53 protein-coding genes and 1 pseudogene are annotated in these 44,162 nt (G+C 61.6%); 46 read left to right on the top strand and 8 right to left on the bottom strand.

The genetic code is table 11. The features are described from left to right. The 32 genes from ABWO90_RS23555 to dsbD all read left to right on the top strand — a co-directional run. Window positions 1-428 (top strand): EF-Tu C-terminal domain-related protein (locus tag ABWO90_RS23555; RefSeq protein ID WP_353193634.1); only part of this gene is annotated, 428 nt, incomplete at its 5' end. A 113-nt stretch (window positions 429-541) separates the two neighbouring features. Next, window positions 542-853 (top strand): 30S ribosomal protein S10, encoded by a 312-nt coding sequence (rpsJ, locus tag ABWO90_RS23550; RefSeq protein ID WP_010804138.1) that lies wholly within the window; start codon window positions 542-544, stop codon window positions 851-853. Window positions 854-1,058: 205 nt separating this feature from the next. Beyond that, window positions 1,059-1,715, top strand: coding sequence for a 50S ribosomal protein L3 (gene rplC / locus ABWO90_RS23545; protein ID WP_353193633.1), 657 nt, complete (start codon window positions 1,059-1,061; stop codon window positions 1,713-1,715). Between the two features lie 2 nt (window positions 1,716-1,717). Continuing rightward, on the top strand, window positions 1,718-2,338 hold the full coding sequence (rplD, locus tag ABWO90_RS23540) for a 50S ribosomal protein L4 (RefSeq protein ID WP_010804136.1): 621 nt from the start codon (window positions 1,718-1,720) through the stop codon (window positions 2,336-2,338). Next, window positions 2,335-2,649, top strand: coding sequence for a 50S ribosomal protein L23 (rplW, locus tag ABWO90_RS23535; RefSeq protein ID WP_010804135.1), 315 nt, complete (start codon window positions 2,335-2,337; stop codon window positions 2,647-2,649). The genes rplD and rplW overlap by 4 nt, the downstream gene beginning before the upstream one ends. Before the next feature lie 2 nt (window positions 2,650-2,651). Beyond that, window positions 2,652-3,482, top strand: coding sequence for a 50S ribosomal protein L2 (gene rplB / locus ABWO90_RS23530; RefSeq protein WP_353193632.1), 831 nt, complete (start codon window positions 2,652-2,654; stop codon window positions 3,480-3,482). A 13-nt stretch (window positions 3,483-3,495) separates the two neighbouring features. Continuing rightward, window positions 3,496-3,771 (top strand): 30S ribosomal protein S19, encoded by a 276-nt coding sequence (gene rpsS, locus ABWO90_RS23525; protein ID WP_010804133.1) that lies wholly within the window; start codon window positions 3,496-3,498, stop codon window positions 3,769-3,771. 10 nt (window positions 3,772-3,781) lie between these two features. Next, window positions 3,782-4,111, top strand: coding sequence for a 50S ribosomal protein L22 (gene rplV, locus ABWO90_RS23520; protein WP_023593826.1), 330 nt, complete (start codon window positions 3,782-3,784; stop codon window positions 4,109-4,111). A 9-nt stretch (window positions 4,112-4,120) separates the two neighbouring features. Next, entirely contained in the window at window positions 4,121-4,924 is an 804-nt protein-coding gene (gene rpsC / locus ABWO90_RS23515; RefSeq protein WP_023593827.1) for a 30S ribosomal protein S3, read from the top strand. A 2-nt stretch (window positions 4,925-4,926) separates the two neighbouring features. Then, a complete protein-coding gene (rplP, locus tag ABWO90_RS23510; protein WP_010804130.1) occupies window positions 4,927-5,343 on the top strand; it encodes a 50S ribosomal protein L16 in 417 nt (138 codons plus the stop codon). Between the two features lie 14 nt (window positions 5,344-5,357). Next, window positions 5,358-5,552 carry a 50S ribosomal protein L29 gene (rpmC, locus tag ABWO90_RS23505; protein ID WP_010804129.1) on the top strand — a complete coding sequence of 65 codons (195 nt, stop codon included), beginning with the start codon at window positions 5,358-5,360 and terminating at the stop codon, window positions 5,550-5,552. Further along, complete coding sequence (rpsQ, locus tag ABWO90_RS23500) at window positions 5,549-5,821, top strand: 30S ribosomal protein S17 (protein WP_353193631.1); 273 nt, start codon at window positions 5,549-5,551, stop codon at window positions 5,819-5,821. Before rpmC ends, rpsQ begins: the two co-directional genes overlap by 4 nt. 265 nt (window positions 5,822-6,086) lie before the next feature. Next, window positions 6,087-6,455, top strand: a complete 369-nt coding sequence (rplN, locus tag ABWO90_RS23495; protein WP_010804127.1) for a 50S ribosomal protein L14 — start codon at window positions 6,087-6,089, stop codon at window positions 6,453-6,455. Between the two features lie 11 nt (window positions 6,456-6,466). Continuing rightward, the gene (gene rplX / locus ABWO90_RS23490; RefSeq protein ID WP_023593828.1) at window positions 6,467-6,775 is read left to right on the top strand and encodes a 50S ribosomal protein L24; all 309 of its coding nucleotides are present in this window, start codon (window positions 6,467-6,469) and stop codon (window positions 6,773-6,775) included. Window positions 6,776-6,794: 19 nt separating this feature from the next. Continuing rightward, the gene (rplE, locus tag ABWO90_RS23485; RefSeq protein WP_023593829.1) at window positions 6,795-7,334 is read left to right on the top strand and encodes a 50S ribosomal protein L5; all 540 of its coding nucleotides are present in this window, start codon (window positions 6,795-6,797) and stop codon (window positions 7,332-7,334) included. A gap of 7 nt (window positions 7,335-7,341) precedes the next feature. After that, window positions 7,342-7,647, top strand: a complete 306-nt coding sequence (gene rpsN, locus ABWO90_RS23480; protein WP_023593830.1) for a 30S ribosomal protein S14 — start codon at window positions 7,342-7,344, stop codon at window positions 7,645-7,647. 13 nt (window positions 7,648-7,660) lie between these two features. Next, window positions 7,661-8,056 (top strand): 30S ribosomal protein S8, encoded by a 396-nt coding sequence (gene rpsH, locus ABWO90_RS23475; protein ID WP_010804123.1) that lies wholly within the window; start codon window positions 7,661-7,663, stop codon window positions 8,054-8,056. 15 nt (window positions 8,057-8,071) lie between these two features. Continuing rightward, window positions 8,072-8,605, top strand: a complete 534-nt coding sequence (rplF, locus tag ABWO90_RS23470) for a 50S ribosomal protein L6 (protein WP_353193630.1) — start codon at window positions 8,072-8,074, stop codon at window positions 8,603-8,605. A gap of 11 nt (window positions 8,606-8,616) precedes the next feature. After that, entirely contained in the window at window positions 8,617-8,982 is a 366-nt protein-coding gene (gene rplR / locus ABWO90_RS23465; protein ID WP_039393713.1) for a 50S ribosomal protein L18, read from the top strand. 13 nt (window positions 8,983-8,995) lie between these two features. Next, a complete protein-coding gene (gene rpsE / locus ABWO90_RS23460; RefSeq protein ID WP_010804120.1) occupies window positions 8,996-9,514 on the top strand; it encodes a 30S ribosomal protein S5 in 519 nt (172 codons plus the stop codon). Between the two features lie 11 nt (window positions 9,515-9,525). Beyond that, window positions 9,526-9,708 (top strand): 50S ribosomal protein L30, encoded by a 183-nt coding sequence (rpmD, locus tag ABWO90_RS23455; RefSeq protein WP_010804119.1) that lies wholly within the window; start codon window positions 9,526-9,528, stop codon window positions 9,706-9,708. A gap of 11 nt (window positions 9,709-9,719) precedes the next feature. Beyond that, on the top strand, window positions 9,720-10,154 hold the full coding sequence (rplO, locus tag ABWO90_RS23450) for a 50S ribosomal protein L15 (protein ID WP_039393709.1): 435 nt from the start codon (window positions 9,720-9,722) through the stop codon (window positions 10,152-10,154). A gap of 23 nt (window positions 10,155-10,177) precedes the next feature. After that, entirely contained in the window at window positions 10,178-11,515 is a 1,338-nt protein-coding gene (gene secY / locus ABWO90_RS23445; RefSeq protein WP_039406340.1) for a preprotein translocase subunit SecY, read from the top strand. 9 nt (window positions 11,516-11,524) lie between these two features. After that, window positions 11,525-11,743, top strand: coding sequence for a translation initiation factor IF-1 (infA, locus tag ABWO90_RS23440; RefSeq protein WP_010804116.1), 219 nt, complete (start codon window positions 11,525-11,527; stop codon window positions 11,741-11,743). Between the two features lie 19 nt (window positions 11,744-11,762). Beyond that, complete coding sequence (gene rpmJ, locus ABWO90_RS23435; RefSeq protein ID WP_010804115.1) at window positions 11,763-11,879, top strand: 50S ribosomal protein L36; 117 nt, start codon at window positions 11,763-11,765, stop codon at window positions 11,877-11,879. Window positions 11,880-11,914: 35 nt separating this feature from the next. Next, complete coding sequence (rpsM, locus tag ABWO90_RS23430) at window positions 11,915-12,280, top strand: 30S ribosomal protein S13 (RefSeq protein WP_353193629.1); 366 nt, start codon at window positions 11,915-11,917, stop codon at window positions 12,278-12,280. Between the two features lie 17 nt (window positions 12,281-12,297). Further along, window positions 12,298-12,702, top strand: a complete 405-nt coding sequence (gene rpsK / locus ABWO90_RS23425; protein WP_010804113.1) for a 30S ribosomal protein S11 — start codon at window positions 12,298-12,300, stop codon at window positions 12,700-12,702. A gap of 152 nt (window positions 12,703-12,854) precedes the next feature. Further along, a complete protein-coding gene (gene rpsD, locus ABWO90_RS23420; RefSeq protein WP_353193628.1) occupies window positions 12,855-13,478 on the top strand; it encodes a 30S ribosomal protein S4 in 624 nt (207 codons plus the stop codon). 105 nt (window positions 13,479-13,583) lie between these two features. Next, window positions 13,584-14,561, top strand: coding sequence for a DNA-directed RNA polymerase subunit alpha (locus ABWO90_RS23415; RefSeq protein WP_039393697.1), 978 nt, complete (start codon window positions 13,584-13,586; stop codon window positions 14,559-14,561). Between the two features lie 155 nt (window positions 14,562-14,716). Next, the gene (gene rplQ, locus ABWO90_RS23410; protein ID WP_023593838.1) at window positions 14,717-15,109 is read left to right on the top strand and encodes a 50S ribosomal protein L17; all 393 of its coding nucleotides are present in this window, start codon (window positions 14,717-14,719) and stop codon (window positions 15,107-15,109) included. Between the two features lie 194 nt (window positions 15,110-15,303). Continuing rightward, the gene (cutA, locus tag ABWO90_RS23405; protein ID WP_353193627.1) at window positions 15,304-15,636 is read left to right on the top strand and encodes a divalent-cation tolerance protein CutA; all 333 of its coding nucleotides are present in this window, start codon (window positions 15,304-15,306) and stop codon (window positions 15,634-15,636) included. Next, the gene (dsbD, locus tag ABWO90_RS23400) at window positions 15,629-17,629 is read left to right on the top strand and encodes a protein-disulfide reductase DsbD (protein ID WP_353193626.1); all 2,001 of its coding nucleotides are present in this window, start codon (window positions 15,629-15,631) and stop codon (window positions 17,627-17,629) included. Before cutA ends, dsbD begins: the two co-directional genes overlap by 8 nt. A gap of 189 nt (window positions 17,630-17,818) precedes the next feature. Here the strand turns inward: dsbD and hemB are convergent, their stop codons facing one another. Together hemB and yihA are read right to left on the bottom strand one after the other, a co-directional pair. Continuing rightward, the gene (gene hemB, locus ABWO90_RS23395) at window positions 17,819-18,817 is read right to left on the bottom strand and encodes a porphobilinogen synthase (RefSeq protein WP_353193625.1); all 999 of its coding nucleotides are present in this window, start codon (window positions 18,815-18,817) and stop codon (window positions 17,819-17,821) included. 518 nt (window positions 18,818-19,335) lie between these two features. Continuing rightward, window positions 19,336-20,004: a ribosome biogenesis GTP-binding protein YihA/YsxC gene (gene yihA, locus ABWO90_RS23390; RefSeq protein WP_353193624.1), complete on the bottom strand. Its 669-nt coding sequence runs from the start codon at window positions 20,002-20,004 to the stop codon at window positions 19,336-19,338. Window positions 20,005-20,300: 296 nt separating this feature from the next. Between yihA and ABWO90_RS23385 the strand changes: the two genes are divergently transcribed. The 5 genes from ABWO90_RS23385 (at window position 20,301) to msrQ (ending at window position 26,297) form a co-directional block, all read left to right on the top strand. Further along, entirely contained in the window at window positions 20,301-20,957 is a 657-nt protein-coding gene (locus tag ABWO90_RS23385; protein ID WP_353193623.1) for a c-type cytochrome, read from the top strand. A 165-nt stretch (window positions 20,958-21,122) separates the two neighbouring features. After that, complete coding sequence (locus ABWO90_RS23380) at window positions 21,123-23,258, top strand: cytochrome c biogenesis protein ResB (protein ID WP_353193622.1); 2,136 nt, start codon at window positions 21,123-21,125, stop codon at window positions 23,256-23,258. A gap of 16 nt (window positions 23,259-23,274) precedes the next feature. Beyond that, window positions 23,275-24,459: a c-type cytochrome biogenesis protein CcsB gene (gene ccsB / locus ABWO90_RS23375; RefSeq protein WP_353193621.1), complete on the top strand. Its 1,185-nt coding sequence runs from the start codon at window positions 23,275-23,277 to the stop codon at window positions 24,457-24,459. Between the two features lie 120 nt (window positions 24,460-24,579). Further along, on the top strand, window positions 24,580-25,587 hold the full coding sequence (msrP, locus tag ABWO90_RS23370) for a protein-methionine-sulfoxide reductase catalytic subunit MsrP (RefSeq protein WP_502922689.1): 1,008 nt from the start codon (window positions 24,580-24,582) through the stop codon (window positions 25,585-25,587). Window positions 25,588-25,688: 101 nt separating this feature from the next. Further along, entirely contained in the window at window positions 25,689-26,297 is a 609-nt protein-coding gene (msrQ, locus tag ABWO90_RS23365; protein ID WP_353193619.1) for a protein-methionine-sulfoxide reductase heme-binding subunit MsrQ, read from the top strand. 15 nt (window positions 26,298-26,312) lie between these two features. On the opposite strand, the gene lysA is transcribed toward msrQ, so the two are convergent. Together lysA and lptM are read right to left on the bottom strand one after the other, a co-directional pair. Then, entirely contained in the window at window positions 26,313-27,581 is a 1,269-nt protein-coding gene (gene lysA, locus ABWO90_RS23360) for a diaminopimelate decarboxylase (protein WP_353193618.1), read from the bottom strand. A gap of 96 nt (window positions 27,582-27,677) precedes the next feature. Beyond that, window positions 27,678-27,905: an LPS translocon maturation chaperone LptM gene (lptM, locus tag ABWO90_RS23355; protein ID WP_353193617.1), complete on the bottom strand. Its 228-nt coding sequence runs from the start codon at window positions 27,903-27,905 to the stop codon at window positions 27,678-27,680. Window positions 27,906-27,962: 57 nt separating this feature from the next. Between lptM and cyaY the strand changes: the two genes are divergently transcribed. Next, window positions 27,963-28,283, top strand: a complete 321-nt coding sequence (cyaY, locus tag ABWO90_RS23350) for an iron donor protein CyaY (protein WP_353193616.1) — start codon at window positions 27,963-27,965, stop codon at window positions 28,281-28,283. A 94-nt stretch (window positions 28,284-28,377) separates the two neighbouring features. On the opposite strand, the gene ABWO90_RS23345 is transcribed toward cyaY, so the two are convergent. Next, window positions 28,378-30,831, bottom strand: a complete 2,454-nt coding sequence (locus ABWO90_RS23345) for a penicillin-binding protein 1A (protein ID WP_353193615.1) — start codon at window positions 30,829-30,831, stop codon at window positions 28,378-28,380. Window positions 30,832-31,075: 244 nt separating this feature from the next. On the opposite strand from ABWO90_RS23345, the gene pilM reads away from it, so the two are divergent. From pilM to ABWO90_RS23315, 6 genes and pseudogenes are all read left to right on the top strand, one after another. Next, window positions 31,076-32,107, top strand: a complete 1,032-nt coding sequence (pilM, locus tag ABWO90_RS23340) for a type IV pilus biogenesis protein PilM (RefSeq protein WP_353193614.1) — start codon at window positions 31,076-31,078, stop codon at window positions 32,105-32,107. Beyond that, the gene (locus ABWO90_RS23335; protein WP_353193613.1) at window positions 32,098-32,766 is read left to right on the top strand and encodes a PilN domain-containing protein; all 669 of its coding nucleotides are present in this window, start codon (window positions 32,098-32,100) and stop codon (window positions 32,764-32,766) included. The genes pilM and ABWO90_RS23335 overlap by 10 nt, the downstream gene beginning before the upstream one ends. 139 nt (window positions 32,767-32,905) lie before the next feature. Continuing rightward, window positions 32,906-35,488 carry a type IV pilus secretin PilQ gene (locus tag ABWO90_RS23330; protein WP_353193612.1) on the top strand — a complete coding sequence of 861 codons (2,583 nt, stop codon included), beginning with the start codon at window positions 32,906-32,908 and terminating at the stop codon, window positions 35,486-35,488. Beyond that, a pseudogene (locus ABWO90_RS23325) lies at window positions 35,394-35,912 on the top strand (shikimate kinase); the annotation flags it as partial. The gene ABWO90_RS23330 and the pseudogene ABWO90_RS23325, both read left to right, overlap by 95 nt. A gap of 258 nt (window positions 35,913-36,170) precedes the next feature. Further along, entirely contained in the window at window positions 36,171-37,247 is a 1,077-nt protein-coding gene (gene aroB, locus ABWO90_RS23320) for a 3-dehydroquinate synthase (protein WP_353193611.1), read from the top strand. Between the two features lie 16 nt (window positions 37,248-37,263). Continuing rightward, complete coding sequence (locus tag ABWO90_RS23315) at window positions 37,264-38,400, top strand: deoxyguanosinetriphosphate triphosphohydrolase (protein WP_353193610.1); 1,137 nt, start codon at window positions 37,264-37,266, stop codon at window positions 38,398-38,400. A gap of 184 nt (window positions 38,401-38,584) precedes the next feature. Here the strand turns inward: ABWO90_RS23315 and ABWO90_RS23310 are convergent, their stop codons facing one another. The 3 genes from ABWO90_RS23310 to ABWO90_RS23300 all read right to left on the bottom strand — a co-directional run bounded on the left by ABWO90_RS23310 (window position 38,585) and on the right by ABWO90_RS23300 (window position 41,119). Continuing rightward, a complete protein-coding gene (locus ABWO90_RS23310) occupies window positions 38,585-38,962 on the bottom strand; it encodes an ElaB/YgaM/YqjD family protein (RefSeq protein ID WP_353193609.1) in 378 nt (125 codons plus the stop codon). Between the two features lie 291 nt (window positions 38,963-39,253). Continuing rightward, on the bottom strand, window positions 39,254-40,003 hold the full coding sequence (locus tag ABWO90_RS23305) for an OmpW/AlkL family protein (protein WP_353193608.1): 750 nt from the start codon (window positions 40,001-40,003) through the stop codon (window positions 39,254-39,256). Window positions 40,004-40,270: 267 nt separating this feature from the next. After that, complete coding sequence (locus ABWO90_RS23300) at window positions 40,271-41,119, bottom strand: OmpW/AlkL family protein (protein ID WP_353193607.1); 849 nt, start codon at window positions 41,117-41,119, stop codon at window positions 40,271-40,273. A 197-nt stretch (window positions 41,120-41,316) separates the two neighbouring features. Here ABWO90_RS23300 and ABWO90_RS23295 point away from each other — a divergent pair, with 197 nt between their 5' ends. Both ABWO90_RS23295 and ABWO90_RS23290 read left to right on the top strand, forming a co-directional pair. Further along, entirely contained in the window at window positions 41,317-42,018 is a 702-nt protein-coding gene (locus ABWO90_RS23295; RefSeq protein ID WP_353193606.1) for a transposase, read from the top strand. 400 nt (window positions 42,019-42,418) lie between these two features. Then, on the top strand, window positions 42,419-44,162 hold a 1,744-nt coding region (locus ABWO90_RS23290), incomplete at its 3' end, for a glutamate synthase central domain-containing protein (protein WP_502922688.1).

Below are 44,162 nucleotides of genomic sequence, written 5' to 3'. Positions count from 1 at the left end.
AGACGACGTGCACGGGCGTGGAAATGTTCCGCAAGCTGCTCGACCAAGGTCAGGCAGGCGACAACGTCGGTATTCTGCTGCGCGGCACGAAGCGTGAAGACGTTCAGCGTGGTCAGGTTCTGGCCAAGCCGGGCTCGATCAAGCCGCACATGGAATTCACGGCCGAAGTGTACGTGCTGTCGAAGGATGAAGGCGGCCGTCACACGCCGTTCTTCAACAACTACCGTCCGCAGTTCTACTTCCGTACGACGGACGTGACCGGTTCGATCAGCCTGCCGGAAGGCAAGGAAATGGTCATGCCGGGCGACAACGTTTCGATCTCGGTCAAGCTGATCGCTCCGATCGCCATGACCGAAGGTCTGCGTTTCGCAATCCGCGAAGGCGGCCGTACGGTGGGCTCGGGCGTTGTTGCCAAGATCGTTGCCTAATACGGATTGATCGACGGCGAGGGGCTTCGGCCTCTCGTTGTTGAATTGTTGTTTGCTCTTTGTGATTTACCCGGCACCCGAACGAGGGCTGCCACGCTCTTTGGAGAATTTCCATGCAGAACCAAAAGATCCGTATCCGCCTGAAGGCTTTCGACTACCGCCTGATCGACCAGTCGGCCGCCGAAATCGTTGAAACCGCCAAGCGCACTGGCGCGATCGTCAAGGGCCCGGTGCCCCTGCCGACCCGTATCGAGCGTTTCGACATCCTGCGCTCGCCGCACGTCAACAAGACGTCGCGCGACCAGCTCGAAATCCGTACGCACCAGCGCCTGATGGACATCGTCGATCCGACGGACAAGACCGTCGACGCGCTGATGAAGCTCGACCTGCCGGCTGGCGTCGACGTCGAAATCAAGCTGCAGTAAGGCTTACGAGCGACTTTGCTCTCGGAAGCCCCGCCAATGCTGGACCGGCGGGGCTTTTGTTATGCGATTTAGCAACACTTGTCAAGCGATAAAAGTCCGTCTATAATAGCGGGCTCAAGTGTAGTTTTGAAAAGATGGTCCACGTCCGTGGTCCATCCTTTTGTCATTTAGCCCCGGCCAATCGCAGTCGGGAATGGAGAAAATCATGAGCCTTGGCCTTGCTGGTCGCAAGGTTGGCATGACGCGTATTTTCACGGAAGACGGTGATTCGATCCCCGTTACCGTGATCGACGTGTCTAACAACCGCGTGACGCAAATCAAGACGGATGAAACGGACGGCTACACCGCCGTTCAAGTTACTTTCGGTAAGCGTCGCGCCACGCGCGTGACCAAAGCCGCCGCTGGCCACTTCGCGAAAGCGGGTGTGGAAGCCGGTGAAATCCTCAAGGAATTCCGCGTTGACGCCGCCAAAGCTGCAGAGCTGAAGGTGGGCGACGTTGTGACTACCGATCTGTTCCAGGTGGGCCAGAAGGTCGACGTGCATGGCGTGTCGATCGGTAAGGGCTACGCCGGTACCATCAAGCGCTACAACTTCGCATCGGGCCGTGCCTCGCACGGTAACTCGCGTTCGCACAACGTTCCGGGTTCGATCGGTATGGCGCAGGATCCGGGTCGTGTGTTCCCGGGTAAGCGCATGACGGGTCACCTGGGTGACGTCAACACGACGGTGCAAAACCTCGTGATCGCGCGTATTGACGCTGAACGTGGCCTGATCTTCGTGAAGGGTGCCATTCCTGGCGCCAACGAAGGCAAGGTTTTCGTGACCTCGGCTGTCAAGGCCAAACTCGCGAAGGGAGCGTAACAATGGAACTGAAGCTCCTGAATGAGCAAGGTCAGGAAGGCGCTGCTGTCAACGCGTCGGACGTCGTGTTCGGCCGTGACTACAACGAAGCGCTGATCCACCAGGTTGTGGTGGCTTATCAAGCCAACGCCCGCAGCGGCAATCGTGCGCAGAAGGACCGTGAACAGGTCAAGCACACGACCAAGAAGCCGTGGCGTCAGAAGGGTACGGGCCGTGCTCGTGCCGGTATGTCGTCGAGCCCGCTGTGGCGCGGCGGTGGCCGTATCTTCCCGAATTCGCCGGAAGAGAACTTCACCCACAAGGTCAACAAGAAGATGTACCGCGCCGGTGTGTGCTCGATTCTGTCGCAGCTCGCCCGTGAAGGTCGTCTGTCGGTCGTCGAGGACATCAAGCTGGATGCTCCGAAGACCAAACTGCTCGCTGAAAAGATCAAGGCCATGGGTCTTGAGTCGGTGCTGCTGATCACGGATAGCGTGGACGAGAACCTGTTCCTGGCCTCGCGCAATCTGGCTCACGTTGCCGTCACCGAGCCGCGTTTCGCCGACCCGCTGTCGCTCATCTACTTCAAGAAGGTGCTGCTGACGAAGGGCGCGATCGCCAAGATTGAGGAGATGCTGTCATGAGCGACGTGCGTAAAAACGACCATCGTCTGTACCAGGTCCTGCTCGCGCCGGTGATCTCCGAGAAGGCGACGCTGGTGGCTGACAAGAACGAACAAGTGGTGTTCCAAGTTGCACGCGACGCGAACAAGCAAGAAGTGAAGGCTGCTGTTGAGCTTCTCTTCAAGGTGGAAGTCGAGTCGGTGCAGATCCTGAACCGCAAGGGCAAGCAAAAGCGCTTTGGCCGCTTCATGGGTCGTCGCGACCACGAGAAGAAGGCATACGTTAGCCTGAAGCCGGGTCAGGAAATCAATTTTGAAGCGGAGGCCAAGTAATCATGGCACTCGTCAAAACGAAACCGACGTCGCCGGGCCGCCGTTCGCTGGTCAAGGTCGTCAACAAGGATCTGCATAAGGGCAAGCCGTTCGCCCCGCTGCTCGATACCAAGAGCAAGACCGCTGGCCGTAACAACAACGGTCACATCACCACCCGTCATATGGGTGGCGGTCACAAGCAGCACTACCGTATCGTCGATTTCCGTCGCAACAAGGACGGCATCACGGCGAAGGTCGAGCGTCTTGAGTACGATCCGAACCGTAGCGCGAACATCGCGCTGCTGTGCTACGCCGACGGCGAGCGCCGTTACATCCTTGCACCGAAGGGCATGACCGTCGGCCAGCAAGTGGTGAGCGGCTCCGAAGCGCCGATCAAGTCGGGTAACACGCTGCCGATCCGTAACATTCCGGTCGGTACCACGATTCACGGCATCGAACTGCAACCGGGCAAGGGCGCGCAAATCGCACGTGCTGCCGGTACGTCCGCCATGCTGCTGGCTCGCGAAGGCACGTACGCTCAAGTGCGTCTGCGTTCGGGTGAAGTCCGTCGCGTGCACATCGAGTGCCGCGCAACCATCGGTGAAGTCGGTAACGAAGAGCACAGCCTGCGCCAATTGGGCAAGGCCGGTGCGAAGCGTTGGCGCGGTATTCGCCCGACCGTTCGCGGTGTGGCGATGAACCCGGTGGATCACCCGCACGGTGGTGGTGAAGGTCGTACGGCTGCTGGTCGTCATCCGGTCAGCCCGTGGGGTCAGCATACCAAGGGTAAGCGTACCCGCTCGACCAAGCGCACCGACAGCATGATCGTTCAGCGTCGCGGCAAGAAGCGTTAATTGGAGCTAGCAAATGACTCGTTCTGTTAAAAAAGGTCCGTTTTGCGACGCTCATCTGCTGAAGAAAGTGGAAGCGGCAGCTGCATCGCGTGACAAGAAGCCGATCAAGACCTGGTCGCGTCGTTCGACCGTCCTGCCCGATTTCATCGGCCTGACGATCGCTGTACACAATGGCCGTCAACACGTGCCGGTGTACGTGACGGAAAACATGGTCGGCCACAAGCTGGGTGAGTTCGCACTTACCCGTACCTTCAAGGGCCATGCGGCCGACAAGAAGGCGAAGAAATAAGGGGCCGATCATGGAAGTGAAAGCAATTCATCGCGGTGCCCGTATCTCGGCGCAGAAGACGCGTCTGGTCGCTGACCAGATCCGTGGCCTGCCGCTGGAGCGTGCACTCAATGTCCTGACCTTCTCGCCGAAGAAGGCCGCGGTCATCATCAAGAAGGTGCTGGAGTCGGCAATCGCCAACGCCGAGCACAATGAAGGTGCTGACATCGACGAACTGCGCGTCAAGGGCATTTACGTCGACAAGGCGACCTCGCTCAAGCGTTTCACCGCGCGCGCCAAGGGCCGTGGTAACCGCATCGAGAAGCAAACCTGTCACATCACTGTGACGCTGGGCAACTAAGGGGTCACGATGGGACAGAAAATTCATCCGACTGGCTTCCGTCTGGCTGTCAGTCGTAACTGGGCTTCGCGTTGGTACGCCAACAACCAGAACTTCGCGCAGATGCTGAAGGAAGACATCGGCGTTCGCGAATATCTGAAGAAGAAGCTGAAGAACGCTTCGGTTGGCCGCGTGGTCATCGAACGTCCGGCCAAGAATGCTCGCATCACGATTTTCAGCTCGCGTCCGGGTGTTGTGATCGGCAAGAAGGGCGAGGACATCGAAATCCTCAAGGCCGAGCTGCAAAAGCGCATGGGCGTGCCCGTGCACGTGAACATCGAGGAAATCCGCAAGCCGGAAACCGATGCGCAGCTGATCGCCGACTCGATCGCTCAGCAGCTCGAGCGCCGTATCATGTTCCGTCGCGCCATGAAGCGTGCGATGCAGAACGCGATGCGTCTGGGTGCCCAGGGCATCAAGATCATGAGCGCCGGCCGTCTGAACGGTATCGAAATCGCCCGTACCGAGTGGTACCGCGAAGGTCGTGTGCCCCTGCACACCCTGCGCGCTGACATCGACTACGCAACCTCGGAAGCGAAGACGACGTACGGCATCATCGGTATCAAGGTGTGGGTGTACAAGGGTGACACGCTGGGCCGCAACGACGCTCCGGTGGCTGAAGAGCCGGCCGAAGAAAAGCGTCCGCGCCGCAACGCGCGTCCGGGCGACCGTCGCCCCCGTCGTGACGATGCTGGCGATAAGGCCGGCGCGAAGCGCGGTGGTGCACGCCGTCCGGCTGGCAAGCCTGAAGGCGACGCCAAGACTGGAGAATAATCATGCTGCAACCGAAACGCAGAAAGTATCGCAAAGAGCAGAAGGGCCGTAACACTGGCGTCGCCACCCGTGGCAACGAAGTGTCGTTCGGCGAATTCGGCCTGAAGGCGGTCGGTCGTGGTCGTCTGACGGCTCGTCAAATCGAAGCCGCACGTCGTGCCATGACTCGCCACATCAAGCGCGGTGGCCGTATCTGGATCCGTATCTTCCCGGACAAGCCGATCTCGCAAAAGCCGGCAGAAGTGCGTATGGGTAACGGTAAGGGTAACCCGGAGTACTACGTCGCCGAGATTCAACCGGGCAAGATGCTGTACGAAATGGACGGTGTGGATGAAGCGCTGGCGCGCGAGGCGTTCCGCCTGGCTGCAGCCAAGCTGCCGATTCAGACGACGTTCTTCGTACGTCGCCTTGGCGCCTGAAGGGAGAATTTGAAATGAAAGCATCCGAACTTCGTGCCAAGGATGTCGACGGCCTGAACAAGGAACTGTCGGATCTGTTGAAGGCCCAATTCGGTCTTCGCATGCAAGCGGGCACCCAACAGCTGAGCAACACCAGCCAGCTGAAGAAGGTGCGCAAGGACATCGCGCGTGTGCGTACCGTGTTGACTGAGAAGGCGAGCCAGAAATGAACGATACCGCTAAGACCTCGCTGAAGCGTACCCTCGTGGGTAAGGTTGTCAGCGACAAGATGGACAAGACGGTTACCGTGCTGGTCGAGCGTCAAATGAAGCACCCGCTCTACGGCAAGTACATCGTGCGTTCGAAGAAGTACCACGCGCACGATGAGACCAACCAGTACAAGGAAGGCGACATGGTCGAGATTCAAGAATCGCGTCCGCTGTCGAAGACCAAGGCCTGGACGGTCTCCCGTCTCGTGGAAGCCGCCCGTATCATCTAAGGCGCGCTGAAGCGAAGGCTTGACTTGCAAGTCCGGAATTATCATTGTATAATTCCGGACTTTCCGCTTCTTTCGCCAAAACCGGTCTTTGGTTTCGCAAGGGAGTGGATGGCTTCCGAAGCCGATTCGTATCCTCTACGGGTCTGGTCGAGGTAGCAAAGTTGTCCACTTTTGAACGACTCAACCCAAACAGTACCCTTTGGTGCTGACGGGGACCAAGACTGACCGACGCCTAGGTGTCGGATTAAGTTGGGAAGATAACACCATGATTCAAACTGAAACCCGGCTCGAAGTAGCCGACAACACCGGTGCGCGTGAAGTGATGTGCATCAAGGTGCTGGGCGGCTCCAAGCGTCGCTACGCCGGCATTGGCGACATCATCAAGGTCAGCGTGAAGGATGCTGCCCCGCGTGGTCGCGTCAAGAAGGGCGAAATCTATAACGCAGTGGTCGTGCGCACCGCCAAGGGCGTGCGTCGCCAGGACGGTTCGCTGGTCAAATTCGACGGCAACGCCGCCGTGCTGCTGAACACCAAGCTCGAGCCGATCGGCACCCGTATCTTCGGGCCGGTTACGCGTGAACTGCGTACCGAACGCTTCATGAAGATCGTGTCGCTGGCCCCGGAAGTGCTGTAAGGAGCCGACACATGAACAAGATTCGCAAGGGTGACCAGGTCATCGTGCTGACGGGTAAGGACAAGGCCAAGCGTGGCACGGTCCTGGCCGTTGATGGCGACAAATTGGTCGTCGAGGGCGTGAACGTTGCTAAGAAGCACGTGAAGCCGAACCCGATGAAGGGCACGCAAGGTGGCGTGGTCGACAAGACGATGCCGATCCACGTGTCGAACGTGGCGCTGGTGGATGCCAATGGCAAGCCGTCGCGCGTAGGCATCAAGGTCGAAGACGGCAAGAAGGTCCGCTTCCTCAAGACGACCGGCGCGGTCGTCGGTGCCTAAGTCGCAGGGAGTATAGATAATGGCCCGTTTGCAAGAATTCTATAAAGACAAGATTGTCGCCGAGCTGACTAAGCAGTTCGGTTACAAGTCTGTCATGGAAGTGCCGCGCATCACCAAGATCACCCTGAACATGGGCCTTGGTCAAGCCGTCGCTGACAAGAAGATCATTGAGCACGCCGTTGGCGACCTGACGAAGATCGCCGGCCAGAAGCCGGTGGTGACGAAGGCTCGTAAGGCTATCGCCGGTTTCAAGATCCGCGAAGGTTACCCGATCGGTACGATGGTGACGCTGCGCGGTGAGCGTATGTTCGAATTCCTGGATCGTTTCATCACCGTGGCTCTGCCGCGCGTGCGTGACTTCCGTGGTATTTCGGGCCGTGCGTTCGATGGTCGTGGCAACTACAACATCGGTGTGAAAGAGCAGATCATTTTCCCCGAAATCGAGTACGACAAAATCGACGCGCTGCGTGGGCTGAACATCAGCATCACCACCACCGCGAAGACTGACGAAGAAGCCAAGGCTCTTCTGTCGGCGTTCAAATTCCCGTTCCGTAACTGAGGTAATCGTGGCTAAACTGGCACTTATCGAACGCGAAAAGAAGCGCGCCCGTCTGGCGGCGAAGTACGCTGACAAGCGTGCTGCCCTCAAAGCGATCATCGAAGACACCAGCAAGTCGGAAGACGAGCGTTATGAAGCACGCCTGGCGCTGCAACAGCTGCCGCGTAACGCCAACCCGACGCGTCAACGCAATCGTTGCGACCTGACCGGCCGTCCGCGCGGTACCTTCCGCAAATTCGGCCTGGCCCGTAACAAGATCCGTGAAATCGCCTTCCGTGGCGAAATCCCGGGCGTGACCAAAGCAAGCTGGTAATAGGAGAAGCACCATGAGCATGAGCGATCCTATCGCCGATATGCTGACTCGCATCCGCAACGCTCAGATGGTTGAGAAGGCATCGGTAAAGATGCCCTCGTCCAAGCTGAAGGTCTCGATCGCCAAGGTCCTCAAGGACGAAGGCTACATCGAAGACTTCGCGGTTGAAGCAGAAGAAACCAAGCCGGTGCTGAACATCGCACTGAAGTACTACGCTGGCCGTCCGGTGATCGAGCGCCTCGAGCGCGTTTCCCGCCCGGGTCTGCGTGTGTACAAGAGCCGCAACGACATCCCGCAGGTCATGAATGGCCTGGGCGTTGCAATCGTCTCGACCCCGAAGGGCGTGATGACCGATCGCAAAGCACGCGCCACCGGCGTGGGCGGCGAAGTCATCTGCTACGTGGCCTAACCGAGGAGCGCTGAAATGTCTCGAGTAGGTAAGAGTCCTATTGCACTCCCGAAGGGCGTTGACGCAACGCTGACGGGCAACGTGCTGACGGTCAAGGGTGCCCTGGGTTCGCTGACCCGCGGCGTGAACACCCTCGTGAACGTCAAGATTGAAGACGGCACCATCACCTTCGCCCCGGCCGACGAAAGCCGTGAAGCGAATGCGCTGTATGGTACGGAACGTGCACTGGTCAACAATATGGTGACCGGTGTGAGCAAGGGTTTCGAAAAGAAGCTGCAACTCGTTGGCGTGGGTTACCGTGCCAAGGCTGAAGGTAACAACCTGAAGCTCGAGCTGGGTTTCTCGCACGATGTCGTGCATGCCATGCCGGAAGGCGTGAAGGCAGAGACCCCGACGCAGACGGAGATCATCATCAAGGGCGTTGATAAGCAACGCATCGGACAAGTGGCTGCGGAAGTTCGCGGTTACCGTCCGCCCGAGCCTTACAAGGGCAAGGGCGTCCGCTATGCGGACGAGGTGGTGATCCTCAAGGAAACCAAGAAGAAGTAAGGGTGCGAAACATGGACAAGAAACAATCTCGTGTGCGCCGCGCTCGCCAGACTCGTATCAAGCTGGCAGCCCAAAAGGTGCATCGCCTTTCCGTGCATCGCACCAACGTGCACATTTACGCGCAAGTTTTCTCGGAAGACGGCACGCAAGTGCTGGCCAGCGCTTCGACGCTGGAAGCCGAAGTGCGCAAGGAACTGGGCGACAAGGAAGGCAAGGGCGGCAACGCTGCCGCTGCTGCGCTGATCGGTCGTCGTATCGCCGAGAAGGCGAAGGCCGCCGGCATCGAAAGCGTGTCTTTCGACCGCTCGGGCTTCCGCTATCACGGTCGCGTCAAGGCTCTGGCCGACGCTGCCCGTGAAGCCGGCCTCAAGTTCTAAGTAAGGATCCGTCATGGCAAAGATGCAAGCGAAAGTTCAGGCTGACGAACGCGACGACGGCCTTCGCGAGAAGATGATCGCGGTCAACCGTGTCACGAAGGTTGTGAAGGGTGGCCGTATTCTCGGTTTTGCCGCGTTGACCGTGGTTGGTGACGGCGATGGCCGCATCGGCATGGGCAAGGGCAAGGCGAAGGAAGTCCCGGTTGCCGTTCAAAAGGCAATGGAACAAGCCCGCCGCAACATGTTCAAGGTGCCCCTCAAGAACGGCACCCTGCAACACAACGTTCTCGGCCAGCATGGCGCCTCGCGCGTCCTGATGTCGCCGGCGAAGGACGGTACTGGCGTGATCGCCGGTGGCCCGATGCGTGCGGTGTTCGAGGTGATGGGCGTGACCAACGTGGTGACGAAGAGCCTTGGCTCGACGAACCCGTACAACCTGGTCCGCGCCACGCTCGACGGCCTGAAGAAACAATCGACTCCTGCTGACATCGCCGCTAAGCGTGGCAAGTCGGTGGAAGAGATCCTCGGCTAAGGGTGATCAATATGTCGCAGCAAACTGTGAAAGTTAAGCTGGTCAAGAGCCTGATCGGCACGCGCGAAGAACATCGTGCGACCGTGAAGGGTCTGGGCCTGCGTCGCCTCAATTCGGTCAGCGAGTTGCAGGATACGCCCGCTGTGCGGGGCATGATCAACAAGGTCTCGTACCTTGTGAAGATCGTCGACTGAGCGAGGGCAAAATGGAATTGAATTCGATTAAGCCGGCAGAAGGCGCCAAGCACGCCAAGCGCCGCGTTGGCCGTGGCATCGGTTCGGGTCTGGGTAAAACCGCCGGCCGTGGTCACAAGGGTCAGAAGTCGCGTTCGGGCGGCTTCCACAAGGTGGGCTTCGAAGGCGGTCAAATGCCGCTGCAACGTCGTCTGCCGAAGCGTGGCTTCAAGTCGCTGACGCGTCGTTTCGTGGGCGAAGTTCGCCTGTCGGACCTGAACAACCTGCCGGTCGACGAGATCGATCTGTTGGTTCTGAAGCAGGCCGGTCTGGTGAGCGAGCTGTCGCTGTCGGCCAAGATCATCGCCGCAGGCGAGATCACCCGCAAGGTCGTTGTGAAGGGTCTGGGCGTCACCAAGGGTGCGCTCACCGCCATTCAAGCGGCTGGCGGTTCGGTCGCAGAGTAAGTTAGGACACCCCGGAGCCAGCATTGGCCAAGTCTCCTAATCTCGCTAAGCCTGGTACGCAGGGCCCGAAGTATGCGGATCTGCGCCGGCGGCTGGTTTTCCTGCTGCTGGCGTTGATCGTCTACCGTATTGGTGCGCATATCCCGGTGCCGGGCATCGACCCCGATCAGCTGGCGCAGTTGTTCCAGCGCCAGTCGGGCGGGATCCTGGGCATGTTCAACATGTTCTCGGGCGGTGCGTTGTCGCGTTTCACGATTTTCGCGTTGGGGATCATGCCGTACATTTCGGCGTCGATCATCATGCAGCTGCTGGCGATGGTTTCGCCGCAGTTGGAAGCCTTGCGTAAGGAAGGCCAAGCCGGCCAACGCAAGATCACGCAGTACACCCGGTATTTCACGGTTGTGCTTGCGCTCTTCCAGGCAGCCGCGATTGCAGTGACGTTGGAAAGCGAGCCGGGGCTCGTCGTCGATCCGGGCATGCTGTTCCGCCTGACGACGGTGATCACGCTCGTGACCGGCACGATGTTCCTGATGTGGCTGGGTGAGCAGATCACCGAACGCGGCCTCGGTAACGGTATCTCGATCATCATCTTTGGTGGTATCGCGGCCGGTTTGCCGAACGCTGTGGGTGGCTTGTTCGAGCTCGTCAGCACTGGTTCGATCGGCCCGTTCTCGGCGATCGTGATCTGTGTCCTCGTGGTGCTCGTGACGTTCTTCGTCGTGTTCGTCGAACGTGGTCAACGCAAGATCCTGGTGAACTACGCCAAGCGTCAGGTCGGCAACAAGGTGTACGGTGGTCAGGCTTCGCACCTGCCGCTCAAGCTGAATATGGCAGGCGTGATTCCGCCGATCTTCGCGTCGTCGATCATCCTGTTCCCGGCAACGATTGCAAATTGGTTTGGCGCGGGTGATAACGCGCGCTGGCTCAAGGATATTGCAGCGAAGTTGTCGCCGGGTCAGCCGATCTACGTGATGCTCTACGCACTGGCAATCGTGTTCTTCTGCTTCTTCTACACCGCACTGGTGTTCAACAGCAAGGAGACCGCCGAGAACCTGAAGAAGAGCGGCGCGTTTGTCCCGGGGATTCGTCCGGGCGACCAGACGGCGCGGTATATCGACAAGATCCTGACGCGTTTGACGCTGGCAGGTGCAGCTTATGTCACCCTGGTGTGTTTGCTGCCTGAGTTTCTGGTGTTGCGCTGGAATGTCCCGTTCTACTTCGGTGGAACCTCACTGCTGATTATCGTGGTGGTGACGATGGACTTCATGGCGCAGGTGCAGTCTTATGTAATGTCGCAACAATATGAGTCGCTGCTCCGCAAAGCGAATTTCAAGGGCGGCAATAACATGACGCTTCGCTGATCCGGGATCATGTCGAAAGACGACGTTATTCAAATGCAGGGTGAGGTCCTTGAAAACCTCCCCAATGCCACCTTCCGGGTAAAGCTGGAAAATGGCCATGTAGTACTCGGACATATTTCCGGCAAGATGCGGATGCATTACATCCGTATCCTTCCCGGGGATAAGGTGACGGTAGAGTTGACGCCCTACGATCTGTCGCGTGCGCGGATCGTCTTCCGGGCGAAGTGATTAGAGAGAGGGAATTGTCATGAAAGTTTTGGCATCTGTTAAGTGCATCTGCCGCAATTGCAAGTTTGTTAAGCGCAAAGGCGTGCTGCGTGTGATCTGCAGTTCGGATCCGCGCCACAAGCAACGTCAGGGCTAATCGGCCTTTAACGCTATTTAGTTGGGGAATTACGAATGGCTCGTATCGCAGGGGTTAACATCCCGAACCACCAGCACACCGCAATCGGCCTGACGGCTATTTTCGGTGTCGGCCGTACCCGCGCTCGCCAGATTTGCGACGCCGCTGGTGTGGCTTACTCGAAGAAGGTCAAGGACCTCGACGACGCCGATCTCGAAAAGCTGCGTGATCAAGTCGGTCAACTGACGGTCGAAGGCGATCTGCGTCGTGAAGTGACCATGAACATCAAGCGCCTGATGGATCTGGGCTGCTATCGTGGCATGCGTCACCGCAAGGGTCTGCCGCTTCGCGGTCAGCGCACCCGTACCAATGCGCGTACCCGTAAGGGCCCGCGTAAGGCCGGCGTTTCGCTGAAGAAGTAACCAGAGGATAGGAACTCATGGCTAAGCAACAGAACAACGCCGCTTCGCAGCGCGTTCGCAAGAAGGTCAAGAAGAGCGTTGCCGAAGGCGTCGTGCACGTCCACGCTTCGTTCAACAACACCATCATCACGATCACCGATCGTCAGGGCAATGCGCTGGCATGGGCGACGTCGGGTGGCCAGGGCTTCAAGGGTTCGCGTAAGTCGACCCCGTTCGCTGCCCAGGTTGCTGCTGAGTCGGCTGGCCGCGTGGCACTGGAATACGGCGTGAAGAACCTCGAAGTTCGCATCAAGGGCCCGGGCCCGGGTCGCGAATCCGCGGTTCGTGCACTGAATGCGCTGGGTATCAAGATCACGGCCATCTCGGACGTGACGCCGGTCCCGCACAACGGCTGCCGCCCGCCGAAGCGTCGTCGTATCTAAGACGCGTAAGAAAATCCTGCTATAATCGCGGGTTCGCGCACGGTCTCGGCCGTGCGCGTAGCAATTTCTAAGACCACCGTCCGGTACATTGGTACCGGACTTGCGTAGTGGGCAAAGCTCGCTGCGTCAAATTTTGAGATAAAGGAACAACCGTGGCACGTTATATCGGCCCGAAGGCCAAACTCTCCCGTCGTGAAGGTACTGACCTCTTCCTGAAGAGCGCACGTCGCTCGCTCGCCGACAAGTGCAAGCTGGATAGCAAGCCGGGTCAGCATGGCCGCACCTCGGGTGCTCGTACGTCGGACTACGGCAACCAGCTGCGCGAAAAGCAGAAGGTCAAGCGTATTTACGGCGTGCTCGAGCGTCAGTTCCGTCGCTATTTCGCGGAAGCCGACCGTCTCAAGGGCAACACGGGTGAAAACCTGCTGCAAGTGCTCGAGTCGCGCCTGGACAACGTCGTGTACCGCATGGGCTTTGGTTCGACGCGCGCTGAAGCGCGCCAGCTGGTCGGCCACAAGGCGATCGTGCTGAACGGTGTTGTTGCCAACATCCCGTCGATCAAGGTCAAGGCCGGTGATGTGATCACCGTTCGTGAAAAGGCCAAGAAGCAAGTGCGTATTCAAGAAGCACTGTCGCTGGCCGAACAAGTCGGTTTCCCGATCTGGGTTTCGGTTGACGCCAAGAAGATGGAAGGCACTTTCAAGGCACTGCCGGAACGTAGCGATATCGCAGGCGACATCAACGAAAGCCTGATCGTTGAATTGTATTCGCGTTAATCCGTATGATGCTGACGCGCCTCACGGCGCGTTTTGCGTTCCGTGCAGGTTGTCATCCATCAGCCTTATCGGTGTAACGAGCCGAGGGTATTGAAAAGGAAACCTATGCAAACCAGTTTGTTGAAGCCCAAGATCATTGCGGTTGAGCCGGTCGGTGAGCATCACGCCAAAGTCGTGATGGAGCCGTTCGAACGTGGCTATGGCCACACCTTGGGCAACGCGCTTCGCCGCGTGCTGTTGTCGTCGATGGTGGGCTATGCGCCGACCGAAGTGACGATCGCCGGCGTTGTGCATGAATACTCCACCATCGATGGTGTCCAGGAAGATGTCGTCAACTTCCTGTTGAACCTCAAGGGTGTGGTGTTCAAGCTGCATAACCGTGACGAAGTCACCGTTACGCTGCGCAAGGATGGTGAAGGTGTGGTGCGTGCTTCGGACATCGAAGTGCCCCACGATGTGGAACTGATCAACCCCGATCACGTGATCGCGCATCTGGCCAAGGGCGGCAAGCTCGACGTTCAGATCAAGATCGAAAAGGGTCGTGGTTATGTCCCGGGTAACGTGCGCCGTTATGGCGACGAATCGGCCAAGGTGATTGGTCGTATCGTCCTCGACGCGTCGTTCTCGCCGGTCAAGCGTGTGAGCTACGCGGTCGAATCGGCCCGTGTGGAACAGCGTACCGACCTGGACAAGCTCGTGATGAACATCGAAACCAACGGTGTGGTCTCGCCGGAAGAAGCGATCCGTCAATCGGCTCGCATCCTCGTCGACCAACTGTCGGTGTTCGCTGCGCTGGAAGGCACGGAAGCCGCCAGCGAAGCGCCGTCGCGTGCGCCGCAGATCGATCCGATCCTGCTGCGTCCGGTGGACGATCTCGAGTTGACGGTGCGTTCGGCCAACTGCTTGAAGGCCGAAAACATCTACTACATCGGCGACCTGATCCAGCGTACCGAGAACGAATTGCTCAAGACCCCGAACCTGGGTCGCAAGTCGCTCAACGAGATCAAGGAAGTGCTTGCCTCGCGTGGCCTCACGCTGGGCATGAAGCTCGAAAACTGGCCGCCGGCTGGTCTCGAGAAGTAAGGTGTAATGACATGGCCGCCCTTGGGCGGCCGTGTCGCTACGTAAGTGCGGCGCGTCGGAATGTTCCGATACGGCCGATAGCGAAGGTACCGGCCCGCGGTGATCGTCACCGATAGAAGAGCTTGGTCGAAAACTCTGTTTAAAGGAAAGTTGAAATGCGTCACCGTCATGGTTTGCGTAAACTGAATCGTACCAGCAGCCACCGTCTGGCAATGCTGCGTAACATGTCGAACTCGCTGCTGCAACACGAAGCGATCAAGACCACGCTGCCGAAGGCCAAGGAACTGCGTAAGGTCGTCGAGCCCCTCATCACCCTCGGTAAGAAGGACACGGTGGCTAACCGTCGTCTGGCGTTCAATCGCCTGCGCGATCGTGAAATGGTCACGAAGCTGTTCAACGAGCTCGGCCCGCGTTTTGCCAACCGTCCGGGCGGCTACCTGCGTATCCTGAAGATGGGTTTCCGCGTGGGTGACAATGCGCCGATGGCTTTCGTCGAACTGCTGGATCGTCCGGAAGTCGACACGGAAGCGCCGGAAGTCGCTGAGTAAGCGATGAAGCGCAACAGTCCCTCGGGACTGTGAGTCGTAAAAGAAGCCAGGTCACCGACCTGGCTTTTTTTATTTTCGGGGTGTTTTCCGAAGATCGGCTGGTCCCATTCCCGAAATCACGCGTCGATTGCGCAAGTTTTTCGGCGTCAGTGTACAGTGAACAATCCTTACGCTTGAGCTGTCTACCGCACATCATGGATGCCCTTCTCATCGTCATGACGACGTTCCCCGACGAGGCCAGCGCCGAGTCCGCCATCGACGGCATGCTCGCCGGTCGGCTGGCGGCGTGCGTGCAGCGGATGGCGCCGGTGCGTTCGAGCTATCGGTGGCAGGGCAAGCGCGAGACGAGTGTGGAAATCCCACTCATGATCAAAACCGCTGCCGGGCGCTACAGTGCGCTGGAGCAGTACATCAAGGAACACCACCCTTACGACGTGCCGGAAATCGTCGCCTGGCCGGCCAGCGCGGCACTACCGGCGTATGCACGATGGGTGGAGGATGAGACCCGGGGGGAGTTGCATGTCTGATGTCACGACGATGGACGCACTGGCGGGCGGAAGCGCTCGGCAGATGGGGGAAAACGTCCACGTACCGCTGCAGAAACGTGTTTGGCGCATCTGGTGGCTCGCACTGAGCCTCGTTGCCGTGATGCTGATGGCATTTGCCGGACGCGCACAGGCCGCTGACGATTTTCTCGATCCTGATGTCGCATTCAAGGTCGCGAAGACGGAGCAGCCGGGTGTGATCGTGCTGCGTTTCGATGTCGCGAAGGGCTATTACCTCTACCGGGAGCGTTTCGCTTTCGCGGCCGATAATCCGGCCGTGACACTTGGTGCACCGACGTTCCCGAAGGGCGAGGTCAAGCACGACGAGACCTTCGACAAGGACATGGAGGTCTATCACGAGCCGATCGAGGTGCACATACCTGTCAGCCAGGCGAGCGGGCCGTTCACGCTGAACGTCACCATGCAAGGGTGCGCCGACAAGGGGCTTTGCTATCCGCCGATGGACAAGCCGCTGAAGATCTCGGCGGCGGCAATCGGTGCGGCATCGGGCGGGTCCGGGGGCGCCGTATCGACGGCCGGACCGGTCTCGCAGGCTTTGCTTGGTGCGAGCCCGCAAACGTCGAATGCGTCGCCGACAGCGAATGCGGCCAATGCGGCGCCGGTGGCATCGAATACCTCCGGCGGATGGTTGTCGGCCCGTGAGGACTACAGCGAGGCGGAGCGGATTCTCTCGGGTGGCAACTTCGCCGTGGCACTGGGTATCTTCTTCGGGTTGGGCCTTGCGCTGGCATTCACGCCGTGCGTCCTGCCGATGGTGCCGATTCTCCTGTCGATCGTCGCCGGACAGGCCGCCAGCCGCGGCAAGGCCGTTCGTCTGGCGATCGCCTACGTGCTGGGCATGGCCATCGTGAACACGGTTATCGGCATTGCGGCCGGGTTGCTGGGGCAGGGCCTCATCGCGTTCTTGCAGACGCCGTGGGTGCTGGCCACGTTCGCGCTGCTGATGGTGGTGCTCTCGCTGTCGATGTTCGGGATGTATGAGATCCAGCTCCCCTCGGCGCTTCGCTCCCGCATTGACGATGCCGCGCGCAAGCAGCAGTCGGGACAGTGGATCGGCGCCGCCATGATGGGCGTGCTGTCAGGGCTGATCGTGAGCCCGTGCGTCACGGCGCCGCTGGCTGCTGCGCTGGCGTTCATCGCGAAGACCGGGGATGCGGTCTTCGGTGGCGCGGCCCTGTTCGCGCTGTCGCTCGGCATGGGCTTGCCGCTGGTGATTCTCGCGGGTGGCGGCGGTGCACTGCTGCCGAGAGCGGGCGCGTGGATGGACGGCGTGAAGCGGTTCTTCGGCTTCCTGCTCCTCGGCGTGGCGCTGTGGATCGTGCGTCCGTTGCTGCCGACGCCGATCCTGCTGCTGGCGGCGGGTGTCCTGCTGTTGGTCGCGGCGACGTTCATGCGCGTTTTCGATAGCCTGCCCGATGGCTCGAGCGGCGCGCGACGCCTGCTCAAGGGGCTTGGTGTGGCCGTCGCGCTGCTGGGGGCTGTCGCATTGGTCGGGGCCGCCGCAGGCGCGCGCGATCCGCTGACGCCGCTCGCCGGATTGACGACGGTCGCTTCGGGCGGTGCCATTGCCGGTGTGCCGGCAACCGAAGGTGTGAAGTTCCAGCAAGTGAAAAACGTTGGGGAGCTCGATCGGTTGGTGGCCACGGCGGGACGTCCCGTGATGTTCGATTTCTACGCCGACTGGTGTATCAGTTGCAAGGAGATGGAGCGCTACGTCTTCACGGACCCGCGCGTCAAAGCACGTCTCGATCAAATGGTTCTGGTGCAGGCCGACATTACGGCAAACAACGCCGACGACCGGGCGCTGCTCAAGCGATTCGGACTGTTCGGTCCGCCGGGCATCATTTTTTTCGACGGCACCGGCAAGGAGATCGACGGCACGCGGGTGGTCGGGGCGCAGTCGGCTGACCAGTTCCTTCGCAGCCTGGAGAAGGCCTACGGTCCGGCCGCCTGATGGGGCAGTGACGTCCTGAGTTTCGGCTTTGACGTCATCCGTTGGATCGCAGGTCGTGCAGCATCAACGCTGTTTCGCCAGCCAATAAAAAACGGCCAACCCGAATCCGGGTGGCCGTTTTTTGTGTACGCAGTGGCGCGACCTCGGTGGCGACGCCAACCGGCTACCGCACCAATACCCTTGCGCCCGTCATGCCTGCGCGCGAATCAGGCGTGCGGCGTCGAGCGCAAAGTAGGTCAGGATGCCGTCGGCACCGGCGCGCTTGAACGCCAGCAGCGACTCCATCATGACCTTGTCGTGGTCGAGCCAGCCATTCTGGGCCGCAGCCTTGAGCATGGCGTATTCGCCGCTGACCTGATAGGCGTAGGTCGGGAAGCGGAACTCGTCCTTCACTCGGCGAACGATGTCGAGATACGGCATGCCGGGCTTGACCATTACCATGTCCGCGCCTTCCTCGATGTCGAGCGCGACTTCACGCAGCGCTTCGTCCGAATTGGCCGGGTCCATCTGATACGTCATCTTGTTGCTCTTGCCCAGATTCGAGGCCGAGCCGACGGCGTCACGGAACGGACCGTAAAACGCCGAAGCGTACTTCGCTGCGTACGCCATGATGCGCGTATGAATGTGGCCGTTCGCTTCGAGTGCCTCGCGAATGGCGCCGATACGCCCGTCCATCATGTCGGACGGTGCCACGATATCCACGCCCGCTTCCGCTTGCGTGAGCGCTTGCTTCACGAGGATTTCGGTCGTTACGTCGTTGATGACGTAACCGTTCTCGTCGAGCACGCCATCCTGGCCGTGGCTCGTGTACGGGTCGAGTGCGACGTCGGTCAGCACGCCGAGATCCGGGAAGTGGCGCTTGAGCTCGCGAACGGCACGCGGGATCAGACCATCGGGGTTCGTGGCTTCGATGCCGTCGGGAGTCTTCAGCGAGGCCTCGATGTTCGGGAACAGCGAAATGACCGGCACGCCGAGCGTGACGCACGTATCGGCCACACGCAGCAGTTCATCGACCGACACGCGTTCGACGCCAGGCATCGAATCGACCGCTTCACGGCGGTTTTGCCCGTCAAGGACGAACACGGGATAGATGAGGTCGTCGCACGTCAGGTGGTTTTCGCGCATCAGACGGCGCGAGAAGTCATCGCGTCGCATGCGGCGCGGGCGAAGCAGGGGGTAGGAACTCATGCGATCGGTCCTTTGGACGAAAGAATGGCGCGTGGAAATTTCCCGCGAACCTGTCGTGCCGGCGTGTCCCGAAATCGGGATGTCGTTGCGGCCGACTCAACGATTCCGTAAGCGGAAAGGCGAGCAAAAAATGGCGCTTGCCGGGAAACTTTCGAACGCATGGTATATCATACCAACCGGATGTTCGCACTGCGTGCGGCGTCCCCCGCTTCTCCTCCCTGAGCGGGCGCCTGTCGTTCTACGATAAGGCTTATTTAAACCCGCCGTGCCTACACGGCGGTTTTTTTATGTGCGCGCGAATCGTCACGCCGACACCCCCGGCAGCCCTGCGTTGCGGCGCCATCGAAGTCACATCATCCGTTCGGCCGAGGGCACATCACGCGTGTCCGATGCGCTGGCCCGACCTCTGGAATTTCCGATGCCTGTTCGCGGTATGCCGCGACGATTTGTCGCGCCCATCCGTAGCCCATGACGCTTACCTTATGGCGTTGACACCGTCGGCAAGCGCCGAGCGACGCTCACTTTTTCGCGGTATCGCGTGCCGGAATGGCGAGCCAGTCTTCGAGCATGCGCTGGGCGGCATCGACGCCGGTGCGCTTGAGCGAGGAGAAGAGTTGCGCGGTGAACTGCGGCGCGACCGCCGGATCGTCCGACGGCAGGCCGTCGGTCCGCGGCAACGCTGCCAGTCGCTTTTGCGTATCGCGCAGTACGACCGTGGCTTCCTGGCGCGTGAGCTTGTCCGCCTTGGTCAGCAGCGCGTGGATGGGACGCCCGGTCGGCAGGAACCAGTCGATCAGCTCGCAATCGAGATCCGTGAACGGACGGCGCGAGTCCATCACGAGCACGAGACCACGAAGCTGCGGACGTTGTACAAGATAGTCGCCGAGCAGTTGCTGCCAATGCACCTTCACCCCGCCGCCGACTTCGGCGTAGCCGTAACCGGGCAAGTCGACGAGGTAACCGTACAGATGCTCGAGGTGCGCGATCTCGAAATAGTTGATGTGCTGCGTGCGGCCCGGCGTCTTGCTGGAGAATGCCAGACGCTTCTGGTTGCACAGGATGTTGAGCGCGCTGGACTTGCCCGCGTTCGAGCGACCCGCGAAGGCGACCTCGGGCACGGCCGTGGGCGGCAGGTCGCGCAGATGATTGACGGTCGTAAAGAAGCGGGCTTGATGAAGTAGGGACATGACGGAAACCGGGGAGCGCCGCAGCCATTGGAGACAGGCCGCAACGCGAGCGCAGACAGGCAATTCGGCAGGTTCGACGCCCACCGGCGACAGGCCGGGAAGCCCCGTTCTGCGGCCTTCTACATGGAATCCCCTAAAGCCGGGGAAAGTCTTTATTGTACAATATGAAAGTTAACCTTGGCCCGGCCAAGGCTTGCCCGAACGTCTCGCGCGCCGTGAGGTTGGAGGAGAAACATGGCGTCGGACGGTGAGTTCGAACGACCGATTTCCCGACAAAACAGATATAAGGTGTGCGAATGAACCGAGGAGTGTGGAAGTCTCTCGCTGCAACACCGTTGGCGCTGGCATGCTTTCTACTGAGCGGCGTAGGACAAGCCGCCGAGGCGCAGGCGCCTGCAAAACCAGACCTGAACCGGGGACAGGCAATTGCCACTCAGGTTTGCGCCACCTGCCACGCGGCAGACGGCAACAGTACCGGCGGCGCGTATCCGAAGCTCGCCGGTCAGCACGTCGAATACCTGAACAAGCAGCTCGTCGATTTCAAGGCGCAGCCCGGCAAGACCCCCGCACGTAACAACCCGATCATGGCCGGCATGGTGGCGGCATTGTCCGAACAGGACATGCGCAACGTCTCCGCCTTCTTCGCGTCGCAGACACCCAAGCCGGGTGCCGCACGTAACAAGGACACCGTACCGCTGGGCGAAAAGATCTATCGTGGCGGTGTCGCCGACAAGGGCGTGCCCGCCTGTGCGTCATGCCACGGCCCGGCCGGTGCCGGCATGCCGTCGCAGTATCCGAGATTGTCCGGTCAATGGGCGGAATACACCGCCGCCCAGCTGGTGGCGTTCCGCGACGGCACCCGCCTGAACAACGCACCGATGCACGATGTCAGTGCGCGCCTGTCGGACAAGGAAATCAAGGCGGTCGCGGATTACATCGCTGGGTTGCACTGATCGGCGTTCTGCCCTGACATCGTGTGAACGTCAGGGTATATTCGCTGACTTATAACGAAACCAGCAGCGGCGCCGCAGAGCGATCGGATCGAACTGGTTTAGCATACACAGGGTGGCGGGCGCGTGAAGAACGCGTCCCCGCCCTTTTTTGTTGTCGGAAACAGGATGAGCATCAGTACCTCGGGAATGCAGATCAAGGGCGCGCAACGATGGGTGCGCGACGGCGTCGAGCTGGTCAGTTCGATGCGTTTTGCCATCAGCCTGCTGACCGTGCTTGCGATCGCCAGTATCGTCGGCACCGTGCTCAAGCAGGGCGACCCCTATCCCAACTACGTCAATCAGTTCGGCCCCTTCTGGGCGGACGTCTTCCGCTCGCTCGGTCTGTACACCGTCTACAGCTCGTGGTGGTTCCTGCTGATTCTCTTCTTCCTCATGGCGTCGACGACGCTGTGCATCGTGCGCAATGCGCCGAAGATGATCGCCGACATTCGCAGTTGGCGCGATCACGTGCGCGAAGGCAGCTTGCGGGCGTTCGGGCACAAGGGTGAGTTCACCGGCCCGGCGCCGCGTGCGGCGCTTCTGCCGCGCCTGACCCAGTACCTCGGGCGCAGAGGCTATCGTTTCGTCGTCCGAGAGCGCGATGGCGCAACGCTCGTCGCCGCGAAGGCCGGTGCCATCAACAAGATCGGCTACATCTTCGCGCACAGTGCGATCGTCATCATCTGTCTGGGCGGTCTGGTCGACAGCGATCTGCTGATCCGCATTCAGATGGCGCTCTTCGGCAAATCGCCGCTGCAAGGCAATGCCGTCATCGCACAGATTCCGGAGACGCACCGTCTGTCGCCGAATAACCCCGCGTTCCGCGGCTATGCATTCGTGCCGGAAGGTGGGCGCTCGAATACGGCGATTCTGAATTTCCAGGACGGCTCCGTCGTTCAGGATCTGCCGTTCTCCATCGAACTGAAGAAATTCCACGTCGACTATTACTCGACGGGCATGCCAAAGCTCTTCGCGAGCGACATCGTGGTCACCGATCCCGAGACGGGCAAGACGATGGACGCGACGGTGAAGGTCAACGAGCCGTTCATCTACAAGGGCGTGGCGATCTACCAGTCGAGTTTCGAGGACGGCGGCAGCAAGCTCAAGCTCACGGGCTACCCGATGCGGGGTGCGTCGGACCGCACGTTCGCCTTCTCCGGCGATATCGGCGGTTCCACGCAACTGCGCGGTGGCGCGGCCGCGAAGGACGAGTACACCGTCGAGTTCAGCGATTTCCGTGCGATCAACGTCGAGAACATCAGCAACGGCAGCGGCGAGCGCGACGTGCGCGGCGTGGCGCGCAAGTCGCTGCGCGAGGATCTGAGCAGGCATCTCGGCTCGGGGGCACGCTCCGATCCGGGCAAGGATCTGCGCAACGTCGGCCCCTCGGTGCAGTACAAGGTGCGCGATCGCAGCGGGCAGGCGAAGGAGTACCGCAACTACATGTTGCCGATCCTCGTAGGCGACGGCGAGCGCGTGTTCATGACGGGCGTGCGTGACACGCCTGACGGCCCGTTCCAGTACCTGCGTATTCCGGCCGACGCCGACGGCTCCGTCAAGCAGTGGATGATGATCCGCGCGGCACTCCAGGACGACGCGGCCCGCACCGAGGCGGCACGCCGGTTCGCGGCACAATCGCTGCCGTCGCAGACGTCGGCCGAATTGCGTGCGCAATTGCAGGAAAGTGCCAAGCGCGAACTGGACCTGTTTGCCGGTGTGATCCCGGCGAGCAAGAACAGCCAGACGAAGGGCGGCCTGCAGGCGATCGCCGAGTTTGTGAACGAGAAAGTGCCGCAGGAGCAGCAATCGAGCGCGGCGGATATGTTCCGCCGCATCCTCGACGGGACCATCTGGCAATTGTGGCAAGTGGCCCGCGAGCAGGCGGGCATGCCGCCGGTGGCATCGTCGCCGGAGACGGAACTGTTCGTGCATACGGCGACCAACGCGCTGTCCGACAACTTCCTGTACGACGCCCCGGTTTTCCTGCAGCTCGATTCGTTCAACCAGATTCAGGCGAGCGTCTTCCAGCTCACGCGTTCGCCCGGAAAGAAGATCGTGTATCTTGGCAGCTTGCTGCTGGTGCTGGGCATCTTCTCGATGTTCTATGTGCGTGAGCGGCGGCTGTGGATGTGGCTGAAGGACACCCCGGAAGGTGGCAGTTCGGTATTGATGGCAGTGTCGACGACGCGCCGCACGCTGGACTTCGAAAAGGAATTCGCCCGCACGAAGGCGGAAATCGACGAGATCGTCACGAAACGATGAAGGTGAGGTGAGACAGATGGAGTTATCGCAAAGCTATTCGGATGCCTCGTGGTTGCGCCGCCGCAGTATCGGCGACTGGCTGTTCGCGTTGGCGCTGGCGATCGGTGCGGGCTTTGCCCTCAATCGCTATGGCCACTACATGGATTACTACGAGCACACGATTCTCGTGCTTGCGGTGCCCACCTTCGCGCTGCTCGGCTGGCACTGGCGCTCCGTGCGATGGCTGATGGCGGGCATCGCCATTCTGGCGCTCTCGGGCATCGGGCTGTATCACCATGATCTCGCTCGTGCGGATCAGGCGTTCTTCCTCAAGTATTTCCTCTCGAGTCAGTCGGCCATCCTGTGGATGAGCGCGCTGTTCTTCCTCTCGACGTTGTTCTACTGGGGCGGACTGCTTGCGCGCTCCCCGTTCGGCGCGAGCGTGGGGTCGTCGCTGTGTTGGTCGGCGGTGTTGCTCGGTTTCACCGGCATGATGGTGCGCTGGTACGAGTCGTATCTCGTGGGGGCGGACGTCGGCCACATTCCGATTTCGAACCTGTACGAAGTGTTCGTGCTCTTCTGCCTGATTACGGCGCTCTTCTACCTGTACTACGAGCACCGCTACGAAACCCGTTCGCTTGGGCCGTTCGTGTTGTTGGTGATCAGTGCGGCGGTCGGTTTCAACCTGTGGTACAGCGTGGCGCGCAGCGCCTATGAAATCCAGCCGCTGGTGCCGGCGTTGCAGAGCTGGTGGATGAAGATCCACGTGCCGGCGAACTTCATCGGTTACGGCACGTTTGCGCTCGCGGCCATGGTCGCGGTGGCGTATCTGCTGAAGTCGGGCGAAAACAAGCGTCTGGCGGCCGCAGGCAAGCCGCTCGACACCGGGTTCTTCTCGTCGCGCCTGCCGTCGCTCGAATTGCTCGACGATGTGATGTACAAGGCGATCGCCGTCGGTTTCGCGTTCTTCACCATTGCCACGATTCTCGGCGCGCTGTGGGCGGCCGACGCGTGGGGCGGTTACTGGAGCTGGGACCCGAAGGAGACGTGGGCGTTGATCGTCTGGCTGAACTATGCGGCATGGCTGCACATGCGCCTGATGAAGGGGCTGCGCGGCGTGGTGGCGGCATGGTGGTCGCTGACCGGGCTGCTGATCACGACGTTCGCCTTCCTCGGCGTGAACATGTTCCTCTCGGGGCTGCACAGCTACGGACAGCTCTGACGGACGCTGAGTCCGTTCGCCGGGAATCGGATCGGGAAAGCCGCCGCGCATGACTGCCGGCGGCTTTTTTCATCGGCATTCGCTATGCTTCGTCATATCGCACGCAGAACCCGTCAGGAGATCGTCATCATGAATACCCACAAGTCGCGCCTGCGCGGCGCGGATATTCCGGCAAGCAGCATCACGCCGCGTGAAATCGCGACCGGCCGGCGACGCTTCCTGCAAGCCTCCGGCCTGGGGCTGACGGGGTTGGGCGGGACGGCGCTCGGCATGTTGCCGCAACGCGCTGTCTTTGCCGCCGACAGCCCGGGGACCGGCCTGGCCAAACTCGGGGCCGCGCGCAATACGCGTTACGTCGTTACCGACAAGCCGACCGACATCAAGGATGTCACCACCTACAACAACTTCTACGAGTTCGGCACCGACAAGTCCGATCCATCGCGCCGGGCGGGTACGCTCAAGCCGCGTCCGTGGCAGGTGGCTATCGAAGGGGAAGTCAAACAGCCGAAAATCTACGACATCGACGCGCTGCTCAAGCTGGCGCCGCTCGAAGAGCGGGTGTATCGCCATCGGTGCGTCGAGGGATGGTCGATGGTGATCCCGTGGATCGGTTACTCGCTGTCAGAACTGATCAAGCAGGTGCAGCCGACGGGCAACGCGAGATATGTGGAGTTCGTCACGCTGGCCGACCCGAAGCAGATGCCTGGGCTCTCGTATCCGGTGCTGAGTTGGCCGTATATCGAAGGGCTGCGTATGGACGAAGCGATGCACCCGCTTTCGTTGCTGACATTCGGCCTGTACGGGGAGGTGCTGCCCAATCAGAATGGCGCCCCGGTGCGTATGGTGTTGCCGTGGAAATACGGCTTCAAAAGCGCCAAATCCATCGTGAAGATCCGCTTCGTCGAGAAGATGCCCGTTACGAGCTGGAATCGTGCGGCGGCAGACGAATACGGTTTCTATTCGAACGTGAACCCCGACGTCGATCACCCGCGCTGGAGTCAGGCGACCGAGCGTCGCATTGGCGACGGTGGCATTTTCACGCCCAAGCGCAAGACACTCATGTTCAACGGCTACGGCGAGCAGGTCGCCGGTCTGTATCAGGGCATGGACCTGCGTAAATTCTTCTGAGTCCGTCGACGGTGCCGATATTCCCATCCGATCGGAGCGGTGTCACCGGTACGCCGGCAGGCGTCGACGCCGCGGCACCCGCCGCCCGCGGCGTCCATCGCATGACACCCCGTTGGCTGGTCTGGGTGAAGGTCGCCGTGTTCTTGCTCGCATTGCTCCCGCTGCTGCGGCTGATCGTCTACGGCGCCACAGACCAACTTGGCGCGAACCCCGTGGAGTTCATCACCCGCTCTACGGGCACGTGGACGCTCGTCATGCTGTGCGTCACCTTAGCGATCACGCCGGTACGCCGCCTCTCGCCTCGTCTGGCATGGATGCTGCGCTGTCGTCGCATGCTCGGATTGTTCGCGTTTGGCTACGGCACGCTGCATTTCGCAACGTACTTCTGGCTGGATCAATGGTTCGACTGGACGAGCATTCTGCGCGACGTATCGGGCAAGCGCCCGTTCATCACCGTCGGATTTGCCGCGTTCGTGCTGATGGTGCCGCTCGCGCTCACGTCCCCGCACGCGATGGTGCGCTGGCTGGGCGGACGACGTTGGCAGCGGCTGCATCGCCTGATCTACGCGATTGCCGCGCTGGCGATCTTGCACTACTGGTGGATGAAGGCGGGCAAGAACGACCTTGCCCAGCCGGCGATCTACGCGATCGTGGTGGCCGGCCTGCTCGGCGCCCGGCTGATCCGGGGGCTGAACAGGCCGAAAGTGTGAGGGAACGGTGATGGGTCAGGCGTTGCCGGGCAACAGGTGTTCGCCGGCAAACAGCGACTCGATCGTTTCGCGCTCGCGAACCAGGTAGGCCTCGTTGCCATCGACCATGACCTCGGCGGCGCGCGGACGCGTGTTGTAGTTCGAGCTCATCGTGAAGCCGTAGGCGCCAGCCGAGCGAATCGCGAGCAGGTCACCCGGTGCGATGGCCAGTGCGCGGTCGCGACCGAGCCAGTCGCCGCTTTCGCAAACGGGGCCGACGACGTCATACGTCACCGTGTCGGCGGCGCGGCGCTCGACTGGGTCGATACCGTGATACGCCTCGTACATGGCCGGACGCGCGAGATCGTTCATCGCAGCGTCGACGATGGCGAAGTTCTTCGTCTCACCGTGCTTGAGGAATACAACGCGCGTGAGCAGCACGCCCGCGTTGCCGACGAGCGAGCGACCCGGCTCGAACAGCACCTGGCGGTGGCCGTGGCCGCGCTTGGCGATGTGGTCGAGCAGCGTGGTGGCGAACGACGTGATTTCCGGCGGCGTTTCGTCGGTGTAGGTAATGCCCAGACCGCCGCCGACATCGATGTGATGCAGCGAGATACCTGCGGCTTCGAGCTTTTCGACGAGATCGAGCACCTTGTCGGTGGCATCGAGATACGGCGAAATTTCCGTGATTTGCGAGCCGATATGGCAATCGATGCCGACGACTTCGAGATTCGGCATGGCAGCGGCCGCGCGATAGGCGTCGAACGCTTCTTCATAGGCCACGCCGAACTTGTTGCCGCGCAGGCCGGTGGAGATATATGGGTGCGTCTTGGCGTCGACGTTCGGGTTCACGCGCAGCGACACCCGTGCACGCTTGCCCATCTGACCGGCCACTTCGTTCAGACGGTCCAGTTCCGGACGCGACTCCACGTTGAAGCAGAAGACGTCCTTTTCCAGCGCGTAGCGCATCTCCTCGGCATGCTTGCCCACGCCGGAGAACACCGCGCGCTTCGGATCGCCGCCGGCGGCGATGACTCGGGCGAGTTCGCCAGCCGACACGATGTCGAAGCCTGCGCCGAGCTTGGCAAACACGCCAAGCACGGCGAGGTTCGAGTTTGCCTTGGCGGCGTAGTGCACGGCGGCGTTGCGGCCCTCGCAGGCCTTGGCGTAGGCCTGATAGGCCTTCGTCAGCGCGGCCTTCGAATAGACGTAAAGCGGCGTGCCGAAGCGCTCGGCGAGGGCGGGCAGGGCAACGCCCTCGGCGTGAAGAACGTCGTCGCGGTAGGAGAAGAGGGCGTCGGACATCGCTAGAACTCGCGCTAAAACTCGGTAATCAAAAGGACATTCCGCCGAAGCGGAGGGTGTCGGCAGGCTGGTGCAGCCGGTTCGGCTTCTGCCAGCTTACTCCGGCTTCGCCGCAGGCAGCGAAGCGGCCGACGGCACGTCGACCGACGGGCCACGTTGCGGTTCAGGCACGCGTGGCGGCGGGGGCAGCGGCGCGCCCGGGGGCGGCGTCGGTTTCACCGGTCGTGCCGGCAGATACAGCGGCCCGGCCTGGCCGCAACCGGCCAGCACGCTCAAAAGGGTAATCGACGCTACAATCGCGCAGGTTCGAATAGGTGCAGTCATGGGGGTATCGCCGCGTGGTGCGGCATGCAAACGATGACGCAAACCGTGGAGTTTAGCATGACGGAAAGTGAATTCCTGGCGCTCGCCGAGGCAGTGCTGGCGCAGGTGGAGGCGGCTGTCGAGGACAGCGAGGTGGACATCGATTGCGAGCGCACGGGCAATGTCCTGACGCTCGAATTCGAAGACGGCAGCAAGATCATCGTCAACCTGCAAACGCCCATGAGCGAAATCTGGGTCGCGGCGCGTTCGGGCGGCTTCCATTTCCGCCTGAAGGGCGACGAATGGCGCGATACGCGCGACGACTCGGAGCTGTTCGAAGCGTTGTCGCGCTTTGCTTCGCAGCAGGCCGGCGAGACGGTAACACTGCAAGCGGACTGACAAAAAAATCGCGGCGCAGACCTCGGTGTGCCCGAGGCGCTGCGCCGCGTGGCGATCCCGGATACTCTCGGGACCGCAGATTCCCACTCGCCTGTCAGGGCTTGCTGTTGAACATGTCCAGTATGCGTTGGCGCTCCTGACGGTCCACCGGCGCGGGCGCAGGGGCCGGACCCGGCTGGGCCGGCATCTGACCGGGCATTGCGCCCGTTGCCGGGCCCGGCGCGGCCGAACCGTCCGGCGCCGTTTCGGCGCTCAGGCCGACCGTGCTGACGGCACGGCCCGGCGGATAGTCGTCATAGAAGTAATCTCCATTCGCCTGAATCACGCCCTGCGGCATCGTGCGCGTCGATTCGGGAACCCCGCGCAACGCCTTTGCCATGTAGTCGATCCAGATCGGCAGGGCCAGTCCGCCCCCGGTTTCGCGATCGCCCAGGTTGCGCGGCTGATCGAAGCCGATCCATGCCACCCCGACCAATTGCGACTGATAGCCGGCGAACCAGGCATCGTGTGAATCGTTCGTGGTACCGGTCTTGCCCGCCAGATCGCTGCGCTTGAGCACGTTGGTCTTGGCGGCCGTACCGCGAGTCGCCACGTCATGGAGCATCGAATTCATGATGAACGCGTTGCGCGCCGGAATGGCACGAATCGTTTCATCGCCTGCCATGGCAGGCTTCTCCTCCATGATGACGTTGCCCTTCGAGTCGGTAATGCGCGCCACGATGAACGGATTCACGCGGTATCCGCCGTTGGCGAACACGGAGTAGGCACTCGCCATTTGCAGCGGCGTGACCATCCCGGCGCCCAGCGCCATCGGCAGGTAGGCGGGATGCTTGTCCGCCTCGAAGCCGAACCGGCCGATGAATTTCTGTGCATAGCCCGGCGTAATGCTCTGCAGAATGCGGATCGACACGAGGTTACGCGAGCGCATCAGGGCGACGCGCATCGGCATTGGGCCCTCGAACCCGCCACCGTAGTTCTTCGGCTCCCAGGGCTGTCCGCCGGTTTGTGCGGCGGTGAAGTACAGCGGCCCGTCGTTGATGATCGTCGCCGGTGCGAAGCCCTTTTCCAGCGCGGCGGAGTAGATGAACGGCTTGAAGCTCGAGCCCGGTTGGCGCCACGCCTGCGTCACGTGGTTGAACTTGTTCCGGTTGAAGTCAAAACCGCCGACGAGTGAACGGATGGCACCGTTTTGCGGGTCGAGCGACACGAATGCCGCTTCGATGTCGGGCATTTGCACGATCCGCCAGTTGTCCTTCGCGTCCTTCGTCACGCGGATCACCGAGCCGCGGCGGATCTTCTGCTTCGGCTGGGCCTTGGCGCTCAGGCCCGCGGCGGCGAAGCGAAGGCCGTCGCCGCTCACGGTCACGTCGTCGCCGTTGAGCAGCACGGCCTTGACCTGTTGCGGCGCGGCGGACAGCACCACGGCCGCGACCATATCGCCGCTATCGGGATGCTCGACCAGCGTGTCGTCGATCAGTTGCTCGCGCTCGTCCTGATCGTCCGGCAGGTCAATGTTTGCTTCCGGGCCGCGATAGCCGTGGCGGAGTTCATAAGCCATGACACCCGAGCGCAACGCTTCGTAGGCCGCTTCCTGATCGGCCGAGTTGATCGTGGTGTAGACGTTGAAGCCGCGCGTATAAATCTCGTCCTTGAACTGCGAATAGAGCAGTTGGCGGACCATTTCGGCCACGTAACCGGCATGGACGCTGAACTCGCTGCCCAGCCCCCGCACCACCAGTTCCTGCGCAATTGCCTGATCGTACTCGTCCTTCGAGATATAGCCGAGGTCGTACATCCGCTTGAGGATGTATTCCTGACGCACGCGGGCGCGCTTGTAATTGACGATCGGGTTGTAGGCCGACGGCGCTTTCGGCAGACCGGCGAGCATGGCCGCTTCGGCGAGCGTGATGTCCTTGAGGTCCTTGCCGAAGTACACGCGCGCCGCGCTGGCAAAGCCATAGGCGCGCTCGCCCAGATAGATCTGATTCATGTACAGCTCGAGAATCTGATCCTTCGTGAGCCGCGACTCGATCTTGTAGGCGAGCAGCGCTTCGTAAATCTTGCGCGTGTAGGTTTTCTCGCTCGACAGGAAGAAGTTGCGCGCCACCTGCATCGTGATCGTGCTGGCGCCTTGCGACGAACCGCCGCGTGCGAAGTTGGCCACGCCTGCGCGGAAGATCCCGATGAAGTCGACCCCGCCGTGCTGATAGAAGCGGTCGTCCTCGATGGCGAGCACGGCCTTCTTCATGACGTCGGGGATATCGGCAAAGCGCACCAGGTTCCGGCGTTCTTCGCCAAATTCGCCGATCTGGATTTCATCGGCCGTGTAGATGCGCAGCGGGATCTTCGGCCGGTAGTCGACGATCGTGTCGAGCGACGGCAACTGCGGGGTCATCACCACCAGGATGTACCCCGCGAGCAGCGCGCCACAGACGACCATCGCGGCGATCAGGCCGGCGAACCAAAGGGCGAGGCGCAGCCAGATGGAGCGGCGCGGTTTGGGTGGGCGCTTGTCGCGGGGTGTCTCGGTTTGGGGTGTGCTTGCCATGGGGGAACCGGAAAAAACGATTGGCCGATTATAACGAACGACCCGCGACCGCCTGTGGCAGATCCCCGAAATCGGATTTCAGGCATGCCGGGCATCGGAATCGGCTGAGGAAAAAGCGGCGTGGATTCCGAAAGCGGCGTTCGTCCGTTGCACGGCCATGTGAATTGGGACGAGTCCGATTGGGTTGCCGCACATGGCTCGCTAGCATCGATGCCATCGACAAGCCGGAAGGCGGGAGGAAGTCATGATCGAAGCGGTTCTGCGCGGTGCGCGCCACATGGGGGCTCAGTTGGCGGCGCTGTCGCCGCGTCAGTCGGGTGGCGGCTGCGGTATTCACTTTGACGCACACAGCCTGCATTTCGTTCGCCTGATGCGTGTGCCGGGCGGTGACGGCCTGCGGCTGGACGCATCTGGCGCCACTGTCCTGGACGACGGCATCTTGCAGGGTGCACGGATCGCCAAGCCTGAGGCGGCGGCGCGCAGTTTGAGCGGTCTGCTGGAGCGGATTGGCATTTCCGCCGCCGATCTGGGGGGCGACACCGTCGTGGCGGCGCTGCCTGCCCACGGGCTGAGAACGCAAATCGTCGACTGTCCGGCGGATTTGCCGCCGCGCGCACTGCGTGCGTGGTGCGAGCGACGCGCTGCCCTGCTGCTCCCAGGTGACGGCGACCTCGCGCTGCGCAATCGAGTGGGCGTGACATGGGCCGAGCCCGGCGGCCATCGCTTGCGTCTGTATGCGTGCGAAGCGGATCTGGTCGACGACCGCGCCGCCGTACTGGAGATGGCGGGCTTACCGGTACATGCCGTCGATGCAGCCCATGAGGCCGGTCGGCGAGCATTCCGGTGGGTGCAGTCAGACAGTGTCGGGGCGGTGGCGCCTGTCGCGTTGTTGCAGATCGATGCGAGCGATCTTGATCTAGCCGTGTTCGAGGGGCGTCTTTGCATTGCCGACGCGCGAGAGCGTTTCGATGGTGTGGGCGGACACCCTGAGGCGCTTGCGAGCGTGGTGCGCGAACTGGTTGGCGGATTTCCGGCGGCGCCAGACGCCATATACGTCGCGGCGAATGGCGCGAGCCCGGCTGGACTCGTGGCGATCAGCGACGCTCTGGCCGCTGCGTGCGCCGTTCCCGTCAGGCACTTCGACCCGCTGCAGCGATTCGAGGCCCCGGCTTCCACGACGGCGCGGCGGCACGGCTTCGTACCGCAAGCGTCATTGGCCGTTCCATGCGGATTGGCCTTGCGCGCGATGGAAATGCGAGGGATGTCATGCGGATGAACGTAACGCTCCCGCCGCTCGATTTCCTTCCGACGATTGCACAATATCGACAGCGCGACTTTCGGCGGCAATGGCGCGTTTGGGCATGCGTGGCAGCCTGCGGGGCGCTGGGGTCGTTGGCTCCGATCGCCCGCGATTTCGCACTGAAACGAGAGGCGCAAGCCCAACTGGCAACGATGCGTCTTGCCATTGCAAAGCGCGAAGGCGAGACGGCCGCGTTCGATCTTTCCACGCGCCAGTTGGCTGCACTGGAGGCACACCGCCGCGCAGCGATTGCGCTGATCGAGCGTCGGCAGCCCGTGGCGTACCAGCTTTTGGACCTCATGCGGGCCTGTGCCGACGGTGTCCGACTCGTGGGAGTGAAAACGGCGGAAGCGCAGCTGCGCATCGAGGGGTATGCGACCACGCAGTCTCGGGTGCGCGAGACGCAGAAGCGGTTGAGGGCGCTGTCCTGGGTGCGCAAGGTCGCGGAAGTGGAATCCAGCGTCGTGCCGCAGAGCGTCCGGCGTCAATTGGTCGGGGCAGACGACGCCGGCGTACCAAATCTTCGCCGCTTCGCATTACGTATAGATCTGAAGCCTGTGACGGTTGCCAGTGTTTCGACCCTCGATCGGGATATCGAGACCTCGCCACGCGAGGAGGTGCCGGATGTACGGTGAACCGCACCCGCCGGACGATGTTCGCGACCTGTTTCTGGATGTCAGGGAGCGCTGGCGCGCGCGATGGCGGGCCTGGACATTGGTTGCTCCGGCGCAATGGCCGCGGTCGTTGCGGTGGGGCGCGGCTGCGATAGCGTGGATGACCGGGCTGGCGACGGCGTGGTCCATCTGGTGGCTGACAAATCTGCCGGTCCGGGCGACATTGCAGAAGGATCTGGCGGTCGAACAACAGGTGCTGGATCGGGCCAACGATGCAGCGTTTCGACTTCCGTCGTTACTGGCCACATTGCGCAACGCTGACGCCGAGACCTCGGCATGGCGGCGCTTGTTGCCCGTCGCCGGCCGTGGCGACACTTCCGACTCGCTGACACCGATGCCGACAGCGACAGCGACATCGACACCGATACCGACAGCGACATCGACAGCGACATCGACAGTGTCATCGACAGCGACATCGACAGCGACATCGATACCGGACGAAGACGGGGATGGCGCCGCCACCGACGCGTTCGATGATTGGGGGGCGCCGTGGCGCGCCGACCTGGAGGGATCCGTTGCCCGTGCGGGCCTGATGCTTGAGTCTGCGCGTCCCGGACCATCGGCGTCCGTGGGCGAGATCGAGGTCGAGCGTGCCGAGATGCGCGTGCAGGGGACGGTGGCGAACATGCTCGGATGGCTCGCGGAAATCGACGGCATGCCGCGTCTCCTGATCATCGAGCATTTCTCTCTCGAGGGGCCAGGGATTCGGTCCTCAAATGCGTCGACCGCCAGTGATGCCCCGGCGACGCTGACGGTGATGATCGCCGCGTACGCCTGGCGCCGACCCGCCGATCTCCCCATGCGGCCGCCCACCCAACCGTTACCCACACTTCCCGAGCGAACGTCGCATTGGCAACTCCCGGCGGAGACCATCGACGTGTTCCAGACACCCCTGACCCGACGTTCGGCGCAGGACGCCGTAACCATGGCGGTGCCCGGGCGGCAAGTGTCGGGCGACGACGACAAACCGGTCGGGGCAATGCGAGCGGGCGCGCGTCGCGTCGTGCTTCGGCGCACGTCGGGCTCGGGATTTGCCGTTACATGGAGTCACGTGCCGCCGCTTGCCCGAGCGGGGGCTCATGGGGACGATACGCCGAGCGTGGATCTGACGCTCCACGGTGTACCGGCAGTCGACGCCTTGCGAGCATTCGCTCGCTTGACGGGCCGCAGCGTCGTCATCGGCGAGCGCGTTGCAGGGCTGCTCGACATGGAAGTGAGGGGCGTCTCAGCCGCCACGGCGTTCGATGTGATGATTCGCAGCGCGGGGCTTGGCGTGCAATCGATCGGGGGCGTCGACTGGATCGCGCCGCGCGCGGACCTTCTGGCCGACGAACAATCGCGACTGGAAGCTGCCGCGAAGCGTGAGGCGATGTTGCCGCTGGCGAGCCGTCGCTTCATGCTCAACTATCCGCGCGCCGTGGCGCTGCGCGAAATCATCATGGGCGGAAAGGACAGTAAGGGGCAGCGCCTGTTGTCGGCCCGGGGCAGTCTGATCGCGGACCCTCGTACCAATCAGCTGTTCGTGACCGACTTGCCCGAGCGGCTCGACGCGTTGGCGTCGTTCATTTCGCGCGTCGACGTGCCCGTGCGTCAGGTGCTGATCGAGGCGCGAATTGTCGAGGCGAATGACCGGTTCAGCGAGTCGCTCGGTGTGAGACTGGCGGGCGTGAGCGGCGGCGATGCACAAATAGATGGCAGCCGGTCCGCGACTCACGGCGAAGTCGGCGAGGCACGGGGCGGCGGTACGGACGGCGGTGGTGGAAAGCCTCCGGGCAGCACGGTCGATATCGGATTGCCCGCCGCCGCGCTGGCCGGTGTCGCACCGCCAAGCCTTGCGATCACCTTGTTCGGACGTTCCGCCGCGCGGTTCCTCCAACTGGAACTCTCGGCGCTGGAGACGCGTGGCCAGGGCCGCGTCGTTTCCCGACCGCGCGTGGTCACTGCGGACAAGGTGCCGGCAGTCATCGAACAGGGCACCGAATTGCCGTATCAGACCCGAAGCGGCAGCCGGAATACCCTATCGCTCCACTTTCGCAAGGCGACGTTGAAGTTGGAAGTCACGCCGCTGATTACCCCGGACGGTCAGGTGATTCTGGACGTCGACGTGCGAAAGGACAGCGTCGGGCAGGAGGTAGCGGGCGGATTTGCCGTCGACACCCGGCACGTCAAGACACAAGTGCAGGTCGAAGACGGCGGTACGGTCGCCATCGGCGGCATCTATCAGGAGGAGACGCGAGACAGCCGGGCCGGTGTGCCCTGGTTGGGGGACGTACCCGTGCTTGGCGCATTGTTCCGGAATCGAGCCAACGAAGATCGGCGCACGGAGTTGCTCGTATTTCTGACGCCCAGTGTGGTGCCGGAGGGGGCCTCCGGGCATGGTGGCGGGGGACTGGCTCCGGCGGCTTCCAGCGCGGGTGCCGCGTTGGAGATGCCGGCGGACGCGCCAGCGGTGTTGCCTGCGCCGGTACGGGGAGACTCGCCGGCAGGGCATCCGCGCCTTACGGGGACGTTCCTTGAGGTGACGCGTTCCGCACGCCCGACGCATATCCCGGTATTATCGGGGGTTGGAACCCAAATATCAGCGATTTATGCTGGAAAACGTAATACTCGTCGGACTGATGGGGGCGGGCAAGACCACGGTAGGACGCGCAGTTGCGCGGCGTCTGGGGCGGCAGTTCTATGACTCCGACCATGAGATCGAGGCGCGCACGGGCGTGCGTATCCCGGTCATTTTCGAGCACGAAGGCGAAGACGGCTTTCGTCTGCGAGAAGCCCAGACCATCGACGAACTCACCCAACGCAGCGGAATCGTACTCGCCACGGGCGGGGGCGCGGTGCTGCGCGCGGAAAACCGCGAGCACATCAAGTCTCGCGGCACGGTCGTCTATCTGCGCGCGAATCCGCACGACCTCTGGTTGCGCACGCGTCGCGACAAGAATCGTCCGTTGCTTCAAACGGCCGATCCGCGTGCACGCCTCGAGCAGCTCTTTCAGGAGCGCGACGCCTTGTATCGCGAATGCGCGACCTTCGTCATCGAAACCGGTCGGCCGAGCGTCAATGCGCTCGTCAATATGGTGCTGATGCAGTTGGAAATGGCAGGTATCGTGCCGAGCCACCCTGAGGTGTCGTCCGACGCGCAGGAGGACCCGGGTCTCGCAGACGTCGCGCTGCCGGAAGTCGCCGGCGACGCCGGGGCTCACGCAGACGGCGACGATACGGTGCAGCCCGTTCGCGATAACGACGCGGGGAGCGCATCCGTGCCACCCGCACGTGATACCTTGTCTCGCTAGGACACGCCAACCCGCGCGATGCAGCGTCGCCACGCCGACGTCGCGCCGATAACGCTGAACATGACAACAAGCGGCATGATTACCCTCAAACTGGATCTGGGCGAGCGCGGCTACCCCATTCACATCGGTACCGACTTGCTCACCCAGGAAGCGCTGTTTGCCCCCCACGTGCGTGGTACACACGCCGTGATCGTCACGAACACGACCGTCGGCCCGCTGTACGCCGAACGCGTTGCGGCAACGTTGCAGCGGCTTGGCAAGAAAGTGGTGACTGCGGTGCTGCCCGATGGCGAGAAGCACAAGAACTGGCAAACGCTCAACCTGATTTTCGACGAGCTGCTGGGCGCGCAAGCCGATCGCAAGGCAACGCTGATCGCCCTGGGTGGTGGCGTTGTGGGGGACATGACGGGGTTTGCCGCGGCCTGCTACATGCGAGGCGTACCGTTCGTGCAGGTGCCGACGACGCTGCTTTCCCAGGTCGATTCGTCGGTCGGCGGCAAGACCGGCATCAACCACCCGCTGGGCAAGAACATGATCGGCGCCTTCTGGCAGCCGAGCGCAGTGCTGGCGGATATCGGCACGCTGTCCACGTTGCCCGATCGCGAACTGGCCGCCGGCATGGCGGAGGTGATCAAGCACGGCGCGATTGCCGATGAACAGTATTTCGACTGGATCGAAGCCAATATCGATGCCATCAACGCGCGCGATACGGCTGCCCTGTCTCACGCCGTTGAGCGTTCGTGCGAAATCAAGGCGAAGGTCGTCGCGAGCGACGAGCGCGAGCAAGGCTTGCGGGCCACGCTGAACTTCGGGCATACGTTCGGCCACGCCATCGAAGCCGGCCTGGGCTACGGCGAGTGGCTGCATGGCGAGGCCGTGGGCTGCGGCATGGTCATGGCCGCCGATCTGTCGGCCCGACTGGGCTTCATCGACGAGGCGCTCGTCGCACGAATCAAGGCGCTGGTCCAGGCGGCCAAACTGCCTGTGACCGGCCCGGACCTCGGCGAAGACCGCTATATCAATCTGATGCGCGTCGACAAGAAGGCCGAAGGCGGGGATATCCGCTTCGTATTGCTTAACCGACTGGGGCAGGCGTTCATGACGAGCGTGCCCGACGCAGAACTTCGCGCCACCTTGCGCGCCAACATCTGACGACGGAGGGCTGGCGATGATCGATTACGAAGCGTCGCTTGCCCCCTACGCGGCACGCTCGCGTGCGTCGCGCGGCCGGCGATTCTCGGAACCCGCACCCGCCACGCGCACGGAATTTCAGCGCGATCGGGATCGCATCATCCATTCGACCGCTTTTCGCCGGCTCGAATACAAGACACAGGTCTTCGTAAATCACGAAGGCGACCTGTTTCGTACGCGGCTCACGCATAGTCTCGAGGTCGCGCAGATCGGCCGCTCGATCGCCCGCAATCTGCGTGTGAACGAGGATCTCGTCGAGGCGATCGCGCTTGCCCATGACCTCGGACATACGCCGTTCGGCCACGCGGGGCAGGACGCCTTGAATGCCTGCATGCAGGACTACGGCGGCTTCGAGCACAACCTGCAGAGTTTGATCGTCGTCGACGAACTCGAAGAACACTACGGTGGCTTCAACGGCCTGAATCTCAGTTTCGAGACGCGTGAAGGCATCCTCAAGCACTGCTCGCGTGCGAACGCGCGAGGTTTGGGGGAGCTTGGCGAGCGCTTTCTCAAAGGGCGACAACCGGGTATCGAAGCGCAGATTGCCAATCTGGCGGACGAGATCGCGTACAACAATCACGATATCGACGATGGCGTGCGCTCCGGACTGCTGACGCTCGAACAACTCGATGACGTACCGCTCTGGAAGCGTTTCTGCGACGAATCGCGCAATGCCTGGCCGGATATTGCGGGGCGCCGACTGGTGCACGAAACCACGCGCCGGATCATCAATGCACTGATCGTCGATCTGATTGCGACGACGCGCCAGCGCGTGGCGGACGCCTCACCTGCGTCGATGGATGATGTCCGCAGCGCAGGGCCGCTGGTGGCGTTCAGCGACGACATGCGCGAACAGGCGGGGCAGCTCAAGCGTTTCCTGTTCGATAACCTGTATCGACACTATCTGGTAATGCGCATGTCGGCCAAGGCACAACGTATCGTGCAGGAGCTGTTCGAGACATTTCTTGCAGATCCGCGCCTGCTGCCGCCAACCTACCGAACGGAAAATCCGACCGATCAACCGCGCTGGATCGCGCACTACGTTGCCGGCATGACGGACCGCTACGCGATCAAGGAGTACCGCCGACTTTTCACCATTGAGCCGACCCTTTGACGGTCTCGCTCACGTGACAGCAGGAAGCGTAGCCAGTGGTGGCGACCAAACAAAACAGCCGGCGTATAGCCGGCTGTTTTGTTTGAGACGTCGATTTCCGTGAGTGAGGCGGTGCGAAGCCGGTGGGCATGGGCCCGGACCGGTACGCCGCCAGATCGTCGGCGTCCGGCGGCTCGCGAGTCGCTCAGCTGCGTCCGGCGATGAAGCCAAGAACCAAGGCGACAGCGGCGACGGTGCCGAGCGTTTGCCACGGACGCTCATGCACATACCCGTCGGCCTCTTCCCACACTTCGTTGGCGCGATGACGCAAGTTGGCGCGTGCATCACCAAAGTCACTACGCGCCTGGCGTAGCTTGTCGCCGATTTCGGCCCGCAGGGCTTCCACGTCGGACGCCGACTTCGCATTCGACAAGGCGTGGTCAAGATCGTCGAGCAGATCACGGACTCGCGAGGAGACGTCGCCAGTGGCAAGGCGCGCCGCGCGTGCCGTGCGACGACCCGCAAACCGCGCATCTTCCAGCCCGCTGTTCAGTGCGGATTCCGCTTTCGAGGCAATTCCCATTTTCAGACTCCCAAGAGGTGGTATTGAAATGCGGTGTCCGGCGAGTCCGGGGGGATGCCGACACCGATGGAACCCTGATGCGAGCGGCCATTATGGCGCTGCCGCTCGTGTGCGTACACATGAAAGACCGATCGGGAAAACGGAAAGTTGCAGAACGTTCGCTGAAAATCGTGTGAGAAGGCGCCGACATGGCGCAATAAATGCGAAAACGCCGCGCAGGGCGGCGTTTTCGGAGCAACTTGGAGCGACTTTCGCGACGTTGAAGCGGCCTGAATGCAGCTCGGGTAAAACTTAGAAGCGGTAGCCCAGCGACAGGAACGTCACCACCGGGTTCAGCTTGACCTTGGCTTCGCTGGTCGTCGTGATCGGGCCGCGGGTCGTCGTCAGCTTGGCGGTCGTGCTCACCGGGATGTACGACACGGAGAAAGCGAGCGTCCAGTGCTTGTCCATGTTGTAGTTGATACCGGCGTTGAACACCGGTGCCCACGAGTTCGTCAGCTTGGCCGTGGTATTGCCGCCCAAGCCGCCAGTCAGGTTGGCGCTGGCCAGATTCTGGAAGCCGTCGGTCAGCTCGATGTTCGAGTACCAGAAGTAGCTGGCACCGATGCCGAGGAACGGACGCCACTTATCGTTCGCTTGGCCGAAGTAGTATTTCAGCAGCAGCGCGGGGCTCCATTGCTTGGCCGACGCCAGTGCGCCGTTACCCGGCAACGCGATCGCGCCTTGGCCGTAGAGGCGGAACTTCGGGGGTACACCGAACACGGCCTCAACGGCGATGTTGTCGGTGAAGAAGTGGGCGAACGTGATACCGACCGTGTCGGCGTTATCGACCTGTGCACCCGTGCCACCCAAGTGGCTGTTCGCAAGTTGCTGCAGTCCAGGAACGTTCGAGCCCGTCACGCTGAGCGGATCGCTCGATACCTGCGGCGCGAGGTGGAACCAGCCAAGGTTGACAACGTTATCGCCGGCTTGCTGTGCGAACGCGGCCCCCGATGCCGTCAGCATGGCCACGGCAGCAATCGTCAAATGCTTCAACTTCATCGATTCGTCTCCTGCTCAAGATTCTTTATTGTCGAGAATTTCGTTAAATGAAATTCAGGGCCATTATGCCGACGGCGCAAAGTGGCGGATAGCGAGAGTCTGGAGGCCGCGCTCTAAAGGTGTTGTATCCACGCATCGACTCATGGAATGCCCCTAGAAAAAAGCGCTGGACGAAAGAAAAGCGTGCCCTTATATGTCAGGCACGCTTTTAGGAATTCGATGTGGAGTCCGATATGCTGAACGCAGAATGCGTCCCGCACGCTGAGGTTAGAACTTGTAGCCGAGCGAGACGAAGGTCACAATCGGATTGAGCTTGATCTCGGCGTCCGAGGACGAAAGTACCGTACCATCCTGGGCCTTGATCTTGATGTTGGCCGTTGTCTTGAGCGGCAAATAGGAGACCGACGCGCTGGCAACCCAGTGCTTGTCGAATGCATAAGAAAAGCCGGCATTGAAAACCGGTTGCCACGACGCCGACGATTTGGCTTCAACGCTCGTCGGCCCGTTATGCCCGGAAGTGAACGCAAGCACACTGCCGAAATTCTGATTCAGCGCCGCTTCGAAATTCGGATTGAGACTGACGTTCGTGAAGAACGTGTAACTCACGCCGACACCGACAAACGGCCGCCACGTCGAATTGGCCTGCCCGAAGTAATACTGCAAGACCAGCGCCGGACTCCATTGGCGCACGCTTTGCACGATCGGATTGTTTTGCGCGGCACCGAGATCGATACTGGTGAGCGCGCCGGCCAGGCCCGGTGGCGCAATCACGCCTTCTCCGGTCAGTTTGAACTTGGCGGGAACGCCAGCGACGGTCTGCAGGGCGATGTTGTCGGTGAAGAAGTGGGTGACGACGAGCCCGAGCGTGTCGGCGTTGCTGACCTTCGCGCCGCTGCCCGGCGAAGTGAAGTTCGAAGGCACGAGGGTTGGTGTGAGGCCCTCTTGTGTGACACTGGTGGTCATCGGCTTGCTGGAGTCTTGCGGCGCGATGTGAAACCAGCCGAGGTTGACGACGTTGTCGCCGGCTTGTTGTGCGCTGGCGCTGGTGGACGCCAGGGAAATGCCGAGTCCGAGCGCGCATAAGCACGCCACGGACCGATAGGTCCGAGTTGCCATTTGTCTTTCCTCCCAAGATTATTTATTTATTTTTCGATGCATTATGCGCTTGGGATTTCGCCGCGCAATCGTCGTATCTAGAGCTTTTGCACGAATTAACGGGGTTTGGCTAGATATCAGAATTTAAAGAGTTTTTTATTCCGAAACTCTCTCGTGAATCGTGATATCCAGCTTTAAAGCATTACATTTGAATCAGCATGGCCCGATTACCGCGACTTTTTATTCCGCGCCAGCCGCAGCACGTCATTCTGCGCGGCAATAACCGGCAGGCGATCTTCGTCGACGACGAGGACCGGCGCGTCTTTCACGACCGTTTGCGCGATGCCGCGCGTGCGCACGGACTGGCGATTCACGCCTGGTGCATGATGCCGAACCACCTGCACCTGGTCGCCACGCCCGCAGACGAGCGCAGTCTCCCCGCGACACTGCAGGCCGTCGGCCGCTATTACGTGTTGTATTTCAACCGACGCCATCAACGTACCGGCACGCTCTGGGAGGGCCGCTACCGCGCAACGGTGATCGAGGCGGAGCATTACCTGCTGCTTGCCAGCCGGTATGTCGAACTCAACCCGGTGCGCGCTGGTCTTGTCGATGCGCCGGGAAACTATGTGTGGTCCAGCTACAACCATCACGTGGGGCTGACGGTCGACAGTCTCGTCACCGACCATGCGCTGTATTGGGCGCTGGGCAATACGCCGTTCGAACGTCAGCGCGCTTACGCAGAGGGGTTCTCGATTCCGCTGCCGGCACACGAAGTCGACGCACTGCGTACAGCAACACAGAAAGGCTGGTTGCTCGGCGGCCCCGAATATCAGTCGCGCATGGCGCTTGCCGCCAATCGCCGCGTCAGCCCGCTGACCCGCGGACGTCCCCGCAAGCCGGTCGCCGGCGCCCTCTGAAGTGTTTCTCCGGTAGGCCCAGGACGGCCTGCCGGTCATCTCCCTGCCGTAGCGTTCCCCCGCCAAGCATTTGAAATCACAGATTTTTCCGGCGCCGGCAGTTCATCCGAAATTAATCTGACCCCATTAAAAACAAGCCTTCTTTTGGTGCGGTTTTTAATTAGAATCTGACCCTATTAAATTATTTTGTCATTGTGAATTTCATAGCGTATATTCCAACTTCGGCCGATTGGTGCGATGCGCAAAAGCGTGCGCGCTGAGTCGGTTCCCTGTGGCGACGCCCGAGAATGACCTTCGACGCGCGCGGCTCCGCAGCTCTGGCCCGCCCGGCCAACCCCACTTAACCCGGCCGACCACGCGAGCATGCGCGCGGCGGCCTCGCCAAGAGACGGTGTAACTCGTGGAAAAGAAACAGCAACCGATTGCGACGGCAGCAGCGCTGCCGGGTGAGGCGTACTTGGCGCCGGACGCACAGGGCATGTACGACCCGGCCAATGAGCACGACGCCTGCGGCGTCGGCTTCGTGGCCCACATCAAGGGCGTGAAGAGCCACGCCATCGTCGAGCAGGGCCTGAAGATCCTCGAAAACCTCGATCACCGGGGCGCCGTGGGCGCCGACCCGTTGATGGGCGACGGCGCGGGCATTCTGCTGCAGATCCCCGATCAGTTCTTCCGCGAAGAGATGGCCACGCAGGGCGTGACGTTGCCGCCGGCGGGCGAGTACGGCGTCGGCATGATCTTCCTGCCGAAGGAGCACGCTTCGCGTCTGGCCTGCGAACAGGAACTCGAGCGCACCGTGAAGGCCGAGGGCCAGGTCGTGCTGGGCTGGCGCGATGTCGCGATCGACCGCGACATGCCGATGTCGCCCAACGTCAAGGCCACCGAGCCGGTCATCCGCCAGATCTTCATCGGCCGTGGTCAGGACATCATGGTGACGGACGCCCTCGAGCGTAAGCTGTACGTCATCCGCAAGACCGCGAGCCACCGCATCCAGGCACTCAAGCTCAAGCACGGCAAGGAATACTTCGTGCCGTCGATGTCGGCGCGCACCATCGTCTACAAGGGTCTGCTGCTGTGCGATCAGGTCGGTCGCTACTACCGAGACCTGGCCGATCCGCGCACGGTCTCGGCACTCGCCCTCGTTCACCAGCGCTTCTCGACGAACACGTTCCCGGCATGGGAACTGGCGCACCCGTACCGCATGGTGGCGCATAACGGTGAAATCAACACCGTGAAGGGCAACGTCAACTGGATCAACGCCCGCACCGGCGCGATCTCGTCGGCCGTGCTCGGCGACGACCTGCAGAAGCTGTGGCCGCTGATCTACCCGGGCCAGTCGGACACCGCATCGTTCGACAACTGCCTCGAAATGCTCACGATGGCCGGCTACCCGCTCGCCCACGCCGTGATGATGATGATCCCGGAAGCCTGGGAACAGCACACGCTGATGGACGAGAACCGCCGTGCGTTCTACGAGTACCACGCCGCCATGATGGAGCCGTGGGACGGCCCCGCCGCCATCGCGTTCACCGACGGCCGCCAGATCGGCGCCACGCTCGACCGTAACGGTCTGCGTCCGGCACGTTTCGTGATTACGGACGACGACGTCGTCATCCTGGCCTCGGAGTCGGGCGTGCTGCCGATCCCCGAGTCGAAGATCGTCAAGAAGTGGCGTCTGCAGCCGGGCAAGATGTTCCTGATCGACATGGATCAGGGCCGCATCATCGACGACAAGGAACTCAAGGACAACCTCGCCAACGCCAAGCCGTACAAGAGCTGGATCGACGCCGTGCGCATCAAGCTCGACGAGATCGAGCCGAAGGTCGAGGAAGCCGGTGTGCATCACGACACCGCCACGCCGCTGCTCGATCTGCAGCAGGCGTTCGGCTACACGCAGGAAGAAGTGAAGCTGCTGATGACGCCGATGGCGATCAACGGCGAAGAAGCCGTGGGCTCGATGGGCAACGACAGCCCGCTCGCGGTCATGAGCAACAAGAACAAGACGCTCTATCACTATTTCCGTCAGCTCTTCGCGCAGGTGACGAACCCGCCGATCGATCCGATCCGCGAAAACATGGTGATGTCGCTGGTGTCGTTCATCGGCCCGAAGCCGAACCTGCTCGACACGAACAACATCAACCCGC

It is taken from the genome of Pandoraea pnomenusa (genome assembly GCF_040391475.1).
GTDB lineage: Bacteria > Pseudomonadota > Gammaproteobacteria > Burkholderiales > Burkholderiaceae > Pandoraea > Pandoraea pnomenusa_C.
Note: the sequence above shows the minus strand (reverse complement) of the source record. Positions and strands in the feature narration are given on the sequence as shown.

What these genes read in the sequence shown, in the direction of transcription:
- rpsC (WP_023593827.1), top strand. Translation starts at nt 4,121, where the DNA reads ATGGGACAGAAAATTCATCCGACTGGCTTCCGTCTGGCTGTCAGTCGT.
- rplN (WP_010804127.1), top strand. Translation starts at nt 6,087, where the DNA reads ATGATTCAAACTGAAACCCGGCTCGAAGTAGCCGACAACACCGGTGCG.
- ABWO90_RS23335 (WP_353193613.1), top strand. Translation starts at nt 32,098, where the DNA reads ATGCGGATGAACGTAACGCTCCCGCCGCTCGATTTCCTTCCGACGATT.
- ABWO90_RS23330 (WP_353193612.1), top strand. Translation starts at nt 32,906, where the DNA reads ATGACCGGGCTGGCGACGGCGTGGTCCATCTGGTGGCTGACAAATCTG.
- rplD (WP_010804136.1), top strand. Translation starts at nt 1,718, where the DNA reads ATGGAACTGAAGCTCCTGAATGAGCAAGGTCAGGAAGGCGCTGCTGTC.
- cutA (WP_353193627.1), top strand. Translation starts at nt 15,304, where the DNA reads ATGGATGCCCTTCTCATCGTCATGACGACGTTCCCCGACGAGGCCAGC.
- rplQ (WP_023593838.1), top strand. Translation starts at nt 14,717, where the DNA reads ATGCGTCACCGTCATGGTTTGCGTAAACTGAATCGTACCAGCAGCCAC.
- ABWO90_RS23295 (WP_353193606.1), top strand. Translation starts at nt 41,317, where the DNA reads ATGGCCCGATTACCGCGACTTTTTATTCCGCGCCAGCCGCAGCACGTC.
- rpsJ (WP_010804138.1), top strand. Translation starts at nt 542, where the DNA reads ATGCAGAACCAAAAGATCCGTATCCGCCTGAAGGCTTTCGACTACCGC.
- rpsM (WP_353193629.1), top strand. Translation starts at nt 11,915, where the DNA reads ATGGCTCGTATCGCAGGGGTTAACATCCCGAACCACCAGCACACCGCA.
- ABWO90_RS23310 (WP_353193609.1), bottom strand. Translation starts at nt 38,962, where the DNA reads ATGGGAATTGCCTCGAAAGCGGAATCCGCACTGAACAGCGGGCTGGAA.
- msrQ (WP_353193619.1), top strand. Translation starts at nt 25,689, where the DNA reads ATGACACCCCGTTGGCTGGTCTGGGTGAAGGTCGCCGTGTTCTTGCTC.
- rpsH (WP_010804123.1), top strand. Translation starts at nt 7,661, where the DNA reads ATGAGCATGAGCGATCCTATCGCCGATATGCTGACTCGCATCCGCAAC.
- rplO (WP_039393709.1), top strand. Translation starts at nt 9,720, where the DNA reads ATGGAATTGAATTCGATTAAGCCGGCAGAAGGCGCCAAGCACGCCAAG.
- rpmD (WP_010804119.1), top strand. Translation starts at nt 9,526, where the DNA reads ATGTCGCAGCAAACTGTGAAAGTTAAGCTGGTCAAGAGCCTGATCGGC.
- aroB (WP_353193611.1), top strand. Translation starts at nt 36,171, where the DNA reads ATGATTACCCTCAAACTGGATCTGGGCGAGCGCGGCTACCCCATTCAC.
- rplX (WP_023593828.1), top strand. Translation starts at nt 6,467, where the DNA reads ATGAACAAGATTCGCAAGGGTGACCAGGTCATCGTGCTGACGGGTAAG.
- rplP (WP_010804130.1), top strand. Translation starts at nt 4,927, where the DNA reads ATGCTGCAACCGAAACGCAGAAAGTATCGCAAAGAGCAGAAGGGCCGT.
- ABWO90_RS23415 (WP_039393697.1), top strand. Translation starts at nt 13,584, where the DNA reads ATGCAAACCAGTTTGTTGAAGCCCAAGATCATTGCGGTTGAGCCGGTC.
- rpmC (WP_010804129.1), top strand. Translation starts at nt 5,358, where the DNA reads ATGAAAGCATCCGAACTTCGTGCCAAGGATGTCGACGGCCTGAACAAG.
- cyaY (WP_353193616.1), top strand. Translation starts at nt 27,963, where the DNA reads ATGACGGAAAGTGAATTCCTGGCGCTCGCCGAGGCAGTGCTGGCGCAG.
- ccsB (WP_353193621.1), top strand. Translation starts at nt 23,275, where the DNA reads ATGGAGTTATCGCAAAGCTATTCGGATGCCTCGTGGTTGCGCCGCCGC.
- rpsE (WP_010804120.1), top strand. Translation starts at nt 8,996, where the DNA reads ATGGCAAAGATGCAAGCGAAAGTTCAGGCTGACGAACGCGACGACGGC.
- ABWO90_RS23305 (WP_353193608.1), bottom strand. Translation starts at nt 40,003, where the DNA reads ATGAAGTTGAAGCATTTGACGATTGCTGCCGTGGCCATGCTGACGGCA.
- ABWO90_RS23300 (WP_353193607.1), bottom strand. Translation starts at nt 41,119, where the DNA reads ATGGCAACTCGGACCTATCGGTCCGTGGCGTGCTTATGCGCGCTCGGA.
- lysA (WP_353193618.1), bottom strand. Translation starts at nt 27,581, where the DNA reads ATGTCCGACGCCCTCTTCTCCTACCGCGACGACGTTCTTCACGCCGAG.
- ABWO90_RS23385 (WP_353193623.1), top strand. Translation starts at nt 20,301, where the DNA reads ATGAACCGAGGAGTGTGGAAGTCTCTCGCTGCAACACCGTTGGCGCTG.
- ABWO90_RS23380 (WP_353193622.1), top strand. Translation starts at nt 21,123, where the DNA reads ATGAGCATCAGTACCTCGGGAATGCAGATCAAGGGCGCGCAACGATGG.
- rpsS (WP_010804133.1), top strand. Translation starts at nt 3,496, where the DNA reads ATGACTCGTTCTGTTAAAAAAGGTCCGTTTTGCGACGCTCATCTGCTG.
- yihA (WP_353193624.1), bottom strand. Translation starts at nt 20,004, where the DNA reads ATGTCCCTACTTCATCAAGCCCGCTTCTTTACGACCGTCAATCATCTG.
- rplF (WP_353193630.1), top strand. Translation starts at nt 8,072, where the DNA reads ATGTCTCGAGTAGGTAAGAGTCCTATTGCACTCCCGAAGGGCGTTGAC.
- hemB (WP_353193625.1), bottom strand. Translation starts at nt 18,817, where the DNA reads ATGAGTTCCTACCCCCTGCTTCGCCCGCGCCGCATGCGACGCGATGAC.
- pilM (WP_353193614.1), top strand. Translation starts at nt 31,076, where the DNA reads ATGATCGAAGCGGTTCTGCGCGGTGCGCGCCACATGGGGGCTCAGTTG.
- rpsK (WP_010804113.1), top strand. Translation starts at nt 12,298, where the DNA reads ATGGCTAAGCAACAGAACAACGCCGCTTCGCAGCGCGTTCGCAAGAAG.
- ABWO90_RS23315 (WP_353193610.1), top strand. Translation starts at nt 37,264, where the DNA reads ATGATCGATTACGAAGCGTCGCTTGCCCCCTACGCGGCACGCTCGCGT.
- ABWO90_RS23345 (WP_353193615.1), bottom strand. Translation starts at nt 30,831, where the DNA reads ATGGCAAGCACACCCCAAACCGAGACACCCCGCGACAAGCGCCCACCC.
- rplB (WP_353193632.1), top strand. Translation starts at nt 2,652, where the DNA reads ATGGCACTCGTCAAAACGAAACCGACGTCGCCGGGCCGCCGTTCGCTG.
- rplE (WP_023593829.1), top strand. Translation starts at nt 6,795, where the DNA reads ATGGCCCGTTTGCAAGAATTCTATAAAGACAAGATTGTCGCCGAGCTG.
- rplR (WP_039393713.1), top strand. Translation starts at nt 8,617, where the DNA reads ATGGACAAGAAACAATCTCGTGTGCGCCGCGCTCGCCAGACTCGTATC.
- lptM (WP_353193617.1), bottom strand. Translation starts at nt 27,905, where the DNA reads ATGACTGCACCTATTCGAACCTGCGCGATTGTAGCGTCGATTACCCTT.
- rplV (WP_023593826.1), top strand. Translation starts at nt 3,782, where the DNA reads ATGGAAGTGAAAGCAATTCATCGCGGTGCCCGTATCTCGGCGCAGAAG.
- infA (WP_010804116.1), top strand. Translation starts at nt 11,525, where the DNA reads ATGTCGAAAGACGACGTTATTCAAATGCAGGGTGAGGTCCTTGAAAAC.
- rpsQ (WP_353193631.1), top strand. Translation starts at nt 5,549, where the DNA reads ATGAACGATACCGCTAAGACCTCGCTGAAGCGTACCCTCGTGGGTAAG.
- rplC (WP_353193633.1), top strand. Translation starts at nt 1,059, where the DNA reads ATGAGCCTTGGCCTTGCTGGTCGCAAGGTTGGCATGACGCGTATTTTC.
- rplW (WP_010804135.1), top strand. Translation starts at nt 2,335, where the DNA reads ATGAGCGACGTGCGTAAAAACGACCATCGTCTGTACCAGGTCCTGCTC.
- rpmJ (WP_010804115.1), top strand. Translation starts at nt 11,763, where the DNA reads ATGAAAGTTTTGGCATCTGTTAAGTGCATCTGCCGCAATTGCAAGTTT.
- dsbD (WP_353193626.1), top strand. Translation starts at nt 15,629, where the DNA reads ATGTCTGATGTCACGACGATGGACGCACTGGCGGGCGGAAGCGCTCGG.